This is a genomic window from Actinomadura bangladeshensis (assembly GCF_004348335.1).
In the GTDB taxonomy this organism is placed as follows: domain Bacteria; phylum Actinomycetota; class Actinomycetes; order Streptosporangiales; family Streptosporangiaceae; genus Spirillospora; species Spirillospora bangladeshensis.
This window is the reverse complement of record NZ_SMJW01000007.1, coordinates 1-57,671: the sequence shown is the minus strand read 5'-3', so window position 1 is coordinate 57,671 and position 57,671 is coordinate 1. Positions and strand designations below refer to the sequence as shown.

General features: G+C 72.8%; 44 protein-coding genes (1 of these 44 running past the window's edge). 30 read left to right on the top strand and 14 right to left on the bottom strand.

The annotated features are described in order from the left end of the window. On the bottom strand, window positions 1-1,752 hold the 5' portion of the coding sequence (locus E1284_RS03000) for an N-6 DNA methylase (protein ID WP_131936766.1). Its footprint begins 249 nt before the window's first position; the window shows 1,752 of its 2,001 coding nt (coding positions 1-1,752); it begins with the start codon at window positions 1,750-1,752; its stop codon lies beyond the left edge, outside the window. A 227-nt stretch (window positions 1,753-1,979) separates the two neighbouring features. Here E1284_RS03000 and E1284_RS02995 point away from each other — a divergent pair, with 227 nt between their 5' ends. From E1284_RS02995 to E1284_RS02950, 10 genes are all read left to right on the top strand, one after another. Continuing rightward, complete coding sequence (locus E1284_RS02995; RefSeq protein WP_131936764.1) at window positions 1,980-2,849, top strand: ribonuclease HI; 870 nt, start codon at window positions 1,980-1,982, stop codon at window positions 2,847-2,849. Window positions 2,850-2,866: 17 nt separating this feature from the next. Further along, window positions 2,867-3,547 (top strand): DUF4352 domain-containing protein, encoded by a 681-nt coding sequence (locus E1284_RS02990; protein ID WP_165965108.1) that lies wholly within the window; start codon window positions 2,867-2,869, stop codon window positions 3,545-3,547. A 15-nt stretch (window positions 3,548-3,562) separates the two neighbouring features. Next, entirely contained in the window at window positions 3,563-4,069 is a 507-nt protein-coding gene (locus E1284_RS02985; protein ID WP_131936760.1) for a hypothetical protein, read from the top strand. A 27-nt stretch (window positions 4,070-4,096) separates the two neighbouring features. Continuing rightward, the gene (locus E1284_RS02980; RefSeq protein ID WP_131936758.1) at window positions 4,097-6,568 is read left to right on the top strand and encodes a hypothetical protein; all 2,472 of its coding nucleotides are present in this window, start codon (window positions 4,097-4,099) and stop codon (window positions 6,566-6,568) included. A 507-nt stretch (window positions 6,569-7,075) separates the two neighbouring features. Next, window positions 7,076-7,540 (top strand): hypothetical protein, encoded by a 465-nt coding sequence (locus tag E1284_RS02975; protein ID WP_131936756.1) that lies wholly within the window; start codon window positions 7,076-7,078, stop codon window positions 7,538-7,540. Window positions 7,541-7,542: 2 nt separating this feature from the next. Continuing rightward, the gene (locus E1284_RS41170) at window positions 7,543-8,808 is read left to right on the top strand and encodes a WXG100 family type VII secretion target (RefSeq protein ID WP_165965107.1); all 1,266 of its coding nucleotides are present in this window, start codon (window positions 7,543-7,545) and stop codon (window positions 8,806-8,808) included. Continuing rightward, window positions 8,805-10,007 carry a S8 family serine peptidase gene (locus E1284_RS02965; protein WP_165965106.1) on the top strand — a complete coding sequence of 401 codons (1,203 nt, stop codon included), beginning with the start codon at window positions 8,805-8,807 and terminating at the stop codon, window positions 10,005-10,007. The genes E1284_RS41170 and E1284_RS02965 overlap by 4 nt, the downstream gene beginning before the upstream one ends. A gap of 16 nt (window positions 10,008-10,023) precedes the next feature. After that, a complete protein-coding gene (locus E1284_RS02960; RefSeq protein WP_131936750.1) occupies window positions 10,024-10,356 on the top strand; it encodes a hypothetical protein in 333 nt (110 codons plus the stop codon). A gap of 10 nt (window positions 10,357-10,366) precedes the next feature. After that, window positions 10,367-12,067 (top strand): alpha/beta hydrolase, encoded by a 1,701-nt coding sequence (locus tag E1284_RS02955; protein WP_131936748.1) that lies wholly within the window; start codon window positions 10,367-10,369, stop codon window positions 12,065-12,067. Window positions 12,068-12,099: 32 nt separating this feature from the next. Continuing rightward, on the top strand, window positions 12,100-12,612 hold the full coding sequence (locus E1284_RS02950; protein ID WP_131936746.1) for a hypothetical protein: 513 nt from the start codon (window positions 12,100-12,102) through the stop codon (window positions 12,610-12,612). Between the two features lie 22 nt (window positions 12,613-12,634). On the opposite strand, the gene E1284_RS02945 is transcribed toward E1284_RS02950, so the two are convergent. The 5 genes from E1284_RS02945 to E1284_RS02925 form a co-directional block, all read right to left on the bottom strand. Beyond that, window positions 12,635-13,342 (bottom strand): response regulator, encoded by a 708-nt coding sequence (locus tag E1284_RS02945; RefSeq protein WP_131936744.1) that lies wholly within the window; start codon window positions 13,340-13,342, stop codon window positions 12,635-12,637. Continuing rightward, window positions 13,339-14,466, bottom strand: coding sequence for a sensor histidine kinase (locus E1284_RS02940; protein ID WP_207923525.1), 1,128 nt, complete (start codon window positions 14,464-14,466; stop codon window positions 13,339-13,341). The genes E1284_RS02945 and E1284_RS02940 overlap by 4 nt, the downstream gene beginning before the upstream one ends. Further along, entirely contained in the window at window positions 14,463-15,182 is a 720-nt protein-coding gene (locus tag E1284_RS02935) for an ABC transporter permease (protein ID WP_131936742.1), read from the bottom strand. Before E1284_RS02935 ends, E1284_RS02940 begins: the two co-directional genes overlap by 4 nt. After that, a complete protein-coding gene (locus E1284_RS02930) occupies window positions 15,179-15,898 on the bottom strand; it encodes an ABC transporter ATP-binding protein (protein WP_131936740.1) in 720 nt (239 codons plus the stop codon). Before E1284_RS02930 ends, E1284_RS02935 begins: the two co-directional genes overlap by 4 nt. Window positions 15,899-16,028: 130 nt before the next feature. Continuing rightward, window positions 16,029-16,862, bottom strand: a complete 834-nt coding sequence (locus E1284_RS02925) for a helix-turn-helix transcriptional regulator (protein WP_131936738.1) — start codon at window positions 16,860-16,862, stop codon at window positions 16,029-16,031. 111 nt (window positions 16,863-16,973) lie between these two features. On the opposite strand from E1284_RS02925, the gene E1284_RS02920 reads away from it, so the two are divergent. The 4 genes from E1284_RS02920 to E1284_RS02905 all read left to right on the top strand — a co-directional run bounded on the left by E1284_RS02920 (window position 16,974) and on the right by E1284_RS02905 (window position 26,147). Then, complete coding sequence (locus E1284_RS02920) at window positions 16,974-18,038, top strand: aldo/keto reductase (protein WP_131936736.1); 1,065 nt, start codon at window positions 16,974-16,976, stop codon at window positions 18,036-18,038. 730 nt (window positions 18,039-18,768) lie between these two features. Further along, window positions 18,769-19,437: an MFS transporter gene (locus E1284_RS02915; protein WP_131936734.1), complete on the top strand. Its 669-nt coding sequence runs from the start codon at window positions 18,769-18,771 to the stop codon at window positions 19,435-19,437. Next, window positions 19,434-20,360 (top strand): transporter substrate-binding domain-containing protein, encoded by a 927-nt coding sequence (locus E1284_RS02910; RefSeq protein ID WP_131936732.1) that lies wholly within the window; start codon window positions 19,434-19,436, stop codon window positions 20,358-20,360. The genes E1284_RS02915 and E1284_RS02910 overlap by 4 nt, the downstream gene beginning before the upstream one ends. A gap of 327 nt (window positions 20,361-20,687) precedes the next feature. Next, window positions 20,688-26,147 (top strand): DUF3320 domain-containing protein, encoded by a 5,460-nt coding sequence (locus tag E1284_RS02905; protein WP_131936730.1) that lies wholly within the window; start codon window positions 20,688-20,690, stop codon window positions 26,145-26,147. A gap of 12 nt (window positions 26,148-26,159) precedes the next feature. On the opposite strand, the gene E1284_RS02900 is transcribed toward E1284_RS02905, so the two are convergent. Continuing rightward, complete coding sequence (locus E1284_RS02900) at window positions 26,160-28,145, bottom strand: IS1096 element passenger TnpR family protein (RefSeq protein ID WP_207923524.1); 1,986 nt, start codon at window positions 28,143-28,145, stop codon at window positions 26,160-26,162. 176 nt (window positions 28,146-28,321) lie between these two features. Between E1284_RS02900 and E1284_RS02895 the strand changes: the two genes are divergently transcribed. Continuing rightward, window positions 28,322-29,605 carry a hypothetical protein gene (locus tag E1284_RS02895; protein ID WP_131936728.1) on the top strand — a complete coding sequence of 428 codons (1,284 nt, stop codon included), beginning with the start codon at window positions 28,322-28,324 and terminating at the stop codon, window positions 29,603-29,605. A gap of 205 nt (window positions 29,606-29,810) precedes the next feature. Here the strand turns inward: E1284_RS02895 and E1284_RS41165 are convergent, their stop codons facing one another. From E1284_RS41165 to E1284_RS02880, 3 genes are all read right to left on the bottom strand, one after another. Further along, entirely contained in the window at window positions 29,811-29,954 is a 144-nt protein-coding gene (locus E1284_RS41165; RefSeq protein WP_165965105.1) for a hypothetical protein, read from the bottom strand. 302 nt (window positions 29,955-30,256) lie between these two features. Further along, a complete protein-coding gene (locus E1284_RS42860; protein ID WP_243714215.1) occupies window positions 30,257-31,960 on the bottom strand; it encodes a serine/threonine-protein kinase in 1,704 nt (567 codons plus the stop codon). 108 nt (window positions 31,961-32,068) lie between these two features. Further along, the gene (locus tag E1284_RS02880; protein ID WP_207923523.1) at window positions 32,069-32,494 is read right to left on the bottom strand and encodes a limonene-1,2-epoxide hydrolase family protein; all 426 of its coding nucleotides are present in this window, start codon (window positions 32,492-32,494) and stop codon (window positions 32,069-32,071) included. Window positions 32,495-32,544: 50 nt separating this feature from the next. On the opposite strand from E1284_RS02880, the gene E1284_RS02875 reads away from it, so the two are divergent. From E1284_RS02875 to E1284_RS43925, 7 genes are all read left to right on the top strand, one after another. Next, the gene (locus E1284_RS02875) at window positions 32,545-35,640 is read left to right on the top strand and encodes an AfsR/SARP family transcriptional regulator (protein WP_207923522.1); all 3,096 of its coding nucleotides are present in this window, start codon (window positions 32,545-32,547) and stop codon (window positions 35,638-35,640) included. Between the two features lie 155 nt (window positions 35,641-35,795). Further along, on the top strand, window positions 35,796-37,349 hold the full coding sequence (locus E1284_RS02870) for an MFS transporter (RefSeq protein ID WP_131936724.1): 1,554 nt from the start codon (window positions 35,796-35,798) through the stop codon (window positions 37,347-37,349). A gap of 78 nt (window positions 37,350-37,427) precedes the next feature. Continuing rightward, window positions 37,428-38,342 carry an SPFH domain-containing protein gene (locus tag E1284_RS02865; RefSeq protein WP_131936722.1) on the top strand — a complete coding sequence of 305 codons (915 nt, stop codon included), beginning with the start codon at window positions 37,428-37,430 and terminating at the stop codon, window positions 38,340-38,342. A gap of 10 nt (window positions 38,343-38,352) precedes the next feature. Continuing rightward, complete coding sequence (locus tag E1284_RS02860; protein WP_131936720.1) at window positions 38,353-38,604, top strand: type II toxin-antitoxin system antitoxin; 252 nt, start codon at window positions 38,353-38,355, stop codon at window positions 38,602-38,604. A gap of 2 nt (window positions 38,605-38,606) precedes the next feature. Further along, the gene (locus E1284_RS02855; RefSeq protein WP_131936718.1) at window positions 38,607-39,233 is read left to right on the top strand and encodes a GOLPH3/VPS74 family protein; all 627 of its coding nucleotides are present in this window, start codon (window positions 38,607-38,609) and stop codon (window positions 39,231-39,233) included. 104 nt (window positions 39,234-39,337) lie between these two features. Then, the gene (locus E1284_RS02850) at window positions 39,338-40,021 is read left to right on the top strand and encodes a lysophospholipid acyltransferase family protein (protein ID WP_131936716.1); all 684 of its coding nucleotides are present in this window, start codon (window positions 39,338-39,340) and stop codon (window positions 40,019-40,021) included. 44 nt (window positions 40,022-40,065) lie between these two features. After that, entirely contained in the window at window positions 40,066-40,914 is an 849-nt protein-coding gene (locus tag E1284_RS43925) for an ATP-binding protein (protein ID WP_424923465.1), read from the top strand. Here the strand turns inward: E1284_RS43925 and E1284_RS02840 are convergent. Continuing rightward, window positions 40,911-41,987 (bottom strand): mechanosensitive ion channel family protein, encoded by a 1,077-nt coding sequence (locus E1284_RS02840; RefSeq protein ID WP_131936714.1) that lies wholly within the window; start codon window positions 41,985-41,987, stop codon window positions 40,911-40,913. The two genes, E1284_RS43925 and E1284_RS02840, sit on opposite strands and share 4 nt — an antisense overlap. A gap of 173 nt (window positions 41,988-42,160) precedes the next feature. Between E1284_RS02840 and E1284_RS02835 the strand changes: the two genes are divergently transcribed. Continuing rightward, window positions 42,161-43,786: a CocE/NonD family hydrolase gene (locus E1284_RS02835; RefSeq protein ID WP_131936776.1), complete on the top strand. Its 1,626-nt coding sequence runs from the start codon at window positions 42,161-42,163 to the stop codon at window positions 43,784-43,786. Here E1284_RS02835 and E1284_RS02830 read toward each other — a convergent pair. Continuing rightward, window positions 43,783-44,232 carry a peroxiredoxin gene (locus E1284_RS02830; RefSeq protein WP_131936712.1) on the bottom strand — a complete coding sequence of 150 codons (450 nt, stop codon included), beginning with the start codon at window positions 44,230-44,232 and terminating at the stop codon, window positions 43,783-43,785. The two genes, E1284_RS02835 and E1284_RS02830, sit on opposite strands and share 4 nt — an antisense overlap. 228 nt (window positions 44,233-44,460) lie before the next feature. Between E1284_RS02830 and E1284_RS02825 the strand changes: the two genes are divergently transcribed. The 3 genes from E1284_RS02825 (at window position 44,461) to E1284_RS02815 (ending at window position 49,914) form a co-directional block, all read left to right on the top strand. Continuing rightward, window positions 44,461-45,714 (top strand): glycosyltransferase, encoded by a 1,254-nt coding sequence (locus E1284_RS02825; RefSeq protein ID WP_131936710.1) that lies wholly within the window; start codon window positions 44,461-44,463, stop codon window positions 45,712-45,714. Between the two features lie 115 nt (window positions 45,715-45,829). Beyond that, window positions 45,830-48,775 carry a helix-turn-helix transcriptional regulator gene (locus E1284_RS02820; protein WP_131936708.1) on the top strand — a complete coding sequence of 982 codons (2,946 nt, stop codon included), beginning with the start codon at window positions 45,830-45,832 and terminating at the stop codon, window positions 48,773-48,775. A 311-nt stretch (window positions 48,776-49,086) separates the two neighbouring features. Next, on the top strand, window positions 49,087-49,914 hold the full coding sequence (locus E1284_RS02815; RefSeq protein ID WP_131936706.1) for a nitroreductase/quinone reductase family protein: 828 nt from the start codon (window positions 49,087-49,089) through the stop codon (window positions 49,912-49,914). Here E1284_RS02815 and E1284_RS02810 read toward each other — a convergent pair. Together E1284_RS02810 and E1284_RS02805 are read right to left on the bottom strand one after the other, a co-directional pair. After that, the gene (locus tag E1284_RS02810; RefSeq protein WP_131936704.1) at window positions 49,911-50,975 is read right to left on the bottom strand and encodes an NAD(P)H-dependent amine dehydrogenase family protein; all 1,065 of its coding nucleotides are present in this window, start codon (window positions 50,973-50,975) and stop codon (window positions 49,911-49,913) included. The two genes, E1284_RS02815 and E1284_RS02810, sit on opposite strands and share 4 nt — an antisense overlap. Next, window positions 50,972-51,757, bottom strand: a complete 786-nt coding sequence (locus E1284_RS02805; protein WP_131936702.1) for an SDR family oxidoreductase — start codon at window positions 51,755-51,757, stop codon at window positions 50,972-50,974. Before E1284_RS02805 ends, E1284_RS02810 begins: the two co-directional genes overlap by 4 nt. A gap of 227 nt (window positions 51,758-51,984) precedes the next feature. Here E1284_RS02805 and lanKC point away from each other — a divergent pair, with 227 nt between their 5' ends. The 4 genes from lanKC to E1284_RS02785 form a co-directional block, all read left to right on the top strand. Then, window positions 51,985-54,540: a class III lanthionine synthetase LanKC gene (gene lanKC, locus E1284_RS02800; protein ID WP_131936700.1), complete on the top strand. Its 2,556-nt coding sequence runs from the start codon at window positions 51,985-51,987 to the stop codon at window positions 54,538-54,540. A gap of 6 nt (window positions 54,541-54,546) precedes the next feature. Then, on the top strand, window positions 54,547-54,654 hold the full coding sequence (locus tag E1284_RS02795; RefSeq protein ID WP_131936698.1) for a SapB/AmfS family lanthipeptide: 108 nt from the start codon (window positions 54,547-54,549) through the stop codon (window positions 54,652-54,654). Window positions 54,655-54,715: 61 nt separating this feature from the next. Further along, window positions 54,716-56,467, top strand: a complete 1,752-nt coding sequence (locus E1284_RS02790) for an ATP-binding cassette domain-containing protein (RefSeq protein ID WP_131936696.1) — start codon at window positions 54,716-54,718, stop codon at window positions 56,465-56,467. Continuing rightward, window positions 56,464-57,671, top strand: a 1,208-nt coding sequence (locus E1284_RS02785; RefSeq protein ID WP_131936694.1) for an ATP-binding cassette domain-containing protein, incomplete at its 3' end; no start/stop codon positions are given. The genes E1284_RS02790 and E1284_RS02785, both read left to right, overlap by 4 nt.

Below are 57,671 nucleotides of genomic sequence, written 5' to 3'. Positions count from 1 at the left end.
TCCGGCGACGAAATCGGGGTCGGACCGGGACGGTTCCGCGCGCACGAGGGCCAGGCCGGGACCCAGCACCGGCCCCTCCTCGGTGATGACGCGCGCCACGGGGTGACGTGCGGCGAGCGACACGACGACATCGCCGGCCGCGACATGCACATGCTCGTCGTCAGGTGCGGCCGTGCCCGTGGGGTCCTGGCCCAGCGCGATGTCCTCCAGGGTCAGGACCGGCACGTTGCCTTCGCCCAGCCGCACCTTGGCGGGAGGACGGAGTATCTGCAGCACGCCCGCCTTGGCCAGCTCACCGACCGTCGTCATGGGGACGTCGGCGCGCGCGCGGGCCTGCGTCAGGGACGCCAGTTCGGCGACAGCTCGCGGAAGTTCTGCGGCCTTCGTCTCCAGAAGCTCGCGTGCGGCGACGAACGAGCCTTCCGCCGTGGGCGCGCTCCGCTGCGGGAGGTAGCGGGCAGGGGTGAGGTCTACCTCGTCGTCCAGGAGATCGATGATGCGTACGACGACGCTTGAGTCCGTCCCGGTGGGCTTGCCCTTCTCGTAACGGCGCCAGGCGTCCAGGGCCGTCTTCCGGAAGTTGTCGGGGTCGGCCGACGTGTCGACCATCAGGACGTCGTCGGCAGGGGCGCCGCCAGGGGCCGGACGACGCAGAACCCACACCGCCAGCGCGACCGCCATGTTCGGCACCGCGCCGGGAGGCAGGCCGATCACGGCGCGGAGCGTCCCACGGCGAAGCAACTCGGAACGGACGCGGCGTCCGGAACGGCGGTTCGCGACAGCGGGGGGCATGAGCAGAACGACATGCCCCCCCGGCTCGACATGGGCGAGGCCGTGCTGGAGCCACGCCAGCTCCGATTCCATGCGCGGTGGCAGCCCGTACTCCCAGCGCGGGTCGCCGGTCAGTTGCTCGTAGCCCCAGCCCCGGTCGTTGAAGGGCGGGTTGGAGACGACCAGGTCGACGGTCCGTCCGGGGAAGGCGTCGGCCAGCAGGGAGTCACCCGGGCACACCTCGGCCGGGGCGCCGCGTAGCGCGAGCTGGATCGCGGACATGCGCGCGGTCGTGTCGTCGATCTCCTGCCCGAGGAGCTGCCGGACGTCCTCGAACACCTCGTCGGCGGCCTTGAGGTAGGTGCCGGTCCCGCAGGCCGGGTCGAGGACGGTCCGCGCCGGGCCCCCGAGTTCCAGCATCAGCCGGACGACCGGTTCCGGGGTCAGGTAGACGCGGCGGCTGTGGTGCTCCAGGTAGCGGGTGCGCAGGAACTCGAAGGTCTCCACGGCGCCGAGCTCGTCCACGAGCTGGGAGAGGGCGCGGACGAGCGGCACGGCCGACGGCGGTGTCAGGCCGGGGGCCGCCTCCACTCCCCCGGGCAGGGCCTGGACGACCTCGGGCAGGGCGGCGGCGACCTCGTCGTCGGGGGCGTCCGGCAGCTCGTCCCAGCGGGCGGGGTCGGCGCGCAGGTGCAGGAGGAACGCGCCGGCGAAGGTGAGGACGTCGGCGAGGTCGCGGCCCTCGGACGCTGCGGTGCGCAGGGTCTGCCAGACGCGCTCGCGGACGGGCGAGTCGGCCAGTTTTCCCTGGCCGCGAAGCCAGTCCTCCACCTCGGTGAGGGAGAACGTCGGGCTGACCGCCGTCCCGCCGACGGGCTGCGGGAAGTCGTCGTGGCGGCGGCGCCAGTTGCTCACGGCCGCGCGGCCCACCGCCGCGAGGCGGGCGATGTCCGCCGCGGTCACCGTCGCATCGTTCGGCACCAGCGCTCCTTTCAGCCGACGTTCAGGGTCGGCATCACCCTAGCGCCTATCACGGCGGTTGATCTGATTCACGTCCCCGCCGCCGACAGCGCTCGATCTCACACGTGCTCGATTCGATTCGTTTGTTGATTGCGTTCACAGCTCCTAGTGTGGTTTGCTGTGTACAGACCGAGGCGATGCCGGCGGCGTCGTCCTTTCCCCAGGCCAGAGAGCGGAGGTGGCGATCCGTGCATGTCCCGACGATGCCGCTGCACGAGTTCGACGACGCGCAGGGACGGATGCCGGCGGACCTCGCCGCACGCACCCAGCGGTTACGCGCCGCCGCGACGCGGGCCCCGATGTGCCCGTGCTGCGCAGTCGCCCGCCGGCTGCTGTGGCTGTGCTTCGCCGCCGTCCGGCACGGCGACGACCCGATCGCGGAGATGCTCGCCGGTGAGGCCGAGCACTACGCCGACACCGGGGAGCACCACCCGGACTGCCCGCACCTGCCGCCGCCCCCCGCCCGGGGCCGGAGGCCGGTGGAGGGCCGGGTGCCCGGGTGGCCGCCCGGCCCGCTCGTCGCCGCGACCGACGCGAGCTGGAAGCGCGGCACCTGCGGCCTCGGCTACGTCGTCGGCGACGGCCGCTGGGGCATGCGCGGCTGGACGTTCGGGCCGCAGGACCCGACCGGCCCCAGCCGGGTCCTGGTCAGCGAACTGCGGGCCGTCGGCCTCCTGCTCGACCGCGTCGGCGACGACGGCCCGGAGCTGACGCTGCTGCTCGACAGCCGGCCCGCGCTCCGCTTCCTGCGGGCGTGGCGGCGCGGCGACACCGGCCTGCTGCCGGACGGCTACGACCTGCGGCCCCGCCGCGGCGCCCCGCCGTCCCTGGTCCGGCTGGCCCGCCGCGTCGCCGGACGCCCCGGGCTGGCGTTCGAGCACGTGAAGGGGCATTCCGGCCATCCGCTCAACGAGACGGCCGACTCCCTCGCGTCCATCGCCCGCCGTAACGCGGCCGAGCCCTTCGACTGCGCCGCCCGTGCCGAGGGCCTCGTCGAGGCGTTCCTGCGCGCATGGCACGGCACCTCCGACCGAACCCCCGGCGAACTCGCCGCCTGACTCTTCTGGAGAACGAGATGAACCCCCACCAGCCCTACGGGCAGGGCCCCGTCCCGCCGCTTCCCGCCTACGCCGTCCCGCCGCCGCGGAAGCGCGGGAAGGGCTGCCTCTACGGGATCATCGGCGCCGCCGCCGGGCTGTTCATGATGGTGTCGTGCGTCGCGGTCGTGGCCAGCTCGTCCGATACGCCCGCCGCGTCCGACTCGGAGTCCCCGGCCGCCGAGAAGAAGCCGGTGGAGAAGAGCGAGAAGAGCGAAAAGGGCGAGACGAAGCCGCCCGGCGAGAAGAAGGTCGTCAACGGGATCGGCCGCGAGTACCGCGACGGCAAGTTCGCCTTCACCGTCACCAAGGTGAAGAAGGGCGTGAAGAAGGTCGGCAACGAGTACTTCGGCGACACCGCCCAGGGGCAGTTCGTCTTCATCTACGTCACCGTGAAGAACATCGGCGACCGGTCCCGGACGTTCAGCGACGTGAACCAGACGCTCATCGACTCCAAGGGCCGCAAGTTCGAGGCCGACCCCGAGGCGTCCACCTGGACGAGCCAAGAGTCCAAGTCGTTCTTCGAGCAGATCAACCCGGGGAACTCGGTCAAGGGCACGCTCATCTACGACGTCCCGCGCGGCACCAGGCTGAAGGCCATCGAGCTGCACGACTCGATGTGGTCCGGGGGCGTCACCGTCCCGCTCGGGAACCGCTGACGCCGGGGCCATGACGTGCGCGCCACCGTCATCTTCGCGGGCCGCGACGAGATCGCCGGCCGCCTCCGCGACACCCTCTGGGAGGCGGCCCGCGCGGCCCTCGCGCAACGCCCCGAGCCGGTGATCCGGGACATCCTGCTGGACGGCGGGCCGTTCCCGCTCGGCCACGTCCTGGGGCCGGCCGACACGGGCGCGGCGGAACTGGTCCGGTCGGCGGCGGGGGCGGTCCGCCGGCTGGTCCGGGAGGCCGGCACCGGGGAGGCCGAGTCCCACGTCCGGCGCTCGCCGGTGACCGCGCGGGTCGTCGAGGCCCTCCTCGCCGCCGTCCGCGACCGCTTCCTCCTCCTGGACGTCGGCGAACTGCACCGCGACCCGTCCGGCTGGCCCGAGTCGTGGACGTGGGAGACCCGCAACCGCGCCGAGTTCGACCGCGTCCTCGCCCGCTTCGAGGGCGACCGCCCCGAACACCACGGCCGCCTCCTCACCCCCCTCGTCAAGTTCATCGAGACGTCCGCCCCCTGAACGCGGACCCCTATCCGAGGATGTGACTTGTCCGAACTCTGCTGGGCCCTGACCGTCCCTCAGCCGGCCGCGTGGGCGATCAGCCACGGCCACCAGACCGTCTACAACCGCCCGTACTCGACGGAACAGCGCGGCTGGATCGCCATCTGCGCGGGCTCGACCATGGACGGCGACCTGAGGCGCCTGACCAGCCGGCTGACCGGCCGCTCACCAGAGAGCCTCGACGCCCTGTGCGGTGAGCGGAACACGATCGTGGCCGTGGCGCGGGTGGCGGACGTGTGCGACGAGCGGTCGTGCGACTGCGGGCCCTGGGCCGACAAGCGGTTCATCCACTGGAAGCTGGCGGACGCGGTGCCGCTGGCCGACCCCGTCCCCGCCCCGCACAACCTCGGGCACTGGCGGATGCCTCCCGACCTCGCGGACGCGGTGGAGCGAGAATGGCGGCTCACCGAACGCGCCGTCGTGGGCGGCACGCCCGCGCAGGCCCCGACCAGGGATTTTCCCGCCCTGCGGGACGAGATGCTGCCGCTTCCCGGGGCCGCCGAGGGATACCGGCACGTGCTCCTGCTGGGCACCACGGGGGCGGGGAAGACGACGGTCGTCCGGCAGCTGCTCGGCACGGACCCGGAGACCGAGCGGTTCCCGTCCACCTCGACCGCGAAGACCACCGTGGCCGACACCGAGATCGTCCTCACGGCCGGAGGCCCGTTCCGCGCCGCCGTGACCTTCGCCGGCCGCGACGAGATCACCGGCCACCTGCGCGACAACGTCTGGGAAGCGGCGCGGGCGGCGTTCGAAGGCCGTCCCCGGGAGGTGATCCAGAACCGGCTGCTCGACCACGTCAGCCAGCGCTACCGGTTCAGCTACCTCCTCGGCCGCGCCGCCCTCCCCGAATCCTCGGACGCCGACGACATCGATGACGAGTTGGACGACGAGCTGGACGACGATGCTGAGGCCGCCGCGTCGGCGGCACCGGCCGCACCGGCTTCGCGCACGGCCGACCCGCGCACGACGGAGCTCGTCCAGAACGCGGTACGCGCCGTCCAGCACGCGGTCGCGACCGAACTGGCCGCCGTCCAGCGGGACGCGACCGGATCCGGGAACGAGGACCGGCCGCTTGAGGAGTACATCGAGGACGAACTCGAAACGCGCGTGCGGCGCTCGGATACCTGTGCGCTGATCGTCGACGCGTTCCTCAACGCCATCGAGGACCGCTTCGAGCTCCTGACGGAGGGCGACCTGCATCGCGCCCCGGACGGGTGGCCGCTGTCCTGGTCCTGGGAGTGCGCCGACCGGGCCGAGTTCCTGCGCGGGGTCACCAGGTTCTCCAGCAACCGGGCGGCGCTCTTCGGCCGGCTTTTGACGCCCCTGGTGAACGGGATCCGGGCGGCGGGGCCGTTCCGCCCGCACTGGGCCGAGCACGGGGCGCGGCTCGTCCTGATCGACGGGGAAGGGCTCGGGCACACGCCCGGCTCCGTCGCCGAGGTGTCCACACCCCTCCGCAAGCGCCTGGACGAGGTCGACGCGATCGTGCTCGTCGACAACGCCCAGCAGCCGATGCAGGCGGCGCCGGTCGCGGTGATGCGGACGGCGGCGGCCACGGGGAACGGCGAGAAGCTGTTCTTCCTGTTCACCCACTTCGACCTCGTCAAGGGCGACAATCTCGGCTCGTTCTCCGACCGCGAGAGGCACGTCCTCGGATCGGCCGAGAACGTGCTGAGCGAAATCCGGGAAGAGCTCGGACTGGCCGAGCGGATACTGCGCCGCCGCCTGGACGAGGCGCGCTACTTCGTCGGCGGCATCGAGCAGGTCCTCGACCCCGGACGCATCGACCCGCGCCGGCCGAAGGCGTCCCGGCGCACGATGCGGCAGCTCAACGGCCTCCTCGAAGCGCTCACGAAGGAGGCGGTCCGGGGCGGGACGGGGCAGGCGCGCCCGGTCTACGAAAGCGGGCAGCTGACGGACGCGGTCGCCGAGGCGGCCCGGTCCTTCCACACCCGGTGGCGCTGCACCCTGGGGCTCGCCTACTGCCCCGAGACGCCGAAGAAGCACTGGAGCAGCATCAAGGCGCTGACGCGCCGCCTCTCAGAGGGGCACACCGACGAGTACAAGGACCTGCGCCCCGCGGCGAGCCTGCGAACGGCCCTGGAGTACGCGGTCTACCGGATGATCCAGAGACCCGTCCGCTGGACCGGATCCGAGCCGGACACCGACGAGCAGGAGATCATCGTCGGCGACATTTCGAGCGCCGTCACGAAGCGGATCACGACGCTGGTCGACCAACTGATCACGCACGACCCCCGCCCCGCCTGGACGCGCGCCTACATGGAGCACGGAAAGGGCTCCGCGTCTCGCCGCGCAGAGATCCTGAGCACGGAAATCTACGAAGAATCGATACCTCCGCCACTCCCCGAAGAGCCCTACCAGAACCATTTCTCGCAAACAATACTGGCACTCTTCAAGGACGCCGCCGCAGAACTCGATTTCCTTCTGGACTGAACTGATTCCTCACACACTCCGATACGCCGAGTGCCGTCGGCGAGTACGGCGAGGCCGCGGCCGCCGACTACCGGTACGCGCGCAAGGCCGGCGTCGCCGAACTCGCGGCCCGCAGCAAGGCCGAAGGCCGCTGCACCGGCTGACCGCCGCCGGCATGCTCGCGTCCGCCGGCACGGATTTGCCCCGGAGACCGGCACCGGCGGACGCCCCGCCCGCCTGCACCGCCTCGCCGACGACAGCACCGTAACGATTTCGCGGACGCACCCGGTAGCGGCAATGCGGACATACCGAAACCCGAACACGTCATCGACATGATGCCGGAGGACACACGTTTACCTAAGCAAAATGCATCGCAGTCGCATATAGGGGCCGAGACCTCCACAGCCTCGCTAACTACCGGCACGAGAAAAGTTGCTCAGCGCTTTGACGCATGGCACTCCATGGTGAAAGATGTCTGGTCAAGTCCCCGCGCTCCGTTACTTCCTCGCTCCCCCCATGGAGGTACTTGTGCCGCCCACACGTTCGGGGCTGCCACCAGAAGCGCGCGCCTGGCCCGGACTCGAGAGCACGGGGCCCGACCTGGTCGTCGGCGACGTGACATCGCTCGCGCGGCGGCTGGAAAGACAGCTGGAGACCGTGATCTCCACGGCCACCGCACACCTGCGCGCGGCCGGCTCCGCGCCGCCCGCGGCGTTCGGACGCTGGGACGCCGCCGTCCAGCTCGCCGGAACCGCGGCCACCGCCCACGCCGCGATCGGCGACCACCACCTGCGGTTCGTCCACGCCATGCAGGCCGTCGTCAAGAAGCTGTACGCGACGGCGAACGTGTACGACAGGCACGAGGCCGAGATCGAGGCGAAGATCCGCGAACTCGACCGGCTGGTGAGCGGGGCGCCGCCGTCCGTCCCGACCAGTGAGCCGAGCCCCGGCGTACCCGGCCCCGGACCGACCTGGCCGGAGGCGGAACGGTAGCGATGACCGAGCACATGACCTCCTCGCTGCGCAATGGTGCTCCGTCCGGCTCGCCCGCCTCGTACACGTCCAAGGAAGAGATCACATCATTGCTCCGCGGCACCGCCCCCGCGGCGGTGACCGCCTCCGGCCAGAGTTACGTGGACCTTGCGAACGCCTATGACCAGGCGATGACGGACCTGCGCCGGTTCGCCCATGACCTCGCGAACGCGTGGAAGGGGCCCGCCTCCAACGCCGCCCAGCACCACCTGCGCGAGTTGTTCGTCGCCGCGTTCGAGATCTCCTCCCGATCGTCCGAGGTGGGAAACGCAGTCAGAACCCACGGGACGAGCTACCTGGCCTGGTACCAGCAGAGCATGCCGACCCCCAAGAGCGTCGAAGAGGCGCGCCAGTGGATGCAGGGCGCCAACGCCCGCGCCACCCAGACCTGGAACGCCATCCCCGCCGACATCTCCACCGGCCTGCCGAGCATCAGCACGGACAGGCGATTCGACTACGGATCGCCGAGCGCGAGCGTGCGGACTGACGGCCCCGGCGGAACCCTCCCTGCGGAGGGATCGGGAACTGGGCACGCATCCGGATCGGCGAGTTCACACGAAACGGGCGGCGGCACCCGCGGTCCTGGCGTTGCTCCGGGTTCGGTTCTCGACGGCGTGAGCAGCGACAGCTCGCCGGGCACCGGTGAAGCTCAACAACCCGGCAGCCTCGGCGGCACTGACCTGGCTGCTCTCGGGACGTCCGGCGGCGCCGGCAGCCTGCCGGGTTCCGGCTCGTCCGGTGGGATCGGCCCCGCCGTCGGCGGCGGCCTCGGTGCGGGTGGCGGCCTCCCCGGAGGTGCCACCGGAGGTGGCGGCGGTGTTACCGGCGGAACGACCGGTGCAGGCCCAGGTCTGCTTCCCGGCGCCGGTGGTCCTGGCGGGGCACCCGCACACGGCGCGACAGGCAGGACGGCATCGGCAGGCCGTCTTGGCTTGCCCGGCGTCGGATATCCCGGAGGCTCAGGACGCGGAGGAGACCACTCCAAGGAGCACAACCGGAGAACGTGGCTGAGCGAACAGGACGTCTGGTACGACGATCGGGAGGTCGCACCGAGGGTCATCGGCGAGGTGACACCCGAGCCCACCGAGCCGCAGAAGACCTCCGGTGACGAGCCGACCGAGCAGGAGGCCCTGTTGCGCAGGGTCCTCGACAGGCTGGAGCGGTTGGAGGCACGCGAGGCCACCGCCCCGCCGCATGCCGAAGAGCCCCGGATCGAGTGGACGGATTGACTCCCCCGGCATGGGCCCGGCGCGTCTGCGCGGGCGCGGCGGCGACCGCACTGGCCTGGACCGCCGCGGCGGCCCCGGCCTCCGCCGCTCCGGTCCCGCGCAGCGATGAGTGGTGGTTCCACGCATGGTCGGTCGAGACGAAGGTGTGGCCGCTCAGCAAGGGCGCCGGCGTGAAGGTCGCGGTGATCGACGACGGCGTCAACGCGCGGCTCCCCGAACTCTCCGGTGCCGTCCTGCCCGGCCTCGACACGGCCGGCGGGGATACCAGGGGGCAGGCCGACTTCGACGAGCAGGGACACGGGACGTCCATCGCCGCGCTCATCGCGGGACGCGGCGGCGGACGCACCGGATACGTGGGGCTGGCGCCCGAAGCGGAGATCATCCCGGTGCGCCTTCCGCACGGTTCCGCGACCGAGGACAACATCTCTGAGATCGCGCAGGGGATCCGGTTCGCCGTCGACCACGGGGCCAAGGTCGTCAACATGTCGATCGGCGGAACGTCGGTTCGATGCGAGGACGATCTCCAGTCCGCCATCGCATACGCGATCGCGCATGATGTCGTTCTGGTCGCAGCGGCCGGAAACGACGGAGACGGCACGAACGCCGCGGAACAGCCGGCGAGGTGTCCGGGAGTGCTCGCGGTGGGGGCGGTGACCAAGGCGACGAAGCCCTGGCACAGGACCCAGCGGCAGAACTATGTGACCATCTCGGCGCCCGGTGCGCAGATGGGGCTTGTGGGCAAGGACGGCACCTACTACCCCGGCTCGGCGGGCACCAGCGGGGCGGCCGCCCTGACGTCGGCGGCGGTGGCGCTGATCCGGTCGCGGAATCCCGGCATGTCCGGGCGGACGGTCGTGCAGCGGATCCTCGCCACGGCCATGCCGGTCGGCACCAAGAAATGGGACCCGCGGACCGGCTACGGGGTGCTCCTCGTCCGCAACGCAATGGACCCCGCCACGTACCCGGTTCCGTCCAGCGCGCCCAACGCCGTCTACGAGGCGTTCGACCGCTGGAAGGCGTCCACGTACCGAGCGCCGTCACGGCAGCCGGTGGCGGCGGCGAAACCCGAAGGCGGCTCCGGCGGGCTTCCGGTGGCGACGATCGTCGCCGGGGCGGCGGGCGCGAGCCTGGTCGTCGCGGGACTGACCGCCGCGCTCCTCATCGTGAGCCGCCGCCGAAGAGTCGGCCGCAGTGCGTGAACGGAAGGGAAAGCCGGTGACCGAGACTCGGAAGTTCGACCCCGCGCATCTGCGGAAGACGGGCACGTCGGCGGACGCCCTGGGCGCCCACGTCCAGAAGTCGCTGAAGAATTTGGAGAACGCCCACCAGGGCGTCGCGGCGGGTGCGGACGGTTTCGCGTTCGCGGGCGCACTGGCGAAAGTCTTCCAATCCTGGGACGAACGGCTCGGCGCGCTGCGCGGCGAATGCTGGTCGATCGCCGAGACGTTCCGGACCAACGCGGGCAACGACGAAGCGACCGAGCAGGGGCTCGTCGACGGGATGAACAAGAACTTCAACGATCTGCTCAATGTGAAGGCGGACGGCTGACGTGGTGTCGATGCAGCAGCTCCAGAAGCTGGACCTGGGGCCGGTGAAGTCCGCCGGGGACGGCTGGGGCCGGCTGATGAACGAGCTGGAGGCCGGACGTGACACCGCCGACCGCCGGTTACTGGCACCCCTGCACGGCACCTGGCAGGGGAAGGACGCCGAGGCCGCTTTCCAGCGGCTGACCCGGCTGAGCCGCAATTTCGAGTACGGAATGGCGGAATCGGGGGACGTCCGGACACTGTTGGCCTCGATGTCCGCCGAACTCGGCGCCCAGCAGAAATCACTGCAACAAGCCCTCGGCGAGGCGGCCGGGCTCGGGTTCACCGTCAGCCCCGACGGGCGGCTCGGCTATCCGGCCTCGCCGCCCATGCGGCACGGCGGCACTGCCACCGGGGCCGGCGGCCTGCCCCTCGGCGCCCAGGGCGGCGACAACCGGGCCCGGGCACAGGCGATCGCCGACCAGATCCGCCGCGCGGTGACCCGGGCGACCGCGATCGACGAGAGATACGCGGCCGCGCTCGCGAGACTCGCCGCCGCCCCGGACCTGCGGGTGACGGCGAGGACGTGGCTGGACGCCCGAAACGACGGGCGGCTGGTGGCCGGGCTCGCCGACACCGGCCTCCGGCTCCGCCTCCCGGACGGCAAGGACCCGAAAAAGACGGCGGAATGGTGGCGCGGCCTCACACCGGAGCAGCGCCAGGAGTACATCACGGCGCACCCGGACGAGATCGGCGCGCTGGACGGACTTCCCGCCGACGTCCGCGACCAGGCCAACCGGCTCGTCCTCCAGGAAACGCACGCGGACGTCCAGCAGCGCCTGAACGCCATGGGAAAGCCGCCCGAGCAGTTCCTCAGCGGCCCGACCGGCCCGGTGACCAACCCGCTCTACCAGATCTGGAAGGACGAGCACGACAGGCTCGCGGGCCAACTGAAAGGCATGGACGCCATCCAGACGAACCTGGACATGGCAGGCCAGAAGAACCTTCCCGAGGGCTACCTGCTGGGCTTCGACACGCGCGGCAACGGCCACGCCATCGTCGCCAGGGGCAACCCGGACACGGCCGCCCACACCGCGGTCTACGTCCCCGGCACCTATGCGAACCTCGCCGGGATGGAAACCGGTTTGCACCGCGGCAATGACTTGTGGTTGACGTCGAATCAGATGAGCAAGGGCGAGTCCGTATCCACGATCACCTGGCTCGGATACGACGCTCCTCAGAGCATTCCGCTCGAAGCCCCTTTCCGCCACTACGCGGACGAAGGAGCACCCCTGTTGAACCATTTCGTTGACGGGACGCGCACCGCCCACCAAGGCGGTACCGCCCACCTGACGATGATCGGTCACAGTTACGGGAGTACCGTCATCGGCTCCGCCGCGGTCCATGGACATCTCGGCGCCGACGACATCATCTTCGCGGGAAGTCCGGGCGTCGAAGCGGGCCGCGCGTCAGAACTCGGGATCGGGGACGACCATGTCTACACCGATCGAGCACCCGGCGACCCCGTCCCCTACGGCGGAAACCACACCGAACTACCCGGGCGGTTCCTGGGCATGGCATCGGTGCCCGGCGATCCGGGATTCGGCGGCAGGAGGCTGGATTACGGCATGGAGGGTAAGGGATTAAATCCCGCAACAGCGCACACGTCCTACTTCGACAAGAACTCGACCAGCCTCAGGAACATGGCCAAAGTGGTCACGGGAATTCAATGAGAACCGTCCGAATGAAGGGCGTACGAGGCCCCTTGACCGGGGTGGTACTGGCCGCCGTCACATTGACCACGAGCGGATGCCAAGCCATGAACGATATTGGATATGAACCGAAGGCCGCCGATCCGGAGACAGTACGGTCGCAGGTGGAGGCCCGTCTGGCCGGCATCAAGGAGATGGTCGATCTCCCGAAAGGGAAGGGCGATCCACCCGCCGCGTTGATCAACACTGAGGCGCAAGGCGTCGAGCGGGGCTACAGCATGACGGGTTCCTGGTCCGTCTGGGGCCTGCCGGATCAGGAGATCGGAGAAGGCTACGCACGCGTCCGCAAAGCGCTGCCCTCAGCGGGGTGGAAGGTCGTCCAGGAGGGCCGGGACGCGTTCTCCAAACAAGATCCGGAGATCTGGGCAGAACGCACTGACGATCACTCCAAGCTCACCATCGAGTGGATCAAGCCGCGCAACGACAAGGGCAGTGTGCTGCTGGCCATGATCAGTTCACGCATCTACGTGGCGCCCCCGGACGTCGACCTCAACACCAAGATCTGAGCCTGGGCGTACTCCAGTGGATTCATTGGAGGTTCGGGCGGCGGCCGGGGACGACGATGCCGTGTTCGTAGGCCAGGACGACGGCTTGGACGCGGTCGCGTAGGTGGAGTTTGGCGAAGACGCTGCCGACGTGGCTTTTGACGGTGGCCTCGGTGACGACGAGGCGCGCCGCGATCTCCTGGTTCGACAGGCCCTGGGCGACGAGGAGGAGCATCTCGCGTTCGCGCGGGGTCAGTGCGGTCAGCAGGTCCGGGGACGGCCGGACGGGGTCGGTGCGTCCGGCGTAGTCCTCGATCAGGCGGCGGGTGATCGACGGGGATAGCAGCGCCTCGCCCTGGTGGACGACGCGGATCGCCTCCAGGAGCCGCTCTCGGGGCGCGTCCTTCAGCAGGAATCCGGACGCCCCGGCGCGCAGTGCGCCGAACACGTATTCGTCGAGGTCGTAGGTGGTGAGGATCAGTACGCGCGGCGGACCGGCGGTCGAGCCGGGCTCGTCCGGTGCAGGACGGTCCGTGGCGGTGATGCGTGCGGTGGCCTCGACGCCGTCCATCCGCGGCATCCGGACGTCCATCAGGACGACGTCGGGTCGCAGTTCGGCCGCGCGCGCGATCGCCTCGTGGCCGTCCGCGGCCTCGCCGACGACCTCCAGGTCGGTACGGGTCTGCAGGAACAGCCGGAAGCCGATCCGGATCAGTTCCTGGTCGTCGACGATCAGCACCCGGATCGTCATGCGGGCTCCCCGATCGGCAGCCGTGCCGCGACCCGGAAGCCGCCGCCAGGGGCGGGGCCGGTCTCCAGGTCGCCGCCGAGCACCGCGACCCGTTCCCGCATCCCCACCAAGCCGTGCCCGCCGGGGCCCGGCTCGCCGGTTCCCGTCCCGTCGTCGTGCACCCGCACCTCCAGGTCAGTGCCGCCGTAGTCCAGCCTCACCGTGACCAGTGTCGCGCCGGCGTGTTTCAGCGCGTTGGTCAGCGCCTCCTCGATGATCCGGTAGGCGGACAGCTCCACCCCGCTCGGCAGGTCCAGGGGTTCCCCGGCGATCTCCAGCCGGACCGGCAGGCCCGCAGCGCGGTACCCGGCGACCAGGTCGTCCAGGTCGGCCAGTGCGGGCTGCGGCCGCGTCTCCGCCGCCTGCCGGTCGCGCAGCAGGACGAGGATCCGGCGCAGTTCGGCCAGGCTCCGCTCGGCGCTGGTCTCCACCTGCTCCAGCGTCCGCGCGGCCACCTGCGGTTCGGTCTCCAGGACGTCGCGGGCGCCGCGGACCCCGATCAGCATCACCGTCACCGAGTGCGCGACGATGTCGTGCAGTTCGCGGGCGATCGCGCCGCGTTCGCGCTGCGCCGCGATCAGGTCGAGCTGCTCCCGTTCGCGTTCGAGGGTGGCGGCCCGCTCCTCGACCGCCCGGACGTAGCGGCGGCGCGTCTGCATGTAGGCGCCGAGCATCCACGCGCCGACCGGCGCGGGCGGGGTGCAGATGCTGCAGGCGGCCAGGAACACGATCACCGGTGCCAGCACCGCGAGCGAGACGCGCCGGTCGCGTGTTTCGGCGAGCGACCACAGCGCGACGACGACGGGCGCGCCACCGGGCGAGTATCCCGCCGCGGCCAGCACGGCCGCCGACGCGACCGTCACAGCGGTCACCGCCACCCCGGACCGGCGGCGGGCCAGCAGCGCCGCACCGGTGAGGACGGTCACCGCGATCGGCAGGGGCACGGCGTGCGTGCCGTCGTTGAACAGCAGCCCCACTTCCACGAAGGTCGCCGCCACGGCGAGCGCGATGTCGAACAGCACCGGGCGGTGCGCGGCCTGCAAGCCCCGCACCGCCCGGATCCGCTCCGCGATGCCCACGCTCACGCCAGGTCGCGCCGTCGTTCGCACGCGACCGCGATCAGTACCGCGAGGACCGTCCAGACCGCGAACACCGCACCGGCCTCCGCGACCGTGAGCGTCGTGTCGTGGGTTCCGCCGGTCATGACGCCCGCCGCGCCGAACGGCGAGAGGTTTCCTTCCCGCTCCCACGCGCCGCCCACCAGGGGCTGCACCACCAGGGCCAGGATCAGCAGGACGACCGCGCCGACGACCGGGACGCGGATCAGCGCGCCGACCGCCGCGCCCAGCACCGCCGCCAGCACGAACGCCCCGACGTTGCCCGCCACGACCTCGGCCACCTGGGCGGACGTCAGGTCCGGGCCGGGCTGGTCCGCCAGCAGGGGCAGCGCCACGCCGACCGCGACCGCGTTGATCAGCAGCGCCAGCCCGAGCCCGGTCAGCGCGTACGCCGCGATCCGCACCGCCAGGACGGTTCCGCGGCCGCGCCGGGCGACCAGCGCCGTGGGCGCGGCGGTCCGGTGGCGGTACTCGCCGGCCGCGCCGACCAGCCCCCACAGCAGCAGGAGGACGGGGAGCCCCGCCAGCGCCTCCTTCTTCTCCGGGATCTCGTCGAGCGTCCCCGACGCCTTGGCGATGAGCACCGCGTTCAGGGCGGCGAAGGCCGTCCCGCCGATCGCGAACCCCCACACGGCGCGGGTGGTCACCGCCTTGAGCAGTTCCGCGCGAAGCAGGCCGATCATCGTTCCACCCCTCCGGTGAGCTCGAGGAACACGTCCTCCAGCGACTCCACCCCACTGATCGGTCCCTGGTGGACCAGCCTGCCACGGTCGATGACGACCACGTCGTCGACGGTCTGCGCGGCCTCCGCGAGCAGGTGGCTGGACAGCAGCACCGTGCCGCCCTTCGCGGCCCGTTCGCGGAGCATCGTCCGGAGCCAGCGGATGCCCTGCGGGTCGAGGCCGTTGGCCGGCTCGTCCAGCACCAGGATCTCCGGGTCGCCGAGCAGCGCGGCGGCGAGCCCGAGCCGCTGGCGCATCCCCAGCGAGAAGGCGCCGACCCGGCGGCGCGCCGCCCCCGTCAACTCGGCGACCTCCAGCACCTCGTCGGCGCGGCGGCGCGGCAGCCCCGCCGCCAGCGCCAGCGCCCGCAGGTGCGCGCGGGCCGTCCGGGCGGGGTGCGCGCCGCACGGCTCGATGTGGACGCCGATCCGGCGCGCGTCCGGCACCAGCGAGGCCACCGGCGCGCCCAGCACCGACACCGAGCCCGCCGACGGGCGCGCCAGCCCCACGACCGCCTTCATCGCCGTGGTCTTGCCCGCGCCGTTCGGGCCGAAGAAGCCCGTCACCGCGCCCGGCCGGACGGTGAACGTCAGAGCGTCGACCACCGTCCGCCGGCCGTACCGTTTCGTCAGCCCCTCGACCCTGATCGCCGGGGCGGCCTCCGTCTGTGATGTCATGCCGCCCAGCTTCGGCCGCCCGCGTCTCCCGGTCATCAGACCACGGTCGAAACCCGACCTCCGACCACGGCATGACGTACGCCGCGACGCCCCGGGGGCGGTTCTCGTCGATCAGGCGGGACGGTCCGTATCACCGTGCGAACAGGCGGTCCAATGCCGACCGGCTCGCATCGTCGGCGGCGCGGCTGATCATCAACCGCTGCTCCGGGTCCTGCAGCGGCATGAGGACTTCGAAATGCATGCTGAGCACACCGGCCTCGGGATGCCGTATCGCCTTGTCGCCGCGGCCGTTGACCTTGACGTCCCGCTCGGCCCACAGCCGCGCGAACTCCTCGTTGCCGGCGAGGAGGCCGGAGATGAGGTCGGTCAGCGCCCGGTCTTCCGGATGCGCGGCCCACGCGGCGCGGAGGCGGGCGACCCCCTCCCGCAGGACGCGTTCGCGGTCGATGTAGTACTCGCGCGTCTCCGGGTGCATCAGGCACAGCCACATCGCGTTGCGCTGGGACGGCGGCAGGGCGTCGAAGTCGAGTTGCAGCCTCGCCATTTCGCGGTTCCAGGCCAGGATGTCGAAGCGGTGGTTCAGCAGCATGGCCGGCAGCGGCGACAGGTCGTCCACCAGGCGGGCCAGCGGCGGGGCCGCGACGGTGGCCGGCTTGGCGGCGCCGCGGGGGCGCCGGCGGGCCAGGTCGAAGAGGTAGGCGCGTTCGTCGGGGGCCAGCCGCAGTGCGCGGGCCAGCGCCTCCACGACGTCCGCCGAGGGCCGCAGCCCGCGGGCCTGTTCGAGCCGCACGATGTAGTCGATGCTGACCCCGGCCAGTTCGGCGACCTCTTCGCGGCGCAGCCCCGGGGTGCGCCGGGACCGCCGGCCCGACGGCAGGCCGAGATCCCGGGGGTCCAGGCGCTCGCGACGGGTCCGCAGGAACGCGGCCAGTTCCTGTGTCGTGTCCACGGCGGTGCTGATCATGTCCGGTCCAACAGCCAGGGTGGGACCGCTGTTCCCAGGAAGTGCCTTCCCTTACCCCCGGCCCGCGCCGGTCACAGGCTTGTCCTCGAACCACGAACACAGGAGGACACGATGTCGCTCACCCTCGACACCTACCGGCAGCTGGGCCGGTCCGGGCTGCGGGTCTCGCCGCTGGCGCTGGGCGCGGCGACCTTCGGCACCGAGTCGGGCTGGGGCGCCGAGCCGGACGAGGCGCGCAAGCTGTTCGACGTCTACGTCGACCGCGGCGGCAACTTCATCGACACCGCCGACACCTACAGCAACGGCAGCTCCGAGCGTCTGCTGGGCGAATTCGCGCGCGGCAACCGCGAAAGCTTGGTGCTGGCGACGAAGTACACGACGCTGCGCCGGCCTGGTGACCCGAACGCCAGGGGCGCCCACCGCAAGAACCTGTTCGCGTCGGTGGAGACCAGTCTGCGACGGCTGAACACCGACTACATCGATCTGCTGTACCTGCACGTGTGGGATTTCACCACTCCGGTCGAGGAGATCCTGCGCGGCCTGGACGATCTCGTCCGGCAGGGCAAGGTCCTGTACGTGGGGATCTCCAACGCCCCGGCCTGGCAGGTGTCGCGCATGCAGGCGATCGCCGACCTGCGCGGCTGGTCGCCGCTGGTCGCGCTGCAGATCGAGTACAACCTGATCGAACGCACGGGTGAGCGCGACCTGATCCCCATGGCGCGCGAGATGGGGCTGGGCGTGGTTCCGTACTCGCCCCTGGCCGGCGGGCTGCTCACCGGCAAGTACGGCCGCGACGACCTGACCGCGGCGAACACCGCGTCCGCCGACGGCACCCGCAAGAGCTTCAACTTCGCCCTCGGCACGCTCACCGAACGCAACCTCGCCATCGCCGACGTCGTCAAGGAGATCGCGGCGGAGTCGGGTAGCACACCCGCCCAGGTCGGGCTGGCCTGGGCGCTGCGGCGCCCGGGTGTGACGGCGCCCATCATCGGCGCCCGCACCCCCTCGCAGTTGGAGACCAATCTGGGCGCCCTGAACGTCGACCTCTCTGCCTCCCATCTGGCCCGCCTTGACGAGGTCAGCGCGATCACACTCGGCTTCCCGCACGCCATGCTCGCCAGTGACCACATCCGCAACGTGACCGCGGGCGACATGAAGCTCGAGCACCGCCGCTGACCCGCGCCCGCCCCCGAGGGCGATGCAACGCCGCCCTCGGGGTGGTCGGACGCACTCTCGGCCACGACGACCGCTCCCCTGCCGGGCCGGGCGACCAGGCCGCGGAGCAGCCCCGGGGCCGAGGCCCGCCGGATCTCGGCCGATCAACGGTCAGGAGGGCAAGGGCGTCTCCCCGCTGCGGTGGTCATGGCGCCGGAAGTCCGCCGCCGCGCTCGAACGGCTTCCGGCGGGCCGACGCCGAAGCGGGCCCGCGGCGGGTGGCGAACGGCACCTGCGCGGACGAGTGAGAAAGCCATTTGACGAATACCCGGAGATCGGGGGTACCGGCGAGGCGTCCCGATTCCGGGGCGCCTCGATCAGTTCGAGCGGCCGTCGCAGTCGCCGGCCTCGCCCGGACGGCTCGGCGCGGGCGGCACGGCGTCCAGCCCCGCGCCCGTCGCATCCCGCGTCCCGCCCAGCGTGCGGCCCCCTGGCCGGAACGGGAATCGGCCGCGCCCGGCAAGAAAGGGGCTGTGCCGCCATCCTGGCCGCAAGCAATTCGAAGGCCGCAGTCTGAAGGCGCTGTACGGCCTTTTGTTCGCTGAGACCGTTCAGGTCGCCCACAGGTCCGAATCAGCCCGCGGCGAGGCAAAAGTTGCGCGCCTTGTTGCCTCAGGCGGCATACTGCCATCAACCGAATGTACGGGCCGGCGGATCCACCCTTCTATCGATTCAGACAAAGGCGCAGCTCATGGGCAATCCCACCCAGGATGCCGAGAATCACAACGAAGCGAGCAGAGCGAACGATGCACCCGAGGCGCAGCCGGCCTCGAGTCCATGGCTGCTGCTTGCGGTCATCGCGTGCGTCGCGTTCTGGACTGCCGCGATCTGGATGAACGGCCCGACCGCAATCGCCATCCTCGGGATTCTGGGTGCGGTGACCGGCGCGACCATGGCACTGGTCGCACTGACCTCTGGCAAGATCGACCAGAAGGTCGCGATGGCCACCCTATGGATATTGTCGTGCTGCGCGATACCTTTTCTCCTGCTCGGTGTGAACGACCGGTATCTGGCCGCCAAGGACGCCCGCCTGTCACCGCAGGATTTCACCGGCAGGCAGGCCGGAAGCTCCCTCCTATCGAAAATCACGTCGAAGGAGAAGCGGACGTATCTCGGCCTTACGTTCACTGTCACGCCACGAAACCGTCAAGCCCCTACTTGCGGAGACAGCATCCGGCTCTCGGTGCGCCTCTCCTGGCAAGCGAGTTCCGTGGAATTAGAACCGAACGTGGAGAAGGACATACGCCTCGGGTCACCGCCCGACGCCGAGCACCGTGAGGTCATCATGACAGTGCGGAACGTCGAACCCAACTCAATGTGCGCTGTCGATGTCCATGTACGAGGAAGTCTGCACAGATGATCCGAGAGAAATTGCGTGCCCGCATGACCAAGCCGGGGGCCGGGGTGTCGGCTCTGACGCTCACCGCTCTTGCCTGCCTCACCGGGTGCCACGGGCAGCCGCCCGTTGCGGCAGAGTCCTCGCCCAGCGCGACCCACGCGGCGGAGTCGCATTTCGGACGCGGAAAGAACATGACGGTCGGCATAAAACCGGACCAACCGCAACTCTCCCAGCAGAACGGATCCAGGTTCGATGGATTCGAGATACGGCTGGTCGACTACATAACAACCAATACGGGCACGAACCACGTTTTCTCTCCGGTCGTGACAAAAGACCGCGACGACAAGCTGAAGAACAAATCTCTCCCCATGATCGTGGCCACGTACTCCGACACCCCGGAACGCAGATCAAAAGTGCAGTTGGTGGGTCCCTATATACGGACACCGCAGGGCGTGCTCGTCCGCAAGAAGTACAAGGAGATCCGCAAATCCGCGGACCTCAAGGGGAAATCCGTCTGCACGACCACCGGATCGACCTCGCAGCAGGCGCTCCAAGCCCTCGGTGTCGCCATATTGTCCAAGGATCGCTTCGGAGAATGCGTCGAGCTTCTCAGGGGCAAGCAGGTTGAGGCGGTCAGCACCGACCTGCTGATCCTCTACGGATACCAGGAGACGTCGTCTGACGTCGTCGTCGCCAAGGACAAGGACGACAATGTCGTAGAGATCCCGGCGACCGGGCCGAACGAGTGGATGATCGGACTGCAGCCCGGAAACAAGGAAGACTGCAGGATCGTCCTCGCCCAATTGAAGGATTTCCTGTCCAACCAGAGGTGGGAGCAGAATTTCACCACATGGTTCTCGGACACGCAGGAGGACTACCCCGATTGGTCGACCCGCTTCAAGCCGGAGACCAGCTCCCTCGGCTGCGTGGGGCAGACCGGCTAAACGCCCCGCGGCTCCGCAGCGGGAGGGCCGCGGTAAGCGGCGAGGCCGTCCCGCCGGCCGGCGGCGTGCTCATCGGCCACGACCGCCTGCCTTAGAGGAGCCGGGGCTTGCTTATCCTGTCGCAGTCTCGTGGTCGATCACATTCACAATAACTCTGTGTTCGGTGATCGCCAACGGACAACCGGTGGGGCGGGTCGCGCGTCCCATGGTGCACATCCGTCTCGTGTCCTCATCCGGACCCGTTCGCACAGGAAGTGAAGTGTCAGAATCGTTTCGGTCCCTGGCTGAGACCTCGCTGCCGGGTCCTGTCAGGAGGGAGTGGACCGTATGGGGGACTCGATGATGGACGAGCTGCCGCGCACGCACCTGCGGACTGTGCTGGGCAAATGGCGCGACAACCTCATCGATCTGACGGGGCGGAACCGGCTCCTGAACTTCCGGCACACCCGCACGGCCACGCTCGCCATTCGGTCGCCCGCGGCCGGTCCGCTGCTCATCGGGCTCGACTCGGGACTTCGGTTCGCCGAGCTGCCCGAGGACGACGCCGAGGACGAGGGGCTGGTCACGCTCGCGGACACCGCCGGGATCGTCACTCAGAAGAACACCCGGCTCGCGCTTGACGCCTCACTCCGCAAGCTCTACCGCGACTCCAACCAGTTGTTCAACGACACCGGGCTGTGGACCCTGCAGCTCGGCGTGGCGTTCCTCAAGTGGCGCGAGCCCGGCGCGGAGGGCTTCAACCTGGCGCCGCTGCTGCTCGTCCCGGTGCGGCTCGACCGGCTCGGCCCCGGCGTGTTCAGGCTCGTCACGGAGCAGAGCGAGGACGTGGTCCCCAACCCGGCGCTGAGCGTTAAGATGCAGCAGCTCGGACTGGAGTGGCCCGACCCCGACAGCATGAAGGACCTGCCCGGCACGCTCTCGGTCGTGCGCGCCGCCGTCGCGGGGCACCCGGACTGGGAGGTCACCGAGGACGTCGTGCTCGCCACTTTCCGCTCCCACAAGGAGGCGATGTACCGGGACCTGCTCGACCACGAGGACCAGGTCCTGGCACATCCACTGGTGCGGGCCATCGGGCTCGGCGAGGCCGCGCACCTGCCCGAGGACGCGCTGTACTTCGAGCCCATCGATGCCGAGAGGATCGATGAGCTCCAGCCGCCCGAGCTGACGCCGCTGGTCCTGGACGCCGACTCGTCGCAGCGCCAGTGCGTCGCGGCGGCGCTCGACGGCCGGTCGTTCATCATGGACGGCCCGCCCGGCACCGGTAAGAGCCAGACCATCGCCAACATGATCGCGGCGCTCATGCACAAGGGCCGCAGCGTCCTGTTCGTCAGCGAGAAGGCCGCCGCGCTGGACGTGGTGCGCAACCGCCTGGACGACGTGGGGCTCGGTGCGTTCGTGCTGGCGCTGCACAGCCACCACGCGAGCCGCAAGGAGGTCGCGAAGACGCTGGGCGAGGCCCTCTCCCAGCGTCCCAAGGCCGTCCGCGCCGGGACGGAGGAGGACCGGCAGCGGCTCCTGCGCACCCGCCGGGAGCTTTCGGCGTATGCGGCGGCGATGAACGAGACCCGGCCGCCGCTGAGGCTGACCCTGCACGACGTGATCGGCCGGCTGAGCACCCTGGCCGACGTCCCGGCACTGCCCACCGCCCTGCCGGACGGTCTGACCGCCGAAGGGCTCCAGGACGTCCGCGCGGCGGCGGAAAGGGTGGGCGGTGCATGGCGGCCGGTGGCCGAGGGGCCCGGCTTCGCATGGCGGGACCTCACCGGGGCCGGGCAGCCGCAGATGCGGCTGCAACTGCTGCGCGAGCGAGCCGACGAGCTCCAGCGGCACCTCGCGGCGCACGCCGATCTCACCGAGCCGCTCGGGCTCGGGGAACTCGGCGCCACCGAACGGCTGCTCGCCCTGCTCGACGCCACGGCCGGGCGTCCGGACGTCCCGGAGTCGTGGCTCACCGTCCCCGACCTACCGGCATTGCGGGACGAGGTGAGCGGGTTCACCGGACGGCTGGGCTCGCTGCGGACCTCGGTCGGCGCCCTCGCCCGCGAGATCGGGCCGGACTGGGACCGGCTGCCCCTCGGGATCGAGACCGAGGCGTCCGCTGAGGAGGTCGCGCTGGCCGGGCTCTCCACGGAGGGCCTTGATCTTTCGGGGCTCACCGAGGAGTGGCTGCGGGGGCTCGGCACCGACTTCGCTGAGCTGGCGGAGACGCTGCGCAACGCCCAGTCGTGGCTCGGCGACGTGGCCGCCGTCTACGGGATGCCTGCCCCGGAGACCGTCGACCAGGCTCTCGCAATGTGCAGGCTGACGGAGTTCGCGCGCCGGCGGCACCGTCCCGAAGCTGCCTGGCTGACCCGGGAGGGCCGGGATGCGGCGGCCCGCGCCGCCGCAGAACTCGAAAGCCGCGTGAGCGCGCTCGCCCAGGCCAGGGCCGCGGCGGGCCAGGTGTTCACCGAGGGCATCCTCACCGTGCCCGACTTCCCCGGGCTCGTCCGGCGGTTCGGCGAGGCCCACGGGCTCGGGAAGCTCTCCAGCGGCCACCGGGGCGACAAGCGGGTGCTCGCCGGGCTGACCGTGTCGGGTGAATGGACCAAGGAGGCCGGTGAACGGCTGCCGCAGGCGCTCGCCTGGTACGACGCGGCGATGGCCCTACAGCAGGCCGCCGCTTCGCAGGGCAGGTACCTCGGACGCTACTGGCAGGGCGAGCACACCGACTTCCCACTCGTACGGGAGCTGCTGGAGGGCGCCGAGGAGATCGGCCGGCTCACCGCAGGGCTGAACTTCCCGTCCGCGCTCGCCGAGCAGGTCGGTGCCGACGGCCGTCCCGATCTCAACGCCTGCGCCGCCGCCGACCATGCCCGCGAGCGGATCGACCGGTGGCGGCGGACGCTCATCCCGGCACCGCGGCCCGGGGGACGTCCAAGGCTCGCGGCCGGAACCCTCGCCGACGCCGCCGCCTGGTATTCGGCCCATCTCCGGCCGCTGGCGGCCGGCGCCGAGCTGATCGCCGAGGTGCGGCCGGTGCTCGCGGCGCCGGCGTCGCTCACGCTCGGGCAGGCGCGCGGCATCGCCGCCCGGGTCGAGGCGGTGCGCGCCGAACGCCGGGAGTTCTTGGCGCGGAAGGGCCGCGACGAGGAACTGCTGGGCGCTCTCTACGCCGGGCTGGAAACGGACACGACCGGGCTCTCGAGCGCCCTCGCTTGGGTCGCCGGTGTGCGCGCGGCGGACGAGGCCATGCCCGAGCAGGCGGCTCACGCACTTCTCGCGGCCCGCCCCGATGAGGATCTGCGCGGGGTGTGGGCCGCGTTCCGGGCCGCGGTCACCGATTTCGTCCAGCTTTTCGGCGCCGCGCGGCGGACCGAGTTGCAGGGGCGGCTCACCGGGTCCCCGGCGGCGCTCGATGAACTCACCGGCCTGCTCGCCGCGGACCGGTCCGGTCCCGACGAGTGGCGCTCCTTCGATGAGGCCCGCGCCGTCCTGCGCCGGTCCGGGCTGGACGGGCTGATCGTCCGCGCCGCCGGGAAGGGACTGGACGGGGCGGCGTTCCCGCGGGCCGTGGAACGGGCCGTCCTCGAAGCCTGGGCCGAGCAGGTCATGGCCGGCGACTCGCGGCTCCGCCCCGTCCGGGCGGTCGAGCGGGACAAGCTCATCGAGCAGTTCCGCGCCCTCGACCGCGCGCTGGTCGAGAACGCGCACGCCCAGGTGATCGAGGCGTGCAACGCACGCCGTCCGCGGTCCAACGTCGGGCAGGCCGCGACCATCCAGCGGGAGGCCGAGAAGAAGAGCAGGCACATGCCCGTGCGGACACTGCTCGACAAGACCTCCGACATCGTCCCGCTGGTGAAGCCCTGCTTCATGATGAGCCCGCTGACGGTCAGCCAGTTCCTGCCGCCCGGGTACCGCTTCGACGTCGTCATCTTCGACGAGGCGTCGCAGGTGCTGCCGCAGGACGCGGTCAACTGCGTGTACCGGGGCGACTCTCTCATCGTGGCGGGCGACCAGAAGCAGCTGCCGCCGACCGACTTCTTCGCCCAGGCCGACGACTCCGACGACGACGAGTACGACGAGGACGTCCCCGACTCCTTCGACTCCCTTCTCGACATGTGCAAGGGCAGCGGCCTCATCCGCAGCCTGCCGCTGTCCTGGCACTACCGGAGCCGCCACGAAGGGCTCATCGCGTTCAGCAACCGCCGTTTCTACGGCGGCGGCCTCGTGACCTTCCCCGGGGCGTTCGAGTCGGGCGAGGACGTGGGGGTCACGTTCACCAAGGTGCCCGGCGTCTACGAGCGCGGGCGCAGCCGCCGCAACTCGATCGAGGCGGACGCCGTCGCCGCACGCGTCCTACACCACTACCGGACGCGGCCGAAACTGAGCCTCGGCGTGGTCGCGATGTCGGACGCGCAGGCGCAGGCCATCGAGGATGCGGTGGAGCGGGCCCGCGCCGGGCACCCCGAACTCGAACGGTTCTTCGCCGAGGACCGGCTCAATGGGTTCTTCGTCAAGAATCTGGAGACCGTCCAGGGCGACGAGCGGGACGTCGTCCTCATCTCCGTCGGGTACGGGCCCGGCCCGGACGGTCGGCTCACCATGGCGTTCGGGCCGCTCAACCGGGAGAACGGCTGGCGGCGCCTCAACGTCGCCGTGACCCGCGCCCGGCGGCGCGTCGAGGTTGTCTCGTCCATCTCCGGCTCCGACATCCGGGAGGGCGCCAACAGGAGCCGCGACCATTTCAAGAAGTACCTCGACTACGCCGAGCACGGCCCCGCAGTTCTGGAGCAAGGGTCGCTCGCCGGCGACGCCGCGCCCGAGAGCCCGTTCGAGGAATCAGTGCTGGACGTCCTGGAGAGCTGGGGTTACGACGTCCAGCCGCAGGTCGGCGTGAGCGGCTACCGGATCGACATGGCGGTGCGCCACCCCGACCTGCCGGGCCGGTTCGCGCTGGGCATCGAGTGCGACGGCGCCATGTACCACTCGTCCAAGGCCGCGCGGGACCGCGACCGCCTGCGCGAAGAGGTGCTGCGCGGCCTCGGCTGGAAGCTGTACCGCATCTGGGGCACCGACTGGTACCGCGACCGTCCGGAGGCGGAGGCCCGGCTGCGCGAAGCCGTCGCATCGGCCATCGCCCGGGCGGCGGAGGAACCCGAGCCGGACGACGAGCCGGGCCCGGTCGTGATCGCCCCCGAAGCGCCGCAGGCGGCCGAGCCGCCACGGGTGACCATGGAATCCGTCGAAGACGAGCAACGACGCGACTGGGCGACGCAGTACCGCCGGGCACATCTCGAGGGGCACCTCTACTACTACGAGATGCACCTGCCCGAGTCGCGCAGTCTACTCCAGCGGCTCTTCAGGGAGACTCTCGAAGTCGAGGCGCCGATCCAGCGCGACGTCCTCTACCGGCGGGCGGCGACGGTCTGGGGTGTCAAGATCGGCTCGCGGATCAGGGCCAACCTCGACCAGGCGCTCGGCGACCTGCTCAGGGCCGATCCCGATGTCGAGCAGGACGGCGACACCCTCACGCTGCGCGGACGTCCGGTCGTGCCGCGCGAGCCCGGAGACGGGGCGGCCCGCAGAGTCGCCGAGGTCCCTCCCGCGGAGCGGCGGACGGCCTTGCTCGGGCTCATCGGCGAATCCCCCGGCATGGACGAGACCGAACTGACCACCCTCGCGGCCCGCTTCTTCGGCTGGAACCGCCGCGGCCCCGACATCGCCCGTGCCTTCGCCGAGGACCTCCTGAGACTCCAGGAGGAAGGGCGGATCGACGGGCTTCCGGACCGTATCGTCCTGGCGTGAGGGCGCCGGTTTTCAGAGTCGCATGAGGGCTGCGTGCTCGTCGGCTATTTCGGCGAGGGCCTTCTGGGCTTCCTCGGGGAGGTGCTGGCGGGCGGCGGCCCAGCGGGTCCAGGTGGGGAGGACCCTTTCCAAGGAGAAGCGGGTCGGGGTGAGGATGAGCTGGTCCAGTTTGGCGGGGCTCACGCGCAGCGGCCGGCCGAGGTCGTGGTCGCAGCCGTAGTCGACGATCCAGCGGACGGGCTCGGCGGGCATGTCCGGGTGGTCGTTGAGGAATTCGCCGACGATGGCTTGGCGGGCCTTTTCGTCGTGGACGGGGAGGGGTTCGAGGACGCCTCCGGGCGGGAGGGCGCGGATGCGGCACAGTGCCGCCGCGCGGTCACCGCCGAAGTTCTCGCTCACCGGGGCGTCCCCGGTGGTGTTGGCGAACGCGGCCTCCAGCAGAGCGCGGGCCATGGCGGGGTCGATGGTTTCCAGGACGGCGGCGGGTTCGCCGGGGGCCTGTGCCTTGAGTTCGCTGAGCACCAGGTCCGGCTGGTCGGCGATGTAGGCGTCCTTGGCGATCCGGCCGAGGGAGTCGTCGATCAGGACGCAGAGGACGTCCTGGCCGGAGTCGCGGGAGAACAGGCAGATGAGCGAGCGCTGGTCCCCGTAGATGTCGTAGTAGGTCCAGCATTCGCCGGGTTGGACCTTCCCGATGGTTCCCGCCCAGGACGGGTCGGGGACGCCGGCGGCCGACAGGTCGTCCGCGGCCCGGGCGGCGCGGGCGTCGAACGGGGGCGGGGCCAGGACGGCGAAGGCGCGCAGGAGGGCGAGGGACTGCGGGGTGCGGCGGCCGGCGGCGCGGTCGATGAGCCCGCCGCAGAAGACCTCGTCGATGTCGGCGCCGGTGAGTTCCCGTCCCCACCAGGCACCCATCATCTCGGAGAAGAACAGTTCCGCTTGGAGAGGGTCGGGCTCTCCCAGGATTTCGCCGGGGATGCCGTCGACCATCGAGTCGAGTAGTTCGTCGAGCGGCACCGGTTCGGGTTCCGGGCCGGAGAACAGGCGCAGCAGTTCTCCTGCCTGGTGGAGAGGGTGGGATTGAATGCCCGGGTGCACGAAATCCGGGTCGAACGTGCCGATCTCCAAGATGTCGAGAACGCGGGACGCCTTCTGCTGCATCGTCGTCTTCGTGACGTCCAGCAGGACGGAGATCTCGTGGGCGGACTTGTGCAGAGGGTGCGACCCGTCGCCGAGGAAGTTGACGCGGCCCATCGCGTACACGATGCCGGCCGCCCAGATGCGCAGGTCGCCGCGGGCGAGGGGTGACGGACGCTTGCGGGCGAGTTTCGCGGTGGTGACGCGGCAGAGTTCGGCGAACGCGGTGTCGAGGTGGCCGAGGCAGAATTCGTCGGTGATCTCGACGATGCCGGACGCCTTGGCGCGCATGGCTTCGGGAATCGGTTCTTCGGCGAGCCACTCGTCGATGCCCGGGAGTTCCGCGCGGAGTCTGCGGTCGGCGGACGCCGGGTCGAAGGCCGCCGGGTCGTGGCCGCCGCCCGTCCATTCCAGGTAATGGCCGTGGTCCTCGTGTGCGGGGTCGGCGAGCGCCTCGAGCATCGTCGCGTACCCGATCGGGCCGCCGCTGTCCTCGGGCGGGCAGGCGCCGGCGCCGTTCACCAGCCGCGGGTAGCGCGCATCGGGATCGGCGGCGAGGGTCTCCGTCACGACGATCTCGTGCCGCCAGCCGTCCCCGAAGTCGTAGAGGTACTCGAAACGGGGGGCGACCTCGTCGATGGTCACCTGGGCGGCGTCCTCGATCTTCAACTCGGAGTCGGGGTCTCCGTACCGTCCTCCGGGCGTCTCGAAAACGTGCAGGTGGCCGGGCAGGTCCCAGCCCATGGCCTGCTGGACGACCGGGTACAGGTCCGCGAGGGTCGTCCCGGCGGGGACCTCCAGCGTCCGCCAGACGGGGACGGGCATGTCCAGCAGCGTGATCGTGATCCGGCGAATGCGCACGACCCCATGCTTCCGTAACCCCCGGCCTGGTGAGGCCGTTTCGGCGCCGACTCCGATTGCGACCGGTGGCGGTCGGTCAACGGAATGTCACACCCCTTCGGCATGCTGCTGGGTTGCAAGGAGGACGAGCCATGGCGAAGAGATCACTGGGGATCAGGCGGGAGAAGGTGCGGGCCGTGCTCGGGTTCGCGGTGTGGGAGGTCGAGCTCGCGGCCGAGAGCAGTTTGCTGCTGCGGCTTCCGGATCGCAGCTTCGATCCCCTGTCGGTGCGAGCGGCGCTGGACGACCTTGACGGGCTGCGGCGGCGATTAGCGCAGGAGCGTCACTGCAACGCTACGGAATCCGCTGCCCGGCTCGGCATCAGCGTTCAGCGGTTCAAGCGGGTGGCGGCGGCCGCCCGCCTGGCGCCGGTCGCCGAGAAGGACGTCCACAAGTACGGCAAGGTGTTGCATGTCGTCTACTACCGCGCAGGTGACGTGGACGCGCTCGCCGACCACGTCCGGGCGGACGCCGAACTGCGGGCCGCCGCGAGGGTCCTCGACCGGGAACAGGCGGCGCGGAAGGCTGCGGCCACGCGCAAACGGAACGCCGAACTCGCCGCGGTGGTGCGAGTCGAACTCGAGCGGCGCAAACCCGCCCCGGACGCGGGGCAGATCGAGGTGCTGACCTGGGCCGTGGCGTTGATGCGGGCGAGCAGCGGGGCTCTGGGTCCGTTCAGGAAGCTCGGGCACCTGGACGATCCCGGCATCGAACAACTCACTGCCGTCATGCGCCGGGCCCAGCTGCCGCGGAGGGAGGCGGAAGCCCTGCTGGAGGACATCCTTCCTCGTGCGGTGCGGGCCACTGAGGATCTCGCAGATCCTGAGGAGGTCTCGGCCGCGCTGGGCGTCCCCGCGTGGGTCGTCGCAGAACACGTCCCGCATGTCGGCGCGCACGTTCCGGTCGCGGCGCTGCGGGAACTGGCCGAGGATCCGCCCTCGTGGCTTCTGCAGGCGCGGGCCGACATCGAACTCCAGAACGCCGTTGTGGAGGTAGAGCGGCAGGACGCCCATCGGCACGCGGCCGTCCTCGACTCCGCGGCCAGGGCGGGCGCCCGCCTCAGCGATGCGAGTGTGGCCGGGTTGTTCGGCCTGTCCGAGGATGTGGTGCGAGCGCTGAGGCCCGGCAGCGGCCACTGGAAGAGCGGGTACGTCGAGCAGTTGATGCGTCGCCGCCCCGCGTGGTCGCTCGATGAGGATGCCGCATGGGCCGAGGTGGAGCGGCGGCAGAAGAGAGAGGAGGCCCGCGAGCTGCGGAAGTGGGAACGCATGCTCGGCTGGCGGCGGACGTGGGCGCGGGTGTTCGGAGTGCCCCTCGGGGCCGTCCCTGTCAGAGTCGGCCGCCCGACTCCGAAGGCGATCGCAGCCGCCAAGGCCCATCCGCCGTCTTGGGCGACCCACGTCCGGCGCCCCGACGGTTGAACCGGATACCGGCGCCGGCGGGGGCCCCATAGTGGCTCACCGTCGTCGAGCCAGAGCGAACGGTGCTGCGGCGGGCGGTGGCGTGGCCGGGCCGGATGCTAGCGGTCCGCCTCTCTCAGAAGGGCTACGGCCGTCTCGGCCATCGGCTTGGCGAGGGCCTCCAACTCTGCGGACTCCTTGCTGGGCGCACTGAAGGACACCTTGATCACGACGTTGCGGTCACGGGCCCCGACTTCGAACTCCTCACCGCGTGGATCCGGTGGATAAAGGCAACGATGTCGTAAGTGGTCCAGGTGCCGTTCTGCCAGCGGGCCAGGCAGCCGTTGACCGCCCAGACGTCGTCGGCCACGGCTTCTAGTGCGGTGTCCACCAAGGCTCACCGGGTGCGTTGATCTGCGGCGTGTTGTTGCTTCCGACGCGCTTATAACAACAACACGCCGCAGATCAACGACGGGTGACCCGGTCGACGTTCGTGGACACCGCACTGGCTGGAGGTAGGTCTACCTGCGTCCAGCGGGAGCCGTCCCAGCGGGCCAGGTAGCCCTGGCCCATCTTGCTGCCGGAGAGCCAGAGTTTGAGGGAGTGGAGGCGTCTATGTCCTGGATCTCCAGGTTCCAGGCGCCGGGCGGGTTGCGGTCGCGGGTCGCGTTGTCAGAAGGTGCAGGGAGGGATGTCGGGGACGGGTTGCTCCGCCCAGGTCGGCGAGACGGAGGAGGCCGGGAACCATCCCCAGCCGTCGTTCTTGTAGCGGTCGTCGCCCTGGGTGTAGAGCCAGGTCCTTCCCTTGCCGCCCGGGTTGGCGGCGCCGTCGGCCTGGCAGACGAACCAGTTGCTCGACGACTTGATGTAGCCGGTCCTCGCTCCGGCCGTCGGCTGGAGGAACAGCGGGCCCTGCCGCGCGGTGCGGCAGGACCAGGTGTCGAACAGGCGCCCCTCCGGGTCGGTCACCTGCTTGCCTTCGAACGAGCAGCGCTGCGCGGCGGGCGACTCCCCGGCCGCCGCGTCCGCCGACGCCGAAGGGGTCGCCGGACCGGACGGGCCGGAGAGGTTCGACGCGATGAGGATCCCGGCGACCAGGGTGACGGCCAGGCCGAGCGCGCCGATGCCCACCCACAGCGGCCACCCCTTGCGGCTGCGCGTCACCGGCGGGGTGGACGGACCCAGCCGGGTCGGCGGCCCCATCGGCGGCGCCATCGGGGAGGGCGGCCCGATCCCGGACACGCCCATCGGCGGCTGCCCCATCGCGGACGGGCCCATGGCAGGCGCACTCATTGAGGGAGGACCCATCGCAGGTCGGCCCATGGGAGCCGGGTCCAGGGCAGGCGGACCCATGGCAGGCGCGCCCATGGCAGGCGCGCCCATGGCAGGCGCGCCCATGGCAGGCGCGCCCATGGCAGGTGCGCCCATGGCAGGTGCGCCCATGGCAGGTGCGCCCATGGCGGGTCCGTAGGGGGCCGGGGCCGCGGCGGGTGGTGAGCCCTCAGGGGCGTCCGCCTGGTATGCGTCGACCATCCGGGTCGCCTGGGCGGGCAGCCAGTCGCCGAGCGGGGCGACCTCGCCGGCCAGGCCGAGACGCCTCAGCACCTCCGCCGGCGTCGGACGGACGGCCGGGTCCTTCGCCAGGCACGAGGCCACCAGGTCGCGCAGCCCCGACGGCAGTTCGGACACGTCCGGCATCTCGTGGACGATCCGGTACATCAGCGTCTGGGCCGGGCCGTCGCCGAACGGGTGGACGCCGGCCGCGTGGCACAGGACGGTGCCCAGCGCGAAGACGTCGGCCTGCGGGCCGACCGCGGCGCCGCGGATGTGCTCGGGCGCCATGAAGCCGGGCGTGCCGATGGAGCCGCCCGGCACGGTGAGCGACGTCCCCTCCAGCGCCTGCGCGATGCCGAAGTCGATGACGCGGGGACCGTCCGAGGCGAGCAGGATGTTGGACGGCTTCAGGTCGCGGTGCACCAGCCCGGCGGTGTGGATCGCCTCCAGCGCCTCGGCGAGGCCCGCGCCCAGCACCCGCAGGGAGCGTTCGGGCAGGGCGCCGTGCTCGGCGACGACGGCGGCGAGGGACGGGCCCGGCACGTAGGCGGTGACCAGCCACGGCGGGTCGACGGCCAGGTCGAGTTCGACGACCTGCGCGGTGTGGAAGCCGCCGACCCTGCGGGCGGCCTCGGCCTCGCGGGCGAAGCGGTCGCGGAACTGCCGGTCGGCGGCCAGTTCGGGCCGGATGACCTTCACCGCCACGGCGCGCCCGCCCGGCGAAATGCCGAGGAAGACCTCGCCCATCCCTCCGGAGCCGAGGCGCCCGGTCAGCCGGTAGCGGCCGATCGTCTGCGGATCCTCCGGACGCAGCGGTTCCATCGCTCTCCATTTTCCCGGCCCCCGGACCGATGCCGGCGTCGCCCACCCGGTTTCGTTGGACATGGACGATACCGGTGGCGGCGCGGGGCGGGCGTCCCGAACCGGTTGTCAGCGGGCCGTGGCGCGAGAACGGGCGCCGAGGGCGGAGACGAGGGCGCCGGCGAGTCCCTTGGCGGAGGCGGCCAGGAAGGTCGTCCAGTCGAAGTAGTCGCGCCACAGGGTGATGCGGTCGTCGTGCACTTCGAAGGTGCCGCAGACCCAGAACTCGGCGCGCCAGGCGCCCCGCTCCAGGACGTCGGTGCGTTCGGTCAGGACGGCCGGGCCGTTCGCGGCGATGGTGTGGACGCGGGCCTCGAAGCCGGTGCCGTGGCGGGCCATGCCGCGCAGCGTCCTCTCGACGGCGGGCAGGCCGCGCGCGGGCGGCAGCGGGACGTTCTGGTAGACGATCCCGGGCGCGGCGTAGGCGAGCGCGCGGTCGATGTCGAGGTCTTCGAGCGCGGCGAGGAAGTCGGTGACGATCTGGATCTCGGTCATGGCGCTCCTCCGAGGTGGGGAACACCACGGTAGTGCGGGAGAATCCGGGCATGCGGTTCGGCATCCTGGGAGCGGTCGAGGTTCGGCGCGGTGACGACGTGCTGCCGGTGGGCGGGCCGACGGTGCGGGCGCTGCTGGCCATGCTGGCGCTGGACGCGGGGCGCACCGTCCCCACCGAGCGGCTCATCGACGGCCTCTACGGCGAGGAGCCGCCGAGCGGGGCGGCGAACGCGCTCCAGTCGCAGGTGTCGCGGCTGCGGCGGGGCCTCGGGGACGCGGCGCTGGTCGAGGGCCTGCCCGCCGGGTACCGGCTGAACGCCGAGCGCGACGACGTCGACGCGCACCGGTTCGAGCGGCTCGCCGGGGACGCGCGGCGGGCCGCGACCGCGGCGGAGGCGGCCGGGCTGCTGGAGGAGGCGCTCGGCCTGTGGCGCGGCGCCGCGCTCGCCGATGTGGGCGCCCCGTTCGCGGCGGCGCAGGCGGCGCGGCTGGAGGAGGCGCGGGCGTCGGCCGTCGAGGGACTCGGGGAGGCGCGGCTCCGGGCGGGCGATCCCGCGGCCGTGGTCCCGGTGCTCCGCGACCTGGTGGACGCGCAGCCGCTGCGGGAGCGGGCGCGGGCGCTGCTGATGCGGGCGCTGCACGGCACCGGGCGGCAGGCCGAGGCGCTCGCCGTGTTCGAGGACGGGCGGCGGGTCCTGGCCGACGAGCTGGGCGCCGACCCGTCGCAAGAGCTCGCCGAGGTGCATCTGCGGATCCTGCGCGGCGAGGAGGGGCGCGAGCGCGTCCGGCCGAACCTGCCCGCGCAGCTCACCAGCTTCGTCGGCCGCGAGGAGGAGCTGCGGCGCGTCGGGAAGATGCTGGCCGGCGGCCGGCTGGTCACGCTGCTCGGGCCCGGCGGCGCGGGCAAGACGCGGCTGGCGATCGAGGCGGCGGGACGGGAGGACGGCGAGGTCTGCTTCGTCGACCTGGCGCCCGTCGTCGCGGACGAGGTGCCGAAGGCGCTGCTCGGCGCGCTCGGGCTGCGCGCGGGCGGCATGCGGCCCGCCCCCGGCGAGCCGTCGCCGGACGCGGTGGAACGCCTGGTCACGGCGCTGGACGGGCGGCGCATGCTGCTCGTCCTGGACAACTGCGAGCACGTCGTCGCGGCCGTCGCGCGGATCACGCACCGGCTGCTGAGCGCGTGCCCGCGGCTGCGGGTGCTGGCGACGAGCCGGGAGGCGCTCGCGATCACGGGTGAGGCGCTGCGGCCGCTGCCGCCGCTGGAGGTGCCGCCGGACGGCGTCCCGGCCGCGGAGACCCAGGAGTATCCGGCGGTGCGGCTGTTCCTTGACCGGGCCGAGGCCGTCCGTCCCGGCTTCGCGGTGGACGAGGGCAACGTCGGGGCCGTCCTGCGGATCTGCCGGGCGCTGGACGGGCTGCCGCTGGCGATCGAGCTGGCGGCCGCGCGGCTGCGGTCGCTGCCGGTGACCGAGGTCGCGGCGCGGCTGGACGACCGGTTCCGGCTGCTGTCGCGCGGGAACCGGGCGGCGGCGCCGCGCCACCAGACGCTGCGCGCGGTCGTCGAGTGGAGCTGGGACCTGCTGGACGAGGCCGAGCGGACCCTCGCCCGGCGGCTGACGGTGTTCTCCGGCGGGCTCGCGCTGGACGCGGCGATGGGCGTCTGCGGCCTGGACGACGCCGACGAGCTGCTCGTCGAGCTGGCCGACAAGTCGCTCGTGCAGAGCGACGGCACCCGGTACCGGATGCTCGACACGGTCCGCGCCTTCTGCGCCGAGCGGCTGGCCGAGGCGGGCGAGCGGGAGGAGTTCGAGCGGGCCCACGCGGAGCACTTCGCCGACCTGGCCCGCCGCGCCGACCCGCACCTGCGCGGCGCCGAGCAGCTGGCCTGGCTCGATCTGCTCGCCGCCGACCACGGGAACCTGCACGCGGCGCTGCGGTGGTCGGTCCGGGCCGATCCGGCGCTCGCGCTCCGGATGATCGCGCACCTGTCGTGGTACTGGTGGCTGCGCGGCCGGGTGGAGGGCGCGGCGCTGGCGTCCGAGCTGCTGGACACGGTCGGCGCCGATCCGCCGGAGGGCCTCGGCGAGGAGTACGTCCTGTGCGTGACGAACGCGGTGTCGGGCGGCGCCACGGGTGAGCGGGCGGTCGCGTGGCTCGACCGGGCCGCGGCGCTGCTGCACGGCATCGACCGGCAGGTGCGGTATCCGGTGGTGACCGTCATGTGGGCGCTCACCGCCGGTCCCGGCCGCACCGACAACACGGTGTTCGCCAGGCAGGTCGGCGACGACCCGTGGACGCGCGCGCTGCTCAGGATGAGCGAGGGGTTCCTCGCCCAGGCCGCCGGCGACATCACCGCGACGGAGCAGGCGTGCCGCGAGGCGCTGCGTGGCTTCCGGGCCTGCGGCGACCGGTGGGGCATCGCCAACGCGCTCGACACCCTCTCCCAGGTGGCGGGCTGGCGCGGCGACCACGCCCGCGCGGTCGCGCTGCTGAACGAGGCGCTGGAACTCGTCGGGCGGCTCGGCGCGCTGGAGGACACCGCCGACCTGCTCTACCAGCGGGCGCACCTGCTCATCCGGACCGGGACGCCGGACGCGGCGCGCGCCGGGTTCGAGCGCGGCATCGAGCTGGCGCGGCGGGCGGGGACCCCGGACAAGATCGCCGCCGGCTACCACGGGCTCGGCGACGTGGCGCGGCTGCGCGGGGACGCCGCGCAGGCGCGGCGGCTGTACGAGACGGCGCTGACCGGCTACACCTCCGAGCGGTTCATCGCCGTCGCGACGCGGGGGCCGGTGCTGATCGGGCTGGCCTGGCTGGCGATCGCCGAGGGCGACACCGGACGGGCCCGCGAACTGCTGCACGAGGCGCTGGACGGGTCGTTCGACCACCCGCTGTTCCTCTACCGGACGGCCGCGGCGACCGCGCTGGCCGGGGTGGCGGCCGCGGAGGGGGACGGGGAGCGCGCGGCGCTGCTGCTCGGTGTCGCCAAGGCGCTGCGCGGCATCCAGGTCGTCGGCGACGCCGATGCCGAGCGGGTGGCGGCGGACGCCCGCCGCCTGCTGGGCGACGCCGCCTACGAGCGGGCCTTCGCCGAGGGCGCCGCGCTCCCCCTCGACCGGGCCCACTCCCTCCTCACCGACCACTAGGCCCGTGACTTCGTTGACCTGCGGCGTGTTGTTGTTATCGGCGGCGCCATAACAACAACACGCCGCAGGTGAACGCAGTCGGTGCTGACGGGGGGCGGGCGGGCTGTCAGCGGACGGTGCGAAGACGGTCAGCGCGTCCCGCGACCGTTGCGGGCATGAACTCCTCAGCTCGCAAGTGGGGCACGTTCGCGATCTGCCTGCTGGCCGCGCTCGTGCCGAACATCGACCTGACCGCGCTGAACCAGGCCGTCCCGCACCTCAGCGCGGACCTCGACCCGTCCGCCACCCAGATCCTGTGGATCGCCGACGCCTACGGGTTCACGCTCGCCGGCCTGCTGATCACCATGGGCGGCATCGGCGACCGGATCGGGCACAAGAAGCTGCTGCTGATCGGCGCCGCGGTGTTCGCCGCCGCGTCCGCGGTGACCGCCTACGCGCCGAGCGCGGAGCTGCTGATCGCGGCGCGGGCGCTGCTCGGCGTGGCGGGGGCGACGCTGATGCCGTCCGGCCTGTCGCTGATCCGCCGGGCCTTCCCCGAGCCGAAGGAGCGGACGGCGGCGATCGGCGCGTTCAGCGGCGTCGCCGGTCTCGCCGTCGGCCTCGGCCCGGTCCTCGCGGGCGCGCTGCTGGACCACTTCTGGTGGGGCTCGGTCTTCATGATCAACGTGCCGATCATGGCCGTGGTGCTGGTCGCCGGCGCGGTCGTGCTGCCCGAGTCGCGCAACCCCCTCCCCGGCCGGCTGGACCTGGTGAGCGTGCCGCTGTCGATCATCGGCGTGCTCGGCGTGGTGTACGCGATCAAGGAGGCCGCCGCGCACGGCCCGGACGAGACCCGGATCTACCTCGCGCTGGCGGCCGGGCTGGCGGCGCTGGCCGCGTTCACCGTCCGGCAGACCCGGGTGGCCGAGCCGCTGATCGACATCCGGCTGTTCCGCCGCGCCGCGTTCGCCGGGTCCGTCACCACCAACATGATCGCGATGTTCACCCTGGTCGCCCAGTCGCTGATCTTCTCGCTGTTCTTCCAGCTCGCGCTCGGCTGGTCGCCGCTGAAGGCGGGCCTGGCCGGGCTGCCCGGCGCCGCCGGCGCCATGATCGGCGGCGCCGCGCTCGCCCCGCCGCTGATCAACGCGATCGGCCGCGCCCGCGTCGTCGCGACCGGCATGCTCGTCTCGGCCGGCGGCTTCTCCCTCTACCTGGTCATCGGCCTGCACTCCTCGTACTGGACGGTGATGTTCCCGGCCATGCTGCTGGCCGGGCTCGGGATGGGGCTGGCGCTGACGGTCACCGCCGACACGGTGCTCGCGTCCGTGCCGAAGGAGCGCTCGGGTTCGGCGTCGGCGATCGCCGAGACGGCGACCGAGCTGGGCGGTGCGCTCGGCATGGCGATCCTCGGCAGCGTCCTGACCGCGGTGTACCGCAACGTCCTGGACCTGCCCGCCGGTCTCCCGGCCCCGGCGGCGGCCGCCGCCCGCGACTCCCTGGCCGCCGCCCTGCAGGCCGCCGCGCAGCTCCCCGGGTCACTCGCCGGCCAGGTCTCCGTGGCCGCGCGGGAGGCGTTCGTGACCGGCATGCACGCCGCGCTGGTCCTCAGCGCCGTCTTCGCCGCGGTCGTGGCCGTCTTCGCCCTGGTGACGCTGCGCAACGTCCCCAAGGTCATCGAGGACGCCGAGGAGCCCGGCCTCGTCCCCGCCGCCGAGCCCGCCCCCTGAGCCCGCCCGGCGTCCTCCTCCGGTTGGTAAATGTGATATCACTTTGCTATGTTGATGATAACCACGGAGGAGGACGACATGGCGGACACGGGGACCGCGGTGCAGATGCCGCGACCGAAGATCGAGGAGCGGCCGGCGCGGGACCGCGGCGGGTGGACGATGCTCGGTGTCGGCGTGCTGTGGATCGCGGTGGGCGGCGCGGCGATCGGCCTCGGCGTCCTGGCCGGCGGGGGCGCCGCCATCGCCGTCGGCAGCACGGTGGGCTCGCTGCTGGCGCTGGCCGGGCTGATCGTCCTGGCCGGGCTGACGCCGGTCGCGCCGGGCGAGGCGCGCGTGCTGCAGCTGCTCGGCCGCTACTCGGGGACGGTCCGCACCGACGGGCTGCGGTGGGTGAACCCGCTGACCGAGCGGCGCAGGGTGTCCACCCGGATCCGCAACCACGAGACGGGGCTCGCCAAGGTCAACGACCTGGACGGGAACCCGATCGAGATCTCCGCCGTGGTGGTGTGGCAGGTGGCCGACACCGCGCGGGCGGTGTTCGAGGTCGACGACTTCGTGGAGTTCGTCGCGTTCCAGACGGAGGCGGCCGTCCGGCACATCGCGGGCAGCTTCCCCTACGACGCAGCCGACCGGACGTCGCTGCGCGACAACGCCGACGAGATCACCGCGCAGCTGTCGGAGGAGCTGGCGCAGCGGGTCGCCTCCGCCGGGGTGGTGATCATCGAGTCGCGGATCACCCGGCTGGCGTACGCGCCGGAGATCGCGCAGGCGATGCTGCGCCGGCAGCAGGCGGGCGCGGTGGTGGCGGCGCGGCAGCGGATCGTCGAGGGCGCGGTCGGCATGGTCCAGCTCGCGCTCGACCGGCTGGACGAGGAGAACGTGGTCGACCTGGACGAGGAGCGCAAGGCGGCGATGGTCAGCAACCTGCTGGTCGTGCTGTGCGCCGACCGGGACGCCCAGCCGGTGGTCAACACCGGCACCCTCTACCAGTAGCCCGGAACCAGTGGCGGAACGGAAGAAGATCCTGCTGCGGCTCGACCCGGCCGTCCACGACGCGCTGGCCCGGTGGGCGGGCGACGAGCTGCGCAGCACCAACGCGCAGATCGAGTTCCTGCTGCGGCAGGCCCTCGCCGACGCGGGCCGGATGCCCGGGTCGGCGGGACGGATGCGAAGGCCCGGGCGCCCGCGCAAGGCGGAGCGTCCCGGGGACGGGGAAGACGGGAACGACCCGCCGGTGGGCGGGGGCGAGGATTAGCCATGGTCGAGGTTCCGGAGTCGCTGCCGGCGCGCATGTACCTGCTGGCGTACGACCTGAGGAAGCAGCGGATGACCAAGAGCGGCGCGCGGCTCGGCTACGTGCTGCGCGCCGCCGCGCTGACCGAGCTGTACCTGGACGGGCGGCTCGGCGAGGAGCGGCGCAGGCCCGTCCCGGGGACGCCGGGCGACGACCCGTACGGGGTGCTCGCGCAGATCGCCGCGTCGCGGCCCCGGTCGTGGCAGCACTGGGTGCGCAAGGACGCCAAGCCGACCGTGGCGGCGGTGCGCGACGAGCTGGTGCGGGGCGGCTGGATCCGGGTGCGGGGGCGCCGGATCCTCGGGCTGTTCCCGCACCAGGAGGTCACCGTGAAGGATCCGCGGGTCGTGAAGACGCTGTGGGGCGGGGCGTCGTCGGCGTTGCGGGGGCGGCCGGTGGCGCACGTGAACAGCTACGACGCCGCGGCGGTGGCGCTGGCGGCGGCGGGCGAGCTGACGTCGGTGCTGCCGGGCTCGGACCGGCGGCGGCACAAGCGCCGGATCGAGGAGCTGACGGCGCGCAGCGGGCCGGCGGCGCCCGCCGTCCGGAAGGTGATCCGGCAGCTGAACGCGGACGCCGCCGGCGGCTGACGGCGAGGCGCCCGCCATAGCGGATTCCTACAAGATCCGAGCCTGCGGGTTTGTATCGGGCGCCACCGGCGGCGGGGGCGGCGGCGCCCATAGCCTTCTCGGACATGGATCCCGAACGGCTTGTCTATCCGCTGATGAAGTACGTCGTCCTCGGACCCGCGATGCGCGTCGCCTTCCTTCCCCGGGTGAGCGGTCTGCGGCACGTCCCGCGGATCGGCCCGGCGATCCTCGCCGCGAACCACCTGGCGTTCCTCGATTCGTTCGTGCTGCCGCTGATCGTGCCGCGGCGGGTCCACTTCCTCGGCAAGCACGAGTACTTCACCGGGGCCGGGATGAAGGGGCGCGCCACCGCGACGTTCTTCCGCAGCGTCGGCGCGATCGCGGTCGACCGGTCCGGCGGGCGGGCGGCGCTCGACGCGCTCGACACCTCGGCGGCCGTGCTGGACCGCGGCGGCGTGTTCGCGATCCACCCGGAGGGCACCCGCTCCCCCGACGGGCGCCTCTACCGGGGCCGGACGGGCGTGGCCCGGCTGGCGATGCGGACCGGCGCGCCCGTCGTCCCGGTCGCGATCACCGGCACCGACCGGGTGCAGCCGCGCGGGCGGGCCGTCCCGGTACCGGGCCGGATCGGGCTGCGGATCGGCCCGCCGATGGACTTCCGCGGACGCGACGACGGCGTCCCGCGCGGGAAGGCGGCCCGCCGGGTCACCGACGAGATCATGGAGGCGATCCAGGGCCTGTCGGGACAGGAGTACGTGGACGACTACGCGCCGCGCCCCGATGTTTGAGCGTGCCGGAAAGGGCACGTTTTAGGGGGACGGACGGAGATGATGTGGAAATCAGCCTGGACCTCCAGCTCCCCCGGGACGCCGCGAGCGTCCCGGCGACCCGGAGGCTCCTGGACGCGGCGCTCACCGCACTCGGGGTCGAGGACCACATTCGCGACGACATCGAGATGATGCTGACCGAGGCGTGCACCAACGTGATCAAGCATGCCGAGCACGGCGCCGACTACACGGTGCGGGCCGCGATCCAGGACTGCCGCTGCGTGATCAAGGTGATCGACTCGGGCACCGGGTTCGACGCCGAGCGCGTCCCCCGGCCCGAGCTGTCCGCCGAGCACGGCCGCGGTCTGCTGATCATGCAGTCGCTGGCGGACGACGTGCGGTTCCGCTCGTTCCCCGAGGACGGCGCGCTGGTCTCGCTGGAGAAGCGGCTGACCTACGGCGAGGACAGCCTCGGCGGGCTGCTCACCGCCGACAGCCGCGTCCCGGTCGCGGCCGGCGCCGACCCGGAGGCCGAGGAGTTCACCGGCCGCCTGTTCGAGCTGGCGCGGGCCGGCGACACCCGCCGGCTCGTCGGCTACGTCGACGCCGGGGTCCCCGCGAACCTGGCGAACGACCGGGGCGACACGCTGCTGATGCTCGCCGCCTACCACGGGCACCCGGAGACCGTCCGGGCCCTGGCGGCGCGCGGCGCCGACCCCGAGCGCGCGAACGACCGCGGCCAGCGGCCCCTCGCGGGCGCGGTGTTCAAGAAGGAGGCGGGGGTGGTGCGGGCCCTGCTGGACGCGGGCGCCGACCCGCGGGCGGGGTCGCCGTCCGCCGCCGACACGGCGCGGATGTTCGGCGACGCCCGGTTCCTCGACTGGTTCGACGAGGCGGCTCCCCCGGCCGGCTAGAAGGCCAGCTCGTCCTTGCGCGGCACGCCGTTCGCGCGGGACGGCTCGTCCAGCGCCACGCGGTGGTGCCAGTACGGCGGCGCGATGCCCTCCTCGCGGAGCGCCCGGTGCAGCCGCTTGAGGAACTCGTGCTTGATCGCGAACTGGTCGCCGAACTCGCTGGACCGCAGGATCACGTGGAAGCCGACGGCGGCGTCGTTGAAGTCGTCGAACCGCACCAGGACGTTGCAGTCGGCCACGCCGCCCTGGACGTCCTTCATGACCTCGTGGCCGACGCGGATGAGAAGCTGCTCGACCTCGTCCAGGTCGACCTCGTAGTGCACCTTCGCGTACACCAGCACCGACATGTCCTGCGCGGGGCGGTGGTAGTTGGTGAGGATCGTGTCGGAGAACCGCTGGTTCGGGATGACCTCGATGTTGTCCGACAGCGTCCGGATGGAGGTGTTGCGCCAGTTGATGTCGACGACGTACCCCTCCTGCCCGGTGGAGAGCTTGATGTAGTCGCCGGGCTCGATCGTCTTGGACGCGAGGACGTGCACGCCCGCGAACAGGTTGGCGAGCGTGTCCTGCAGGGCCAGCGCGACCGCGAGGCCGCCGACGCCCAGCGCGCCGAGCAGCGGCGTGATCGACACCCCGATGCTCTGCAGCATGACCAGGACGCCGATGCCGAGCACGATCACCCGGGTGATGTTGGCGAAGATCGTGACGTTCGCGGCGACGCCCTGCCGGGCCATCGCGATCGAGGTCACCGACGCCGCGATCAGCCGGGCCAGCGCCAGCGAGACCACCAGGATCGTGACCGCCGTCAGCACCCTGGCGATCACGTCGAGGGTGCCGCGCGGCAGTTCCAGGACCTTCGCCGCCGTCCACAGGCCGAGCAGCACCGCGAGCGGCATCGCCAGGTCCCGGATGAGGCGGGCGGCGAGGTCGTCCCAGGCCCACCGGGTGTCGCCGGCGCGCCGGGTCAGCCGCCCGGTCAGCAGCCGCAGGAGGACCGCGATCGCCAGCGCGGCCGCCATCACGACGGCGGCGGCGATGACGCGCGCCCAGCTCAGGTCGCCCAGGGTGCCCATGACGCGTGAAACTCTCCAGACACGGACCACCACGGTCCGTAAGATCCGATTTGCCGTATTGCGCGTCCCTGATCGTAGTGAACGCCCGGAGTGCCGCGGGGCGGATCACGGGACATGTGGCCGCGAGGTCGGCCGATCTGGCGGATACGATCGATCGGGTGGTAGGCGTGGGAATGATGCGCCGGCTGGGGGTCACGGCGCTGGGACTGCGGAACGGCCCCCACCGGGTGACGGTCGAGCGCGATCTCGCCGTCCCCGCCGCCGACGGCATCACGCTGCTGGCCGACCGGTACGCGCCGGTGGACGTCGACCGGGCGCCCGTCGTGCTCGTCCGCTCCCCCTACGGGCGGCGCGGCCCGTTCGGGCTCATGTGCGGGCAGGCGTTCGCGTCGCACGGGTTCCAGGCCGTGGTGCAGAGCGTCCGCGGCGGGTTCGGGTCGGGCGGCGTCTTCGAGGCCCTCGACGAGCGCGAGGACGGCCTCGCCACCATCGAGTGGCTGACGTCACAGCCGTGGTTCGGCGGGACGTTCGCCATGCACGGCCCGAGCTATCTCGGCTACGTGCAGTGGGCCGTCGCCGCGGAGGCCGGGCCGGAGCTGAAGGCCCTGTCGATGCAGGTCACCGCGTCCACGTTCCGGGACGCCGTCAACGTCGGCGGCACGTTCGCACTCGAGTCCGCGCTGATCTGGGTCGACCTGACCGCCCGGATGAAGAACTCGCTGTCCGGCATCACGACCGGCATCATGTCGCCGCGCCGCGCCCGCCGCGCCACGCTGTCCGGGCGGCCGATCGCCGAACTCGACCGGCTCGCGACCGGCGCGCAGCAGCGCTTCTTCCAGGAACTCCTCGTCAACGGCCCCGACACGCCGTTCTGGGACAAGCGCGACTTCAGCCCCACCGTGTCCGAGGTCACCGCGCCGGTGAACATGACGGGCGGCTGGTACGACATCTTCCTGCCCTGGCAGATGAAGGACTACGCGGCCCTGCGCGCCGCCGGCCGCCGCCCCTACCTGACGATCGGCCCCTGGTTCCACGCCGACCAGCGGATGATGCGCGGCTCGGTCGCCGACTCCATCGCCTGGTTCCGCGCGCACCTGCTGGACGACCCGTCCGGGCTGCGGGAGAACCCCGTCCGGCTCTACATCACCGGCGCGGAGGAGTGGCGCGAGTTCCCCGACTGGCCCGTCCCCGGCATGCGCGAGGAGCGCTGGCACCTGCACCCGGCCGGCGCCCTCTCCCCCGGCGCGCCGCCCGAGTCGGACCCCGACACCTACCGCTACGACCCGAACCACCCGACGCCGTTCCTCGGCGGGCCGACGCTGCTCGGCGAGACCCGGCCGTCCACCGACCAGAAGCGCCTGGAGCGCCGCCGGGACGTCCTCACCTACACCTCCGCCGTCCTGGACGACGACGTGGAGATCATCGGGCCGGTCACCGCCGACCTGCGCATCCGCTCGAACCGCGAGCACACCGACTTCGTCGTCCGGCTCTGCGACGTCACCCCGGACGGGGAGTCCCTCAACCTCTGCGAGGGCATGCGCCGCCTGGTCCCCGGCACCGCGGAACCGGACGCCGACGGCGTCCGGCCGGTCGCGGTCGAACTATGGCCCGCCGGCCACCGCTTCCGCCGCGGCCACCGCATCCGCGTCCAGATCGCGAGCGGCGCCTACCCCCGCGTGGCCCGCAACCCCGGCACCGGCGCCCCCATGGGCACCGCCACCGAAATGCTCACCGCCGACCAGGAGATCTTCCACGACCCGGCCCGCCCCTCCACCATCAGCCTCCCCATCGTCCGCTAGCGCGCGCGGAGGGCTTCCAGGGCCTTGTCGGCGTGGGCGTTCATGCGGACTTCGCTCTTGATGACCGCCAGGACGCGGCGGTCGGTGTCGATCACGAAGGTCTGGCGCCTGGTGGGGAGGAGGGCCAGGCCGCGTTTCACGCCGAACCGGGCGCGGACCTCGCCGGACGGGTCGGACAGGAGGGGGTAGCCGAAGGCGTGCTTGCCGGCGAACTCCTTCTGCTTGTCGACGGGGTCGGCGCTGATGCCGACCGGGTGGGCGCCCACCTCGGCGAGTTCGGCGGCCAGGTCGCGGAAGTGGCAGGCCTCGGCGGTGCAGCCGGGGGTCAGCGCCGCCGGGTAGAAGAACAGGACCACCGGGCCCTTCTCCAGGAGGGCGGTGAGGGTGCGGGCCTCGCCCGTCTCGTCGGGCAGTTCGAAGTCGTCCACGATGTCACCGACGTTCATGGGTCGAACCTAACGGAGCGGCGGCGCGGGCCGCGCGGGCCCCTCGGATCTGTGATCGTTCGGACCCGGCATCAGTGCAGGTCGGCGGTGGTTTGGTGGGACCGAGCCGGGCCCGGTGGTGTTTCGCCAGGTTTGACGGAGAGCCCGGAGGGATATGAAACTGGCCGAGCAGGTGTCTACGACGCAGATACCTCCGTGCTTCCCCTGTGTTGTCCCGGAGGATCCGTCATGCATCGCTCGCTCACCATCGCTCTCGTGTCCGCCTCCGACCTTGACGGCGAACACCTGCAGTCAATCCACGTCCGGGATCTCGCTCGTTCGCTCACCCGTCCCCTTGCCGGCGACGGGGAGCCGAACCAGGTCACGGTCTACGCGCGGCGGCAGGACAGGTCCGCCCGCGGCCGCGTCCGGCTCGCGCCGGGCGCCGCGCTCGTGCACCTCGACGCCGGGCCGGCCCGCCCGCTGTCGGATGAGGAGCTGCTGCAGCACATCCGCGACTTCGCGGACGAGCTGCGCCGCCGCTGGTCGGGTGCCGGGCGCCCCGACATCGTGCACGCGCACGGCTGGATCGGCGGGCTCGCCGCCTGCGCTGTGGCGCGTGAGCTGGGCATTCCGTTCGCGCAGAGCTACCACGGCGTGGCCGCGGCCGAGCGCCGCGCCGGGCGCCGGGTGCACCCGCACCGCGACCGCCTCGAGAAGGCCATCGGACGGGACGCCGACGTGGTGCTCGCCGGGCACGCGGAGGAGGCCGGCCAGGTCGTCCGGATGGGCGTGCCGCGCCCGTCGGTCGCGGTCGTCCCCTACGGCGTGGACGGCGACCACTTCGCGCAGGTCGGCCCGGCGATGCCGCACGGCGACCGGCGCCGCCTCGTGATGGTCTGCGACGACCTGGAGACCGGTGACGTCGCGACCGCGCTGCGCGCCCTCGTGCACGTCCCGGACGCCGAGCTCGCCGTCGCCGGCGGCCCCGAGCGCGAGGACCTGGAGAGCGACCAGGGCGTGCACCGGCTGCGCATGCTCGCCAAGGAGCTGCACGTCGCCGACCGGGTGATCTTCCTCGGCCGGCTGCCGCACAAGAACCTGCCGAAGCTGCTGCGGACGGCGGACCTGGTGCTCTGCCTGGCCCCGGACGAGCCGTGCCCGTCGGTGCCGCTGGCCGCGATGGCCTGCGGCGTCCCGGTCGTCGCGACCCCGGCCGGCGGGAACGCCGACGAGGTCCTCGACCACATCACCGGGCTGCACGTCCCGGCGGGGCGGCCGGTGGTGATCGGCCGCGCGGTCCGGCAGCTGCTGTCGGAGGACACCACCCTGCACGGCTACTCGATCGCCGCCGCCGACCGCGCCCGCTCCCGCTACTCGCTGGAGCGGATCGCCGCCGAGACCCTCCGCGCCTACCTGAAGGTGCTGCCCGTCCCCGAGCCCGAGCCGGCGCCGGCGGACGCGGAGCAGGAGACCGGCAGGACCCCCGCCCTGGTCGGCTGACCGCCGCCGTCCCGCAGGACGAGGCACGGCCAAGACGCGGTCCCGTTCCGCGAGCCCCGGTCACCCCCGCGGACCGGGGCTCGTCCATGTCCGGCCTGGTGGGATACTCGACGGAATGAGCAGGGTGCTGATCGGCCGGGCGGCCGAGCTCGCGGAGCTGACCGCCGCGCTGGAGCGGGCGGCCGCCGGCAGCGCGGGCGTCGTGCTGGTCAGCGGCGACGCGGGCGTCGGGAAGTCGCACCTGGTGTCCGCGCTGACGCGGGCCGCGCGCGGCAAGGGCTGCGCGGTGCTCGTCGGGCAGTGCGCGGAGCTGGGCGAGAGCATGCCGTACCTGCCGCTCGCGGACGCGCTGTGGACGGCCGCGCAGGCCGCCGGCCCCGAGGCGGACGAGGTCCGCGCCGCACTCGACGGCCGTCCCGTGCTGCGGGGCCTGCTGCCGGACGGCGACGGCGGCCCCGACGCGGCGTCGGAGCTGGGCCAGCAGCGGCTGTTCGGGGCGGTGCTGGGGCTGCTCGGCGAGCTCGGACGGGACCGGCCCGTCCTGCTGGTCCTGGAGGACCTGCACTGGGCCGACCGGTCGACCCGGCACCTGCTGACGTTCCTCAGCCGCGTCCTGCAGCGCGAGCGGGTCTGCCTCGTCGGCACCTACCGGTCGGACGACCTGCACCGGCGGCATCCGCTGCGGCCGGTGGTGGCGGAGCTGCTGCGGCTGCCGAACGTGACGGGCGTCGAGGTCCCGCCGTTCGGCCCCGGCGAGACCGCCGAGTACCTGGCGGAGCTGTCGCGCGGCGCCGCGCCCGTGACGGCGGAGGTCGTGGACCGGGTGCACCGGCGCTCGGAGGGCAACCCGTTCTACGCCGGCGAGCTGTACTCGGCCGACCCGCAGGTGCGGGACGGGGCGGCGGAGCTGCCGTCCGGGCTCGCCGACCTGCTGCTGTCGCGGGTGGAGCGGCTGTCGGACGGCGGGCAGCGGGTGGTGCGGGTCGCCGCGGTGGCGGGGCGCCGCATCGACGACGAGCTGGTGCGCCGCGTGTCCGGGCTGGACGAGGCGGCGGTCGGCGAGGCACTGCGCGAGGTGGTGTCGCACCAGCTGCTCGTCCCGCACGGGACCGGGTACACCTTCCGGCACGCGCTGCTGCGCGAGGCCGTCTACGGCGACCTGCTGCCGGGCGAGCGGACCCGGCTGCACGCCGACTTCGCCCGCCTCCTCGCCGGCCTGCCGGCCGGGACGCGGGGGTCGGCGGCGGAGCTGGCCCACCACAGCCTCGCCGCGCACGACCTGCCGGCCGCGTTCGCGGCGTCGGTCCGGGCGGGCCGGGAGGCCGACCGGCTCGGCGCGCCCGCCGAGGCGTTCGAGCACTACGAGCGGGCGCTGGAGCTGTGGGACGCCGTCCCCGGAGCGGAGGAGGCCGCCGGCGCGGGCCGGGCCCGGCTGGCGCTGACCGCGGCGCAGGCGTCCGCGCGGGCCGGCGAGGTGCGGCGGGCCGCGCACCGGCTGCGGCGGCTCATCGACGTCGCCGACCCGGCGGACGCGTCCCTCGGCTCGGTGATCCGCGAGCACCTCGCGGCGTACATGCTCGACCTCGACGAGCTGGAGGAGGGCCGGGTCATGGCGCGGGAGGCGGTGACGATGCTGCCCGCCGCCCCGCCCACCGCCGACCTCGCCTGGGCCCTCGCCACCTACGCCCGGACGCTGCTCTACCTGGACCCCGACGGCGAGATGCCCGCGATGGCGGAGCGGGCCGTCGCGGAGGCCCGCGCCGCCGGGGCGCCGGGCGCCGAGGCGGCCGCACTGGTGACGCTCGGCGTCTACCGGGAGTCGCGCGAGGCCGACAGCGGCGTCGCCGAGCTGTTCGGGCGGGCGCGCGACCTGGCCGACGCGGCCGGCGACAGCTCGCAGGCGGCGCTGCGCGCCCGGTTCCAGTACGCCCGGACGAAGTTCGACCGCGGCGACCTCGCGGGCGCCGCCGCGGCGACCGACGAGGGCGTCCGGTTCGCGCTGGACAACGGCGTCGAGTGGAGCATGTTCGGAACCGCCATCCGGACGCTGCGCTACCTCGTCCGCTACACGACCGGGGACTGGGCGGAGGCCGACCGGCTCGCGGCCGGCTTCCCGCTGCAGGTCGTCCGGCCCGCCGAGGCGCAGGTCTCGGCGTACGCGCTGTTCGTCGAGGTCGCCCGGGGGCTGCCGGTCGTGGAGGAGCGGCTGCGCTGGCTCGCGCCGCTGTGGCACGAGGACCAGCTCGCCAACTACATCGCGCGGGGGCTCGCCGCCGAGCACGCCCTGTGGCGGGACGAGCCGGAGGCCGTGCTCGAACACGTGGACAGCATCGCGAAGACGCTCTACGGCGACGGCGCGACCTTCATCCGCATCGCCGCGACCGGGCTCTGGGCCCATGCCGAGCTGGCGGCACGGGCCCGCGCGGCCGGCGACACCGGCGCCGTCCGGCGGGCGGCCGAGGCCGGCGACGAGCTGCTGCGGCGGGCGCGGCAGGCGGTCGACTTCACCTACGAGGGCGAGCCCCGGCGCTGGCTCGGGCACGAGGGGCGGGCGTGGCTGGCCCGCGCCGAGGCCGAGCGCCGCCGCGTGGACGGCGTCCACGACCCCGGACTGTGGCGCGAGTCCGCCGAGCTGTTCACCTACGGCGACCCGGGCGGCGGATTCGTCTACGAGGTGGCGCGCTCGCGCTGGCGGCTGGCGGAGGCGCTGGCCGAGAACGGCGACCGGGAGGCCGCCGCGCAGGAGTGGCGCCGGGCCGTGGAGACCGCCGAGCGGCTGGACGCGCGGCCGCTGCTCGCCGCGCTCCGCGCCCTCGGCGCCCGCGCCCGCCTGGACCCCGGGCGCCGCGCGTCCGCGCCGTCCGGCCCCTTCGGCTCCCTCACCGCCCGCGAACGCGAGGTCCTGAAGCTCGTCGCGGAGGGGCGCAACAACCGCGAGATCGCCGCGGCCCTGTTCATCTCCCCGAAGACGGCGAGCGTCCACGTCTCCAACATCCTCGCCAAGCTGAACGTGACGAGCCGCACCCAGGCCGCCGCCCTCGCCCACCGCGAAGGACTGTGATCCACCGCGGTGCGGCCTGAATTGCCGGTGATCTTGCACTGCATTGGCGGTGCGGGTAATCTGCGATTCGTGACTGCCGGGTCGGCCATGGGCCATGAGCGAGTGAGGTTCCCGGCCTCCGAGTGAGGCCGGGGCGGGCACGCGGCCCGCCTTTTCCACTCGCGTTCCCTCTCTTCTCTCCACACGCATCGCGTGACGTCATCGGGCATGCCCGCATCCTTCGGCATGCCCTTCACCGCCATTCCATAAGCCACGGCCGCGCGCCATTTCCGTGGCTTATTCGCCGTGCCCGAAAACAGCTCAGGAGACATATGGATTTCAACACGCAGGTCATCGAGGAGTTCCGCGCGAACGGCGGGCGGGTCGGCGGCCCGTTCGAGGGCGGGCGGCTGCTCCTGCTGACCACGACGGGGGCCCGGACGGGCGCCCGGCGCACCACGCCGCTCGGCTACCTGCCGGACGGCGACGGCCGCGTCCTCGTCATCGCCTCGGCCGGGGGCGCGCCGAAGGACCCGGCGTGGTTCCGCAACCTGGTCGCGAACCCGCGCGTCACGGTCGAGAGCGGCGGCTTCACCTACGAGGCGGACGCCGTCGTCCTGGCGGGCGGTGAGCGCGACGCCGCGTTCGCGCGGGCCGCGGAGGCCGACCCGGGGTGGGCCGAGTACGAGGTCGGGTCCGGGCGGACGCTGCCCGTCGTCGCGCTCGTCCCGGTCCTGGCCGGGCCGCCCGGCGGGCCGGAGTCGCCGAGCGCGATGCTCGTCGCCGTGCACGAGGCGTTCCGGCGGGAGCTGCGGCTGATCCGCGGGGAGGTCGAGGCGTCCGGGGCCGGGGTCGGCGCGCAGCTGCGGATCAACTGCCTGACCCTGTGCCAGGGGCTCGGCAACCACCACATGGGCGAGGACCAGCAGATGTTCCCGCTCGTGGAGCGCAGGCATCCGGAGCTGGCACCGGTCCTGGCGCGGCTGAGGGACGAGCACGAGACGGTGAAGCGTCTCTTGGACGAGCTGCGCCGCGTCCTCGGCACCGGTGATCCCGCGTCCCTGCTGGCCGAGGTCGACCGGCTCACCGGCGCCCTGGAGGCGCACCTCGACCTGGAGGAGGAGCGGCTCGTCCCGGCGCTCGACGCGCTCGGCCTCTAGAGCAGGCCGCGGCCCGGGACCAGCGGCAGGTCCAGTGCGGTGAGCAGGCCGGGCGGCGCCTGGACGACGGCGGGAACGGCGTTGACCAGGCGCATCGCGGTGGCCTTCAGCCCGGCGGTGTTGTGGTCGCCGTCCGTGCCGAGGAGCCGCAGGTCGACGGTGTAGTTCGGCTCGCCGCGGACCTCGACGCGGTAGCAGCCGTCGCCGGCGGGCTGCGGCCAGTCGGGGGCGAGGTCGTCGCGGAGCCGGGTGACGTGCTCCAGGACGATGACGGCCTCGCCGCCGCGCATGCCGCGCAGCTCGAAGCGCAGCGCGGCGGCGGTGCCCTTCTCGATCGTCCCGGCGGAGACGCCGAACGTGTCGGGGGCGGGCAGCCGGGTGTGCCGCTCGTCGATCCCGTCCAGCTCCACGCCGAGGCCGGCGGCGAGCTGGCGGACGACGCTCCCCCACGCCATGGTGAGGACGCCGGGCTGCAGCAGCATCGGCGTCTCGTCCATGGGGCGGCCGAAGCCCATGATGTCGAACAGGACCGTGCCCTGGTCGTAGGTCGCGTAGTTGAGGATCTCCATGCAGCGGACCTGGTCGATGCGCTCGCTGATGCCGGTGACGGCGAGCGGCAGCACGTCGTTGGCGAATCCGGGGTCGATCCCGTTGACGAAGATCGACGCTCCGCCCCGGGCGGCGGCCTCCCGGACGGGCTCCGACATCTCGGGCGGGACGACGCCGTCCGGGAACTGCAGGAACACCGGGCTGCTGGAGACGACGTTCACGCCGGCGCGCAGGATGCGGCACAGGTCGTCGATCGCCTCCATCAGCCGGACGTCCGCCATCGAGGTGTAGACGACGCAGTCGGGGCGGAGCGCGAGCAGCGCGTCCGCGTCGCCGGTGGCGGTGACGCCGAGGTCGCGGCCGAGGCCCGCGAGGTCGCCCGCGTCCCTGCCGGCCTTGGCGGGGGTGGACGTCCAGACGCCGGCGAGTTCCAGGTCGGGGCGGGCGTCGATGCCGGCGATGGCGTGGCGGCCGACGTTGCCGGTGCTCCAGGTGACGACGCGGTAGGTCACAGGTCCTCCAGGTGGAGGTCGAGGTTGGGCGTCTCGATGCCGCCGTCCACCCGCAGCAGGCTGCCGGTGACGTAGGCGGAGGCGGGCGAGGCGAGGTAGAGGACGGCGGCGGCGACGTCCTCCGGGTCGCCGACGCGGCGCAGCGGCGTGCTGCCCTCCATCTCGGTGCGCAGCTCGTCGCTGGTCATGACGACGTCGAGCGCGGACGTCGCGATGGAGCCGACGGCGATGGCGTTGACGCGGATCCGCGGCGCCAGGTCGAACGCGGCGAGCCGGGTGTAGTGGGCGAGCGCGGCCTTGGCGCTGCCGTAGGCGAGGTAGCCGCGGCCGGCGATGCGTCCCACGGCGGAGGAGATGTTGACGACGCTGCCGCCGGCCTCCAGCAGGTGCGGGACGGCGGCACGGGTCAGCGCGTGCGCGGTGGCGACGTTGAACCGGAACGCCTTCTCCAGGTGCCGGGGCTCGGTGTCCATGAAGGGCGCCGGCATCGCGCCGCCCATGTTGTTCACCACGATGTCGAGGCGGCCGAGGCCCTCGACGGCGCGTCCGGCCAGCTCGGCGGCGGTGTCGGGATCGCTGAGGTCGGCGGGGACGACCAGCGCCCGCCGCCCGGCGGCCTCGATCTCGGCGGCGACCTCGCGGAGCTGCTCCTGCGTCCGGGCGGAGATCACCACGTCGGCGCCGGCCTGCGCCAGCGCGACCGCGGCGGCCGCGCCGAGGCCGCGGCCGGCGCCGGTCACGACCGCCGCCCTGCCATCGATTCGGAACCGATCCCAGATCACCGGCGTCACCTCCGGGCCGTCGCATCACCGACCGCACAGCCTACGCAGAAAGTAGAACGTGTTTCAATACGTGCCGCGCGCGACGGTCAGGTGACCGGCGCATGCGGGCGGCCGGTACATCTTCACGGGTCATTCGTTATTTCCGCTACTAGCCGCCTCACGGCGGTCCTGCAATTCTTTTCTGCGGAGCGCGCCAACGGCGGGTCAATGCGGAAGGGAATGCGGTCGTGGACAAGGGGTACGAGCTTTACTGCCTCGCCGACGAGGTCTTCTACGACGCTCCCCCGGTCACCCGCCGCACCGATTTCGACATCGCCGGCCGCACTCTCCCGGACGGCTGGGAACAGGTCTTCGGAGACGAATGGATCGTGTACGTCCCGCCGGTTCAGCGCACTCCGGCGCAGGGCTGGAAAGTGCACGTCACCGGATGCGCGGAAAGCGCCGGAAAGGTGCTCGCCGGGACGTGGGAGTACTGCGTCGCGGCCGGCATCGAGTTCAAGCACCTGCGCGGCCCGGGCACACTGCGGATGCGGAACGCCAAGTACGCGCCGCGCGGCGCGAGCGGGAAACTCGTCACCGTCTACCCCGCGGACGAGCGCGAACTGGAGCGCGTCCTGGACGGCCTCGGCGCCGTGCTGGACGGCCTTCCCGGCCCGTACATCCTCAGTGACCTGCGTATCGGCGCGGGGCCGCTGCACGTACGGTACGGCGGGTTCGCCGAGCGCCGCTGCCTGGACGAGAACGGCAGGCTGGTGGCCGCGCTGGAGAACGGCGCCGGCGAACTGGTGCCCGACCGCCGCAATCCGGTGTTCTCCGTCCCCGAATGGGTGAGCCTGCCGGCCTGCCTCGAACCCCATGTGAAGGCGCGCGCCGCCACGACGACATCCGATCTGCCGTACCGGATCGAGAAGGCCCTGCATTTCTCCAACGGCGGCGGAGTCTACGAGGCGGTCGACACCCGGACGGGAGCGAAAGTCGTCCTGAAGGAAGGGCGGCCTTACGCGGGCCTCGCCGCCGACGGCGCGGACGCGGTCACCCGGCTCGAACGGGAACGCGACATTCTCAAGAAGCTCGACGGGATCGACGGCGTTCCCGCCGCGCTGGACTGGTTCGCGCTCGGTGAGCACCATTTTCTCGTCCAGGAGTTCATCGAGGGGCGCACGCTCAACACGTTCTTCGCCGAACGCCATCCGATGCTCGATCCCGAACCGGATTCCGCCCGGACGGCCGAGTACACGGCGTGGGCGCGGCGCGTCCACGCCGGGGTGGAACGCGTCGTCGCCGCCGTCCACGAGCGCGGCGTCGTCTTCAACGACCTGCACATGTTCAACGTGATGGTCCGCCCGGACGACTCGGTCGCGCTGATCGACTTCGAGACGGCGGCGCCCGCGTCCGCCGGCGGCCGGCAGACCCTCGCCAACCCGGCGTTCCTCGCCCCGCCGGACCGGCGCGGCGCCGACGTCGACCGCTACAGCCTGGCCTGCCTGCGGCTCGCCCTGTTCGTCCCGCTGACCACGCTGTTCGTGCTCGACCGGGGCAAGGCGCGGCAGCTCGCCGACATGGTCGCCGCGAACTTCCCGGTGCCCCGGGCATGGCTGGACGAGGCGGTCGCCGAGATCGCGCGGGACGTCCCGCCGGCGCCCGCGCCCGAGTTCGTCCCCGACCCGCCCGGCTGGGAGCGCGCCAGGGAGGCACTGTCGCGCGCCATCCTCGCCAGCGCGACTCCGGACCGCGCCGACCGGCTGTTTCCCGGCGATGTGGAGCAGTTCTCCGGCGCGTCCCTCGGGCTGGCGCACGGCGCCGCCGGCGTCCTGTACGCGCTGGATGCGACCGGCGCGGGACGCTTCCCGGCGCACGAGGAGTGGCTGGCCGCACGCGCCGCCGATCCGCGGCGCGGCACCGGGCTCGGCCTCTACGACGGGCTGATGGGCGCCGCCCACGTGCTCGCCCGCTTCGGCCGCATGGACGCGGCGCTCACGGCCGTCCACCACTGCCTCAACGAGAAGTGGGAGCGCCTCGGCGACGACCTGTACGGCGGCCTGCCCGGCTTCGCGCTCGTCCTGGACGACCTGGCGCACCGGACCGGCGACACGTCCCTGCGCGACGCGGCCTCCCGCGCCGCCGGGATCGTCGCGGACCGGGCGTCCGGCGGGCCGAGCGCCCGTCCCGGCCTCATGCACGGCGGCGCCGGCGCCGCGCTGATGTTCGTCCGCGCCCACGAGCGCACCGGCGACCCGGAGCTGCTCGACCTCGCGGCCGCCGCGCTGCGCCGCGACCTCGCCGCCTGCGTCACCGACCGCAACGGCGCCCTGCACGTCGACCAGGGCAGCCGGGTGCTCCCCTACCTCGGCCGCGGCAGCGTCGGCATCGGCCTCGTCCTGGACGAGTACCTGGCGCACCGCCCGGACGAGGAGTTCGAGACCGCGCGCAGAGCCGTCCGCATCGCGGCGACGTCCCGCTACTACGCGCAGCCCAGCCTGTTCAGCGGACGCGCCGGGATGCTCCTCTACCTGGCCCGGCACGACCGGGACGACCCGCGCGCGGCGGGGCACGTCCGCGACCTCGCCTGGCACGCCCTCCCCTACGGCGGCGGCCTGGCGATGCCGGGCGAGCACATGTACCGGCTGTCGATGGACCTCGCGACCGGCACGGCCGGCGTGCTGCTCGCCCTCGGCGCGGCCCTGCACGGCGCACCGGCCGGACTGCCGTTCTTCGGGACGGCCCACCGACCCCTCGCGGGAACCCCCGCGGTGGCCACCTCTATCCAGCCCGAAAGGGGGTGAAGGAACATGGCGCTTCTCGACCTGCAGGGAATGGTGACCGAGAACGGCGGCGGCGGCAACAGCAGCCTCAGCCTGCTCTGCCACAGCTCGCACAGCATCACCATCTGCCTGTGACGGCCGGCGGCGGCCATGGTCTCCCCGTGGGGCCATGGCCGCCCTCGTCATGGAGGCGATCATGACCGCAGGACCCGCGCCGGCCGGCCCGAACCGGCTGCTGCTGCGCGCCGCCGGGCGCGCCCGCGGCTGGACGGCGCTCGTCGCGGCGGCCGCGGCCGCCGACGCGGCGGCGGCCGTGCTGCTGCCGTTCGCGCTGGCCCGCGCCATCGACGCCGTGCCGCCCGGCGGCCCCCCGGCGGCGGCCGCGCTGTGGCCGTGCGCCGCGCTCGTCGCCGTGTCCGCCGCCGCCGAGGTGCTGTCGGAGCTGGCGGCCGGCAGCGCCGCCGCGCGGGCGACGGCCTGGCTGCGGCACACCCTGGTCCGGCACGTCCTCGCGGTCGGGCCGGCCCTGCGCATGCCGCCCGGCGACGTGGCGGGGCGGACGGTCGGCGGCGCCGCCGAGGCGGGGGTCGCGCCCGCCGCCGCGCCGGAGGCCGCCGCCGGGCTGCTGCCCGCCGCCGGCGCCCTCGCCGCCCTCTGCCTCATCGACTGGCGCACCGCCGCCGCGATCGCGGTCGCGCTGCCCGCGGTGGCGCTGCTGATGCGCGCGTTCGTCCGCGACATCACCGCGTCCGCGACCCGCTACCTGGACGTGCAGGGAACGATCGCGGGCCGCCTCGCCGAGGCGCTCGGCGGCGCCCGCACGATCGCCGCCGCCGGCACCGCCGGGCGCGAGGCGGCGCGGATCCTCTCGCCCCTGCCCGGCCTGCGCGCCGAGGGCGAGACGATGTGGCGGGTGCAGGGCGGGGTCGCCGCCCGCGGCCTGCTCGCGCTGCTCCTGCTCCAGGTGGCGGCGGTCGGCGTCGCCGGGACGGAGCTGGCGGCCGGCCGCATCACGCCGGGCGAGCTGGTCGCGACCGTCCAGTATGCGGGGCTCGCCGCCGGGTTCGGGCCCGTCCTCACCCAGGTCCTCCGCCTCGGCCGCGCCCGCGCGGGCGCCCGCCGCGCCGCCGGGATCCTCGCGCAGCCCGTCCCCGCGCACGGTTCGGCCGATGCCCCGCCCGGCCCCGGCCGGCTGGAGTTCCGCGGCGTCACGGCGCTGGGCGCGCTGCGCGGCCTCGACCTGGCCGTTCCCGGCGGCCTGGCCGTCGCCGTGGTGGGCCGCTCCGGTTCCGGCACCTCCGAACTGGCCGCGCTGGCCGGGCGCCTGGCCGACCCCGACGAGGGCGAGGTCCTGCTCGACGGGACGCCGCTCCCCCGCCTCACCCGCACCGCGCTCCGCCGCGAGATCGGCTACGCCTTCGCCCGCCCCGCCCTGTTCGGCGCGACCGTCCGCGACGCACTCGCGTTCGGCCCGGCCCGCCCGCCGGACGCCCGCCTGGCCGAGGCGGCGCGGGCGGCCCGCGCCGACGGCTTCATCCGCCGCCTGCCCGGCGGCTACGGCACGCCGCTCGCCGACGCGCCGATGTCGGGCGGCGAACTGCAGCGCATGGGCCTGGCCCGGGCCTTCGCGCACGCCGGCCGCGTCCTCATCCTGGACGACGCCACCTCCAGCCTCGACACGGTCACCGAACTGGAGATCACCGACGCGGTCCTGACCCGCTTCGCCGGCATCACCCGCCTGATCATCGCCCACCGGGCCTCGACCGCCGCCTGCACGGACCTGGTCGCCTGGCTGGACGGCGGCCGCCTCCGCGCCCTGGCGCCCCACACGACGCTCTGGCAGGACCCCGGCTACCGGGCCGTCTTCGCCGCGGAGAACGCCGAGCCCCCCGAGGGCGGCGCCGCCGCGGCCGGCGAGGGATCGGAGCTCGTGGAGGGGACGCCGTGAAGGGCAGGCGGGAGGCTGCGGGCGTCCTCTGGAGGACGGTCGGGGAGGCCGTCCGGGCCCGGCCGCGCGCGGTCGGGCGGGCGTGCGCGTGGTCGGTCGTCGAGGTCGTCCCCACCGCGGTGTTCGGCCGGGCCGTCGGGGAGGCGACGGACGCGTTCCGGACGGGACGGGCGCGCGAGGCGGCGGTGTGGCTCGCTGTGCTGGCGGCATCCGCCTTCGCGGGCGCGTTCGGGAGCCGGCGGCTGTATCCGGCGCTGGCGGCGATCGTGGAGCCGTTCCGGGACGACCTCGTCCGGCGCGTCGCGGCCGGGGCGCTGCACCGGTCGCTGCGGGGGCGGCCCGACGGCGGCGCGGTGGCGCGGCTCACGCACCAGGTGGAGATCGTCCGCGACACGTTCGGGGGGCTGCTCGTGGTCGCGCGCGGGTTCGTCTTCTCGGCCGGGGCGGCGCTGCTCGGGCTGCTGACGATGATGCCGGAGGTGGCCGTCCTGGTGGTGCCGCCGCTGCTGGCGGGGCTGCTCCTGTTCGGCGCCGTGTTCGGGGCGGCTGCCGTCCGGCAGCGGGCGCTCGTGGTCGGCGAGGAGGGCATCGCGGAGCGGACGACCGCGCTCGCGGAGGGCCTGCGGGACGTGGCCGCGTGCGGCGGCGAGGACCGGCTGGCGGCCGAACTCGGCGCGGCGGTGGAGGCGCAGGCGGCGGCCGGGCGGGCGGTGGCCCGGTTCGCGGCGGTGCGGGCCGTGGCGCTGGCGGTGAGCGGGTGGCTGCCGCTGCTGCTCGTCCTCGCGGCGGCGCCGTGGCTGATGCGGCGCGGCGCCACGCCGGGGACGGTGATCGGCGCGCTGACGTACGTGCTGCACGGGCTGCAGCCCGCGCTGCGGACGCTGGTGCAGGGCATGGGCGGCAGCGGGCTGCGGCTGGCGGTGACGCTCGGCCGCATCATGGAGACGAGCGCGCCGGACGCGCCCGAGCCGGTGCGGGCCGCGCCCGTCGACGGGGCCCCCGCCGTCGAGCTGCGCGGCGTGACGTTCGGGTACGGCGCGCGGCCGGTCATCGAGGACCTCGACCTCGTCGTGCCGCAGGGCGACCACCTGGCGGTGGTGGGGCCCAGCGGGATCGGCAAGTCGACGCTGGCGGCGCTCATCGCGGGCCTGGTGGAGCCGGACGAGGGCGAGGTGCTCGTGGCGGGCCGGGCGGCGGGCGACCC

Bases quoted from the DNA above. Each gene is read 5' to 3' on its own strand.
- E1284_RS02990 (WP_165965108.1), top strand. From the start codon at position 2,867: ATGAACCCCCACCAGCCCTACGGGCAGGGCCCCGTCCCGCCGCTTCCC.
- E1284_RS41170 (WP_165965107.1), top strand. From the start codon at position 7,543: ATGACCGAGCACATGACCTCCTCGCTGCGCAATGGTGCTCCGTCCGGC.
- E1284_RS02955 (WP_131936748.1), top strand. From the start codon at position 10,367: ATGCAGCAGCTCCAGAAGCTGGACCTGGGGCCGGTGAAGTCCGCCGGG.
- E1284_RS02945 (WP_131936744.1), bottom strand. From the start codon at position 13,342: ATGACGATCCGGGTGCTGATCGTCGACGACCAGGAACTGATCCGGATC.
- E1284_RS02935 (WP_131936742.1), bottom strand. From the start codon at position 15,182: ATGATCGGCCTGCTTCGCGCGGAACTGCTCAAGGCGGTGACCACCCGC.
- E1284_RS02930 (WP_131936740.1), bottom strand. From the start codon at position 15,898: ATGACATCACAGACGGAGGCCGCCCCGGCGATCAGGGTCGAGGGGCTG.
- E1284_RS02925 (WP_131936738.1), bottom strand. From the start codon at position 16,862: ATGATCAGCACCGCCGTGGACACGACACAGGAACTGGCCGCGTTCCTG.
- E1284_RS02920 (WP_131936736.1), top strand. From the start codon at position 16,974: ATGTCGCTCACCCTCGACACCTACCGGCAGCTGGGCCGGTCCGGGCTG.
- E1284_RS02915 (WP_131936734.1), top strand. From the start codon at position 18,769: ATGGGCAATCCCACCCAGGATGCCGAGAATCACAACGAAGCGAGCAGA.
- E1284_RS02910 (WP_131936732.1), top strand. From the start codon at position 19,434: ATGATCCGAGAGAAATTGCGTGCCCGCATGACCAAGCCGGGGGCCGGG.
- E1284_RS02905 (WP_131936730.1), top strand. From the start codon at position 20,688: ATGGGGGACTCGATGATGGACGAGCTGCCGCGCACGCACCTGCGGACT.
- E1284_RS42860 (WP_243714215.1), bottom strand. From the start codon at position 31,960: ATGGAACCGCTGCGTCCGGAGGATCCGCAGACGATCGGCCGCTACCGG.
- E1284_RS02880 (WP_207923523.1), bottom strand. From the start codon at position 32,494: ATGACCGAGATCCAGATCGTCACCGACTTCCTCGCCGCGCTCGAAGAC.
- E1284_RS02875 (WP_207923522.1), top strand. From the start codon at position 32,545: ATGCGGTTCGGCATCCTGGGAGCGGTCGAGGTTCGGCGCGGTGACGAC.
- E1284_RS02870 (WP_131936724.1), top strand. From the start codon at position 35,796: ATGAACTCCTCAGCTCGCAAGTGGGGCACGTTCGCGATCTGCCTGCTG.
- E1284_RS02865 (WP_131936722.1), top strand. From the start codon at position 37,428: ATGGCGGACACGGGGACCGCGGTGCAGATGCCGCGACCGAAGATCGAG.
- E1284_RS02855 (WP_131936718.1), top strand. From the start codon at position 38,607: ATGGTCGAGGTTCCGGAGTCGCTGCCGGCGCGCATGTACCTGCTGGCG.
- E1284_RS02850 (WP_131936716.1), top strand. From the start codon at position 39,338: ATGGATCCCGAACGGCTTGTCTATCCGCTGATGAAGTACGTCGTCCTC.
- E1284_RS02840 (WP_131936714.1), bottom strand. From the start codon at position 41,987: ATGGGCACCCTGGGCGACCTGAGCTGGGCGCGCGTCATCGCCGCCGCC.
- E1284_RS02835 (WP_131936776.1), top strand. From the start codon at position 42,161: ATGATGCGCCGGCTGGGGGTCACGGCGCTGGGACTGCGGAACGGCCCC.
- E1284_RS02830 (WP_131936712.1), bottom strand. From the start codon at position 44,232: ATGAACGTCGGTGACATCGTGGACGACTTCGAACTGCCCGACGAGACG.
- E1284_RS02825 (WP_131936710.1), top strand. From the start codon at position 44,461: ATGCATCGCTCGCTCACCATCGCTCTCGTGTCCGCCTCCGACCTTGAC.
- E1284_RS02820 (WP_131936708.1), top strand. From the start codon at position 45,830: ATGAGCAGGGTGCTGATCGGCCGGGCGGCCGAGCTCGCGGAGCTGACC.
- E1284_RS02815 (WP_131936706.1), top strand. From the start codon at position 49,087: ATGGATTTCAACACGCAGGTCATCGAGGAGTTCCGCGCGAACGGCGGG.
- E1284_RS02795 (WP_131936698.1), top strand. From the start codon at position 54,547: ATGGCGCTTCTCGACCTGCAGGGAATGGTGACCGAGAACGGCGGCGGC.
- E1284_RS02790 (WP_131936696.1), top strand. From the start codon at position 54,716: ATGACCGCAGGACCCGCGCCGGCCGGCCCGAACCGGCTGCTGCTGCGC.